Source organism: Runella salmonicolor, assembly GCF_024158025.1.
In the GTDB taxonomy this organism is placed as follows: domain Bacteria; phylum Bacteroidota; class Bacteroidia; order Cytophagales; family Spirosomataceae; genus Runella; species Runella salmonicolor.
The window spans coordinates 1-57671 of record NZ_JAMZEL010000015.1 but is presented as its reverse complement, the minus strand read 5'-3'; the positions used below and the strand labels follow the sequence as shown (position 1 = coordinate 57671).

Sequence of the window (57671 nt, the reverse complement as noted above, 5' to 3'; positions counted from 1 at the left end):
CGGTGTGCCGTTTCGGTCGCGCTTGATTGCCAATTTCTCGCAACAGATGCGTTTGGCGAGCATAGCGCCGTGGGCGTATAATTCCATTTTTGGCAATGAATCACTGCGGCGCATTGCCAACAAAGTGGTTGGGTTTCACCCCGATCGAACCATGCCAATGTTGGCAAAAACAACCCTTAAAGATTGGCATAAGGCAAGAACACAAAGCGGCGGCAAGCGGGTGTATCTTTTCTGCGATGAATTTACGAATTACAACGACGTTGAAATAGGCCAAAAAGCGATTTTATTGCTCGAAAAACTGGGCTATGAAGTTATCATTCCCAAACACGTCGAGAGCGGCCGGACGTACCTTTCAAAGGGCTTGGTGAAAGAGGCAAAGAAAATAGCGATTCAGAATGTAGAAATGCTCAAGGAGGTCATCTCTGAAGATACCCCTCTGATTGGCATTGAGCCTTCGGCAATTTTGACTTTTCGGGATGAATACCTTGATTTGGTTCCCAAAGAACTTCAGGAAACCGCCCAAAAATTAGCCAAAAATGCCCTGCAGTTTGAAGAATTTATTGCGCGCGAAATAGATACAAAACGTATTCACCGTCAACAGTTTACGAATAAACAAAAAACCATTAAATTGCACGGGCATTGCCATCAAAAAGCCTTGTCGTCGCTGACGCCGAGCAAAAAGATGCTGTCATTGCCCGAAAACTATACCGTTCAGTTGATTCATTCGGGGTGTTGCGGCATGGCGGGGTCTTTTGGCTACGAGAAGGAGCATTATGAGTTGTCGATGCAAGTGGGTGAATTGGTGCTTTTCCCTACGGTACGTCAACAGCCCGAAGAGGTCATTATTGCCGCGCCGGGCACAAGCTGCCGCCATCAGATTAAAGATGGTACGGGCCGCAAAGCCAAACATCCGATTGAGATTTTGTGGGAAGCATTACGTAGTTAAACAGACATGACCATGCGGTATTTACTCCTTTTGCTTGTTTGCTCGTTGCGGAGTTATGCCCAGCCAAATGTGCATATTCAAGGCTATTTTGAGGGTTTTCCTTCTTCGCAGTATCAGATTTTTTTAGATACGCCCTTGGGCTTTTCCCCCTACGACCCCGAAGCGGTGTTGAAAGAGCGCACCGACGAAAGTGGCTGTTTTAAAGCCGATTTATGTATTGAATCGCCCCAAAAAGTAACGATTGAATGTTTAGGTTACCGCGTCGATTTTTTGCTTAAACCCAACGACACCCTTTACTTTGTCAACCCCAGCCGGTCGTCTTTTCCCGTTGTAAAAGGCCCAACGGCTCGTTTACACCAGTTTTTGTACGGAAGCTTGCTGTTTGGGCAGGATTCGCTCCGGCGCAAACCCCTCTTTCAACACATGTCGTTAGAGGATTATTCGTTTGTTATCAATGATCTTGCTACGGAGTCGGCCGAACGTTTTCAACGGGAGCAGGATACCACAAACCGCCAGATAAATGCGTACGTTTTGGCGTCGTTGGAAGGGCAAAAATATTTACGCAAACAAACCTACCTCCGGAGTTTGGGAGACCTCTCCAAAAATGAGTCGATTAGCCTCAAAACAATGGACGACGAAGCCCTTATTTCGGATATTTACCGGGAGGCTTTGTATTCGCGGTGGCTGGGTTTTTTGCCAGGGCCTTTTATGAATCGAAATATGGTGGTGCAGATTGACAGTACGGTGTGGGAAGCAAGGTATAATTCAATATATGAAGGACTGCGTAAATTTCCCCAAACCCGCGAACTGATGCTTGCCAAAATCGTACAGAGGGCGTTTTCGTTAGCGCACTTTTCGCCAGAAAAAGAAAACACGGCGGCGGGAAAATTGTTGGAACGGTTTAAAGAAGATTTTCCCGAATCACCTTACTGTAATGCCCTGCATCAGGAATTTCTGGCAAGGTTGATAAGACCAAAGACAAAGAATTAACCTGTGGGCTGAATGGGTATCGACGAGTTTTAGTCAATCAGTTTGTGCTTAATGGCAAACCGCACCAAGCCCACGACGGTGTTCAGACGTAGTTTTTTGAAGATATTTCGGCGGTGGGTTTCAATGGTATTGATGCTGACATTCAGTTGTTTAGCGATGGCTTCGCTGGAAAAATCATGTACAATAAACCGGATAACTTCAATCTCACGCTTGGTTAAATGCGGAACCCCGTCCACGATTTCGTGACCATTGGGGACGTGGGGATTGGGAATAGAAGCCAGTTGCTTTTCTATGTCGCGGCTAAAGTATCGTCTTCCTTCGCCTACTTCGGTCAAAGCCTTCCGCAATTCGTCGGGGGAGGCACTTTTTAGAATATATCCACATGCTCCTGCCTGAATAGCTTCCCGAATCTGGGAGGCATCTTCTACCATGGTCAGCAAAATTACCTTTATATGAGGGAATCGTTCCTTTACACGAATAGTAAACTCAATACCTCCCAAAAGAGGCATATTAAGATCAGAAACGACGATATCTACGGGTACTTCTTCTACTATCCGGAGTGCTTCCAAGCCATTAGTTGCTTTGGCAACAATCTGAACTCCTTCCTTTTTTTCTAAGAGAGCTGCCAGACTTTCAAGCAAAATCAGGTGGTCATCTGCCAACAATACGCGCATAGGAAGGTACTTTTTCCTGAAAATATAGAATCTTTTTGGATATAAAGTCAAATTGATTCCTAAAAATAAATTGAATTATAGCTAAGTCGTTGATTCTAACGGGACTTCCCCAAGAGTCGCAAAATAGCCGTTCGCTTTCGTCTCGAAATGGGAATGGACGTACCGTCGGTCATCAAAATAGAATGACTACGCGGGTCTATTCCTAAAATATACCGACAGTTGATAACATAACTTTTGTGGACTCGCACAAACTGTTGCGGGAGCTGTTCAAGATAGATACCCAACGACCGACAGGTAATGATTGGTTGTCCTTTTGCGGGGATAAAGCGGGTGTAATTTCTAACCCCTTCCAAACGCACCACACTTTCCAAATCGAATGAAAAGAAATGCTGATGGCCCAAATTTGCAGAAATGAATAGTTGTGGATTCATAATAATCAATGTTAAAGTTTTTAATAGAGTAGGGTAAAGATTCTAGTGAAGTAGGGTAAAGATTTGAGTACCCAAATTTCTTACAAGATTAGGCAAGGCGCAATACTGGAATTCCGGTATTTTTATCCTAAAAAGGTCTTTATTTTTCTAATTTTTGCGGTTTTTTACCTAAATGGTCTGTTGATAAAGAAAAAGTCTATGCTAAACACTCGTTTTTGAACATTCAATTGAAGGAAACGAGGAGAAGAAAATGATGCCGAAGAGTGATATATACAATCGTAGAAAAATGGCCAAGTACGGCCGAGAAGAGGAAGAAAAGATAGCCGCTTTGAGCAAGTTTATTTGGCAGAATGGCGCAAGCCTTTCAAAAATTTAGGGCCGTCGAGCGCACAATTGTACGCTTTCGACGGCCCCGTTCAATCTCTTGGTTATTGTTTAATTGTCGTAGTAATCCAAGACACTCTTTTTTTCATTGGTGGCCAAGTCAATAATGTCGAAGCGTTTTGCGCTGGTGTAAGACCCCATGTCAGAATCGCTATTGATCAGGATGGTTCCAAACAATATTACGTACTTGCAGTGGTAGTTTGTCTTTTCGACCAATTCATGAATACGTTGATCTATGGCCTCATAAATTACCTCGGTTGCCTCATAAAGTGGTACGGCGGCGCTGAGTATTCGGTCTTTTTGACGGAGCAATATTTGCTCAATGGTGTTCATTTGGAAGTCCATTTCGGTCACGTTTCCTTCCACAATTTGATTGTTCATCAGTTTGTTGAGCGCACCTTTGGCGGCTCCGCAGCATCCCGAATTTTTTGCCTGCCCGATGCGCTTAATCTCACCGATGACGCCTTCTTTGGTGATGCCGATGTGGGGGCCGTAATAGATAAAGACCGCGCCCTCGTCGGGTACGTGGCTGGCAAATGCCCCCATGCCCGTAAGGCCCGTAAAAGGAAAACCATCCAAGCCGCCCATTTTGAAAGGCCCCAAAAACTCGTGCGCTCTGGATGGATACTGAATGGCGTTTACATCGTCGCTGCAAATACTGTCGGCCAGCATGATTTGGCCAGGTTCTAAATCCAAATGCTCTTCCAGAAAGTCGATGAGTTTGTTTACACTGTCAATCGTGGTGACGGCATTGGGATAATAATTTCTTATTATCGCTAATTTTTCTCGTTTTTTCATACTTGCGAATGGCTAAAAAGGTTTTGATTGGGGGTGTTAAGAAAATGCTAAGTGCTTCAGTACGCTTTGAATGGGTAGTTTATTTACAAAGTAAAAACGGAAAAGGAAGTAAAGATAATTTTCCTAAAAAAACAATTTGCGCGGCTTTTATACCCATAAGTCACGGGGCAATTTGGAGACCCATGAGGGGCTTGATGGAAAGCAAAAGAGACGCTATCAGCCCTCATACCGTTTGATAACTATTGTTTGTTTTTCTCAAAAAAACCAGTTTATCTTTGGCAAGCTATACGTTTATGGGCGTACAGCTCTTCTACCCTGCTTCTTGATGAACGAATTATTGACAGCCCGTGCCGAAAGGCTGTTCATCAGATGCTATCTATCTATCTATCTATCTATCTATCTATCTATGGTAGAGGTTGCTGATGAACACCTCATAAAGTGTTTAAGTATCTAAAAATCAAAAAAGATGACAGCCCAGTGCCCGCAACCAGACCATTTCGACCCATTGAACAGATTAGACATTTTTCTGCTCCGCCAATCTATTTTTCTCTCCCCACAGGAGCTCAATGTGCTGTATTGGGCCAAAGAAGGCAGGAACAATCGGGAGATAGCCGACCAATTGGGCACGGCCATCTGTACTGTTAAGAAGCACAAAAACAACCTCATCGCTAAGCTCGGTGTGGAAGGAAAAGTCGGCTTGCAGCAATTTTTGTTTCATGCCGCCCAAAATATTCCCACTATTTTGTAGTTCAACAGTTGGTGCTGATATGCAGCATCACCGTTTTTTTTTCAACGTTTAGAAAAACTCATTTTAATCAATGCCATGCCTGCTCAGAGCGTATCTGCGTAAGCAATGGTTTATAAATGAGCTATTTAAATAAATACCGAATGCCGAACAAAACAGCCGCTGACTCCCCTGCTGAGGAGTTGGAAAAACTGAAACAACTGAATACCTTCCTGCAACGCAGGTCGGTTGCGCTCACGCCGCAGGAGCTAAAAGTGCTCTACTATGCCATCCAACGCCGCACCAATGCCGACATAGCAACGGCTCTGGAGGTAAGCATCGCCACCGTAAAGACCCACAAAAACAACCTTATTTCAAAATTGGGGGTAGCAGGGAAGGATGGTTTTCAAAAATTTTTGTTGGAAATGGCCCATTATCGCCTCTAGGGTGGAGAAAAATTCACCCTAGGGTTGAGGCGTGGCAAAAATCTTTTGCGGAGATTTGCCCCTGACTATTGCGCAATAGTGAGTTCAAAAAACGAGAAAGCCCCGCATCAGTTTGGCGACGGAGCGGAGCTTTTCGTGTCAGTTCAAACAATTATTTAATCATTTAAACTCCTACAAAAGTATGAAAAAGTTTAAGTTTTTACACACCAACCATTTGTATTATGGCCTATTATTTACATTGAGTGTGGTTCTATCCTCCTGTAAGAATAGCAATGACATAGCCCCGACATTAGAGGCGCATGATAATTTTTTGACTTTTAAGACCGCAGATGAGTTCTATAAAACGGCGGAGAAGCTTTCAAAAGCACCTTACAGCGAAGTGGTTAATTTGGAAAAACAAAACAATTTTACATCGCTTCGAACGCTATTAAAAGAAGCAGAAGAAGAGGATGCCGCTAATCATGAAAGAGAAATAAAATTAGTTGCTGAAAATCCGGCCATGGCTACGATGATGACTCACCAAATTCCACAAGTCGTCAAAGACAACCCAAATACCTTCTTTTATTCAAAAGAAGAAGGAATACGACTGAATTTGATAAGAACAGAATTGGCTTCTTTATTAAATAAAGACGGGTTAGTTAAGGTGGGGGATAAAATTATTCAGTACAAGAGTTCTTATACCAAAGTAATTGAAGATGGGGATACCAAAAAAATTGCTTTGTTAGAGAAAACAATGTCAACTGATAAGAAACTTGGAGTCAGTGTCCATCCCATTAAATTTTATAATGCGAACAAAAAATTAAATTATGCCTATACAAGATCTTGTGAAGGCGGATATGGCTCCCCTTTGCAATATAGAATCATTGTTTATGAGGAAGCATATCATCATGATGATGGACTTTACAGAAACTACTTAGGAACTCTTAAGATTAGAACATTAAAAAGGGGCTTTTTAGGAGGCTGGTATAATCATGCCACGCGCTCACAAAGTGGGTTTGGTACTGTTTCTTATAATTTTGCCAATAACCCTAATTATTGGGCTACAACTCCCACTGTTAAATTTTTAGGAGGAACATACAATCTTGTTTGGGATGGAAATATTCCTGATCAAAATTGGAATGAAACTTCTGATTTAGGAATCACATTTTTTCACTTTCAAATATGGTTATCCCAAGGAGAACAATATCCCTATAATATTTACCAACCCCAATTTAACAGTTCAAGTACTCACACTTGGACTTTTGGTACCGGAGGACCGTGTTCGTGTTCGATTTAATGATGAATTATGCTAAAACAGATTCAACTTTTTTTGTTCTTTTTTTTGTTGGGCATCGTCGCCAATGCCCAACAAAAAAAAGTTTATGTGCATGGCTACGTAGAAGACGCTGAAAAACGCGAGCGTATTGCCAAAGCCAATGTTTCGATAGTAGATCAAAAAATGGGTACGCAAACCAACACCTACGGTTTTTTCAGCGTTGGCCTTATTCCCAATCAACGACAAACGTTGGTCATCAGTACGGTTGGTTTTAAAACAGAACGACTGAGCATTACACTGTCAAAAGATACGTTATTGACCGTTTTTTTATTTCCCGAATCCCAACAATTGGAAGAAGTGGAAGTAAAAGACAAGGTGCCGCCCCATGAGCAGGTGCTTGGTGGATTTCATCAACTTTCGGCCAAAACGATTGAGAAAACGCCGGCGCTGCTGGGGGAAACCGACGCCCTGAAAACATTGCAATTGCTGCCGGGAGTCCAAAACGGCAAAGAAGGAACGGTGGGATTGAACGTACGGGGCGGAAGCCCGGACCAAAATTTAATTCTGTTGGATGGCGTACCTGTTTACAACATCAATCATTTGTTTGGCTTCCTGTCTATTTTCAATAACGATGCCATTGCTAACGTAGATTTCTATAAAGGAGGTATTCCCGCCCGGTATGGAGGGCGGCTTTCGTCGGTGATTGATGTAAGTATGCGTGAAGGAAATAAGAAGACTTACAATACGAAAATCTCTTTGAGTCCGGTCGCGAGCCGCTTTTTGTTTGAGGGGCCTATTGTCAAAGATAAATCGTCCTTTTTATTGTCAATACGGCGTACTTGGTTAGATGCGCTGACTACCCCCATTGCGGTCATTTCCAAGAGTGATTTTCGTTCGGTATTTAAGTTTTACGATGTAAATTTTAAACTGAATTACGCCCTTTCCCCTAAAAACAAGCTCTACGTTAGCTATTACACAGGGCGTGACGGTCTCAATAACACCATAAAATTTAACGACGGAACATCCCGTTACAATTATAACTGGGGCAATAATACCTTCGTTGTACGATGGAATCATTTATACAATCAGCGGATATTTGGAAACTTATCCGTGAGTTATACTAATTTCGATTACACCCTACAAAACGAAGTGAAAGAGGTCAAAACCTTCCAAAGCCGTTTTACGTCGGGTATCAGAGACTGGTCCATACGATATGATTGGGATATTTTCCCCTCCGCCAATCACACGCTCAAAACGGGAATCAGCGCTACGGCTCATCGTTTCAGTCCCGAGATACAGCAAATCAAAAGCGGGCAATCGGATACGATTTATAAACCGCAAAACAGCATTGATGCCGTAGAATTAGTTGCTTATGTCGAAGATGAATTTAAAATTGGCGCTAAATTCAGTGCCAATGTAGGCTTAAACGCGAGTTTTTATCAAGTAGGCCAACGGAGCTTTATCAATCCTCAGCCGCGTGTATCGCTCAACTATGCGCTGAGTGAGCGCAACTCGCTTAAATTTTCTTACGGGCATTTTGCCCAATATCTTCACCTGTTAAGCAATTCTTCCATTGGCTTACCTACCGACTTGTGGGTGTCGGCTACCGAACGTATTCCCGCTCAACTTTCCAATCAGGTTTCGTTGGGGTATTACCAAAGCCTATTCGAAAACCGATTCAATGTGAGCATAGAAGGTTTTCGTCGAAACATGCAAAACGTCATTGAATACCGGGAAGGGGCGTCGTTTTTAAACAGTTCGACCGTTGGATGGGAAGATAAAGTGACCGTGGGCGAGGGCAAAGCGACCGGCATTGAGTTTTTGGTACAAAAAAATACGGGAAAATGGAAAGGTTGGCTAAGCTATACCTTGTCAAAATCAGAGCGAATTTTCAGTGATCTGAATCGAGGGGTGGCATTCCCCTATAAATACGACAGCCGCCATAACATTGCATTAACGCTCAATTATGAATGGAGTAAAAACAAAACGTTTTCCTGTAACTTCTTTTATAATTCCGGCATTCCATTACAAATTTCTACGGCCAAATTCAACGGGGTTTCCCCTTCCCGTTTAGTAAAAACGGTTGGCTTTTTAGGGCCGTACAGACCCGATGAGTACTATTCCTATTTCAATGAATTGGGTTTACTCAGTGACAGAAATACCTTTCGGGCACCGGCTTATCATCGTTTGGATGTCAGTTACCGGTCGGTCAAACCCATGAAAAACGGCAATCGTGTCTGGACGTTGGGAGTCTACAATGTGTACAGTAGAAACAATCCTTTCTACCTGTATTACGATAAAAATCAACTCAAACAATTCAGTCTTTTTCCCATTATTCCTTCCTTTACGTATGAACGCAATTTTTGAGATGAGCAAAGCGGGGGCGATTATTATTGCGCTGTTATTTTTGCAGGGATGTGTAAAAACGGTGGATTTGCCTGACAATGTTTTCAAAAAACAGGTAGTGGCGGTAGGCACTCCCAACCCCGACAGTGTTTTGAGCGTCCGGCTGACGTATTCATTACGACCCGATACTGCGGCAGTGTATCAGGGAATTACCAATGCGGAGGTGTCGTTTATGGAAGATGGGGTAGTGCTCGGGAAAGTGTCTAATGCGCCCAAAGGCGTGTATTCCTTTAATAAACGACCGGTAGCCGGAAAGAGATACGCCATTAGGGTCAATGTGCCTGGATTTGACGAAATATACGCGGAAGACAGTATTCCTCAGGCACCACGGGTAATCAGTTCAAAATTTGCTTCTAATCCAAACAACCCCAATTCTTCCCCTGATTTTGAGTTGCGAATTACCAATTATGCCTTCACCCAAACGCCCATTTGGTTTGGTATTTACAGCACCAGAAAAGTAAGAGGAGTAAAGCCTGGATCACCTACTGGTGAGGTAACACCTGATATTTTCTATGAGTATATTAGTACTGCTAACTTAGGATTATTAAGCAACAGTCAATATTTAGATCGCTTTAACTCTTTTTTTGATGGCCTTTCGGGAAAATACAGTTTTGGAGATCCAGCCAGAGTAGATCCTGTGTCCACAACGTTTGACCCCAATCCGGTGATTCGCTATACGATTGTCAATCAAATCAAAAAAGAGGATCAGGTATTTACTTATTCATTCGCGGCAAGTGCCGGTTATGATCGGTATTTGAAATCGTCCATTATGGCGTATCAAAATCGTCTTTTGGATGCATCAGGTGCGCTGAATAATCCTTTTGCCGAGCCTACCCCTGTGTATTCAAACATTAAAAATGGACTCGGCATTTGGGGAGCCTATAATGCGAAACGAACGGTGTTGCAATAACATCACCAATGGCTCCGCTTGCCGTGTCATTACCATTACAGTCAACATAAAACAAGGATTCCATGAAAACAATATTCAGTTCGATTTGTGTATTTGTTATCTTGTCGTTTTCCGGCACAGTCAATTATGCTCAGGTAACCGATGGATTTTCGTTTGGCCTGAAAGCCGGGCCCAATCGGATGATTACCAAGATAATCAACAATCCGCGCAGTTATAATGGACAGCTTCGAGGCATAAGCGCTTCAAACGGTTTTCAGATAGTAGGATGGGCTACACTTCCGATAAATCGTTGGTTGTTTATAGATACCGATCTGTATTTTCAGCAAAGAGAAAATAAGTACGACAGCCCCATCACGAATGATCCATATGGCTATAATTCTTATAACTACGCAGGAGTCAGCGGCAGGTTAGGAGTTAAGCATAAAAGGGCTTTTATAAGTGTAGGTCCCGAGGTGAATGTATTGCTTACCAAAAAGGTGCTGAGTGCAAGTGAAGCCCCGGCGGCAGAATGGGGCATTAATGCGCGTTTGGGGTACCAATACAGGCGCGTCAGAATAGAGGCTTTTTATACAAAAGCACTCAGCCCTTATGAACAAAGAACATTTGAAATCATGGGAAATAAAACCCAATACCTTTTTCACGGAAATACCTTTGGGCTTTCATTAGGGGTAAAATTGTTTGGAGGGAAAGAGCGGAGATGATGCGGTGATTCATAATACTCCAACAGCCCGCTTCATCGAAGCGGGCTGTTGTTGTTATTGGAACTATTACTCTAAATTACCCTTGTGATAGCGCTTCGGCTCCACCGACGATCTCCAGGATTTCCTTGGTGATGGCCGCTTGGCGCGAGCGGTTGTATTCTAAGCGCAGGGCTTTGATGAGCTCTTGGGCGTTGTCGGTTGCTTTGTCCATCGCGGTCATTCGTGCTCCGTGCTCAGAGGCGTTGGATTCGAGCACCGCGCGGTACAACTGGATTTTGAGCGTTTTGGGAATCAAATCGGTCACGATTTGCTCTTCTGAAGGCTCAAAAGTATAGTTAACGTTGGACGTAGTGGCCTTCAAATCATTTTTCGCTTCCGGAATCGGCAAAAGCTGATCGGCGCGGATGATTTGGGTGGCTACGTTTTTGAACTCATTGAACACCACTTCAACGGCGTCGTATTTGCCCGCTTCAAAATCGGCCATGATGCTTTCGGCCGCTTCTTTCACCACACCAAAGCTCAAACGGGTATACACATCCATGAAGTCAGTATTTACCTTGAACCCCCGGCGCAAAAATGCCTCGCCGCCTTTTTTACCCAAAGCCAATATTTCTACGTTGCCTTTGGCGGCTTGCGTCGCGTATTTTTCCTGAATGAGGGCCACGGCGGCTTTGATGACGTTGGTATTGAAAGCACCGCAAAGTCCACGGTCGGAAGTAACAGTGACAATCAACACTTTCTCGACGGTGCGCACTTGCTTGTAAGGGCTTTCGGCGGCGGTTTCGGTTCCTGCCGATACCGTAGCGAGCATTTCGCCCAATTTCTTGGCGTAAGGGCGCATCTGGATGATGGCGTCTTGCGCACGGCGAAGCTTAGCGGCGGCCACCATTTTCATGGCCTTCGTGATTTGTTGCGTCGAGTTAACCGACGTGATTCTATTGCGAACTTCTTTTAATGAAGCCATTTTTTTACAGTTATCTGTTATCTGTTACTGGTGATTCGTACTGAATCGCCAAATCCAACTTACGGGCATTTACGGGTTACTATAAAATTGCCTGTTGCCTACTTGACTTTGCGCAGCCAAATACTCGAACCACGGCCACGGGTGGCGTAGGTGGGCATATTTTCGGCAAGCCAATCGGCATGAAACGTTTGGAGGAAATCATTGTGAAACAATATCTCAAACGTATCCTGATACATCAAAAACGCGCGCAAACTGTAGGCTTCATTCCAGCCAAAACGTCCGTTGCCGTCGATAACCCAAGCTTTGGGGTACTCAAACGGATAAAATACGTCGTGAACGTGAATGATGACGCCCGGTTTGAGGCGCGGAAAGATTTCGAACAAAAAGTAATTGACGTCGCTGCCCGTTTTTGATACGTGGGTAGAGTCGATAAAAAGAATATCGTTCTCGGCCAGTTTTTCAAAATACTCGACAGGAATATCCTGCAACGTTTTTTCAAAAATCGTCGTTTGCTGACGATCGGCGGGGGTCAACAACGAATACAAACGGTCGGGATAAGGCTCAATAAACGTAAATTTTACGCTTTGATTAAGAAACCGCTCGTTGGTATCCAGCATCACCGCCGACGAAAATCCCGACCCTGCTTCCATGATTTGCTTGGGGCGGAAGTGCCGCATCATGCAGTGGAGCGTGGTGGCGTCGGCGTGGATAAAATACTTGTTGACAAAATAATACCGAAAGCCGTCTTGGGGAGTATCGGTAAAAGGCACCGACGGAAAGTACGATTTGGCGAATGTGTTCATCAACGCTACCTGTTCCGCTTCGCGGAGGTCAATGCCCGGCAACGTGCGCGGGGGCGCGGGATAAATCTGTGCTTCACGTTTACGTACTTCATCTACGGACACGATGGGGCTGTAAAAGTGCCCCGCCGGAACCCGCGTGCGGTACTTACCGATAAATCGGGCTACGTCCCCGATGAGGGGCGTAGCCTTGACGATTTCTTTGATGCGCGACATTTAGCTCAATTATGCGTATTTGGCGGCTAATTCGCGACCAACTTTCTTAATAATATCGGTGACAGAGTCATCCAACTTACCCGCAGCCAGACTTGTAAGTACTTCTGGATGAACGGCTTTCAATAAATTGATAAACTCTGCGTCAAACTCTCTTACTCTTGATACGGGCACTTTGTCGAGCACACCGTTGATAGAAGCGTAAATGATGGCTACTTGGTCGCCAACGCTTACGGGAGAGAACTGACCTTGTTTGAGGATTTCTTGGTTGCGACGACCGCGCTCGATCGTCAGTTTGGTAGAGGCATCCAAATCAGAACCAAACTTAGCAAATGCTTCCAATTCACGGAACTGGGCTTGGTCCAACTTAAGCGTACCCGCTACTTTCTTCATGGATTTGATTTGCGCATTACCCCCTACGCGAGATACCGAGATACCTACGTTGATGGCTGGGCGGATACCTGAGTTAAACAGGTTGGATTCCAAGAAGATTTGTCCATCTGTGATAGAGATTACGTTGGTAGGAATATAGGCCGAAACGTCACCTGCTTGTGTTTCGATGATCGGAAGGGCCGTCAATGAACCTCCACCTTTCACTTTGTCTTTCAACGAAGCAGGTAAGTCGTTCATGGTTTTAGCGATTTCGTCCGAAGTCGTAATCTTGGCAGCACGCTCTAGCAAACGGCTGTGGAGATAGAAAACGTCACCAGGATAGGCTTCACGGCCTGGAGGGCGACGAAGCAAAAGAGAAACTTCACGGTAAGCAACGGCTTGTTTTGACAAGTCATCATATACCACCAACGCAGGACGGCCCGTATCGCGGAAGTACTCACCAATGGCCGCACCCGTAAACGGCGCAAAGAACTGCATGGGTGAAGGGTCAGAGGCAGAGGCCGCTACGATGACGGTATAATCCATGGCACCGTACCGGCGGAGGGTAGCTTCTACCTGCTTAACGGTAGAGGCTTTCTGACCGCAGGCTACGTAGATACAATAGACTGGTTCGCCTTTGTCGTAAAATTCTTTCTGGTTGATGATGGTATCGATACAAACGGCAGTTTTACCCGTTTGACGGTCACCAATCACCAACTCGCGTTGACCACGACCGATTGGAATCATGGCGTCGATGGCTTTGATACCCGTTTGAAGCGGCTCAGTCACTGGTTGGCGGTAAATTACCCCCGGTGCTTTACGCTCTACTGGCATTTCAAAGGTTTCACCTTGGATAGGCCCCATCCCGTCGATAGGTTCGGCCAATGTATTCACTACACGTCCTACGATACCGTCTCCTACTTTAACGGATGCGATTTCGCCAGTACGTTTTACGGTATCGCCTTCTTTGATTTCGTTTGACTCTCCGAGCAATACGGCTCCAACGTTGTCTTCTTCCAAGTTGAGAGCAAGGGCTTTCAGGCCATTTTCAAATACGAGCAATTCACCCGCTTGTACTTTTGTCAGGCCATAGATACGAGCTACCCCGTCGCCCACTTGCAGTACCGTACCTACTTCTTCGAGTTGGGCGTCGGTTTTTGCACCGGCCAATTGCTCCCGAAGTATCGCCGAAACCTCATCCGGTCTTACAGCTACCATAGTATGTTTGTGTTTATTGTTTAGTATTAATAATCGATTCGTGAATTGTGGCGGGTCTTTGGGTATTTAAAATTGAATAACCTCAGTCTTTCGCTTACAACTACGTTTAAATTTGCCGCAAAATTAGTGATAAATTTGCTTTGTTAGCATCGGTCTTTATAAAAAATATACAATTTTTTGCTAAAGTCCCGGTAGATGCCCCAAATGCCTCAAATAGGGGTTTTATTAGGCGAAGATTATAAACATGCCGACCAACCGATTGTTATACTAATTGATGCAAAACCAATCGATGTATCGGTAAAATTTTATTTTAGAATGGGTTTTTGTTTTACCTTTAGCTTACTTTTGCCTCCTTAAATTTTTTTTCAGACAAAATAAGGTGGTATGAAGCCCGTTGCCGTTGTAATTCCCCTGTACAAGTCTGTTTTCAGTTTGCACGAAAAAATCTCGTTTACGCAGGGACTACAGGTATTAAAAGAACACCCCATTGTTATTATAAAACCCTTTTCGCTGGATATTTCGTATGTATTGGAGGACTATCCGCAACTGAAAGTAGAAAATTTCGACGACGATTACTTTAAAAGCGTTCAGACCTACAATCGGTTGATGCTTTCGGCGGAGTTTTATGAACGTTTTAGCGACTTCGAATACATCCTGATTTACCAATTGGATGCTTTTGTGTTTCGCGATGAGCTTTTGGAGTGGTGTCGACAAGGATATGATTACATCGGAGCGCCATGGCGAATCGAGCGTGATTTCAGTTCTGTGACCGATCGCATAGTTTTTGGTCTCAAAAAGCAGTTGGCGATTTGGTTTGACCTGCGCGACAAACACCGCAATAATCAGCCGCTAGATGTGACGATAAAATTTACGGTAGGCAATGGCGGGTTTTCGTTGCGAAAAGTCCAAAAAATGCTAGACATTGTGCGCAATAATCGCCCCAAAATTGAAGAGTATTTGGCAAAGAAAGGGTCATTTTACAACGAAGATGTTTTCTTTTGCATTGAAATGAACAGGTATATCCGGCAAGTGAGCTTACCCCATTGGCGCAAGGCGCTTCGTTTTTCGGTGGAAGATTTACCTTCCAAAGCCTTTATTTTAAACGGGAACGAACTCCCGTTTGGGTGCCATGCATGGGATATCCACGAATTAGAATTTTGGAAACCCCACTTTGAAAAGTTCGGACATAAACTATAACGCATGAAGCGGCATTACAGCGGTACCCCTCGCGAGACCATTCCATTACGCATTCTGGATTTCTTCATTGACATCTACGTGCGGTGGTTTTATCGTAAGCGGGAAAAAGCGCCCATTTCTGCCGTTCCCAAAGTGCTTATTGCTTCCTTAGGCCACATGGGCGACGCCCTGACGGTTTCGTACATGTTTCCTATTATTCGCCAAAAATATCCCAATGCAATCATTGATATTATCTCACCGAGTTGGTGCAAAGCAGTCAATGAACACAACCCTTACGTTCGTCATACGCTGGTGATTGATCATTATTTGAGCAATCGGAATAAAATCGGGTTTTGGCAAAAACTCAAACGGCATTACCAAACATTTAAGGAGGTGCTGCCTTTTTTGCGCGACGAACACTACGATTTTTATTTGGATGTTCGTACCTCTTACGGGGTGTCTCATTTTGTGTTGCCTTTTACGAATGTCACAAAAGCCGTCGGTTTTAATCGGCGTGGAATGGGTGGTTTTTTGGATGTTGAGCTTGAAATTCCGCGAAAAGATGGCAACTATCACCATTTTGAGGCTTATGCGGCCTTGTTGAAAGAAATAGGGGTTGATACAAAATTGGAAGAAGTCGTGCCTTATTTTACCATTGATGCGTCAATCACGTGGGAGCAGGTTCAGTCAAAATTACCGTTGGCAGTTACGAAACCTTATATTTTGTTGTTTCCCGAAACAGGAGAAGCCCACCGGCAAATGTCGAATTCGTTTTGGATCAATGTGCTGAAAGAAGTGCTTGAAAAGTCAGATTATTCTGTGGTATTGTGTGGACAAACCGACCTCTCGGCGCAGATTGTGAAGGGGATTGACCGCGCAACCGCGTCTCAATTTTCGGAGAAAGTCATTGATGCTTCAAAAAAATTATCCATCCAAGAGTTGGCTTTTTTATCCACAAAAGCGGAGTTTGCCCTTACTTTGGACTCTTTCCCAGAGCATCTGTGTTGCATTTTTTGTGAAACAATTACCATTTACAAAGCTTCAGGTCTTCCTTTCTTTCCCATTGCTAATTACCCCGTATTGCTTTTCCACACGCATTTTCTAAGCAAAAATGCAGCGTACATACGTCGAAACGTCACGGTACATTACCGTGAAAAAATCGAAACTCCCGACGTGAGTCAATTGATTGTGGCGAAAATTACGGCTGAAAAAAAAGTGCTTTAGATTTCTATAGTGGAGGTGCTTTTATTCCAATACATCCCCGAGGGCCGTCATAAATATACCTCTAGGGGAGGTGTCTTGGTCGGCAAAATAATGGTAATTTCCTCTGATCCATTCCCTAAAAACAGGTACTAGTCGCAACATCCTATTGCTAGGAAGGCTGGCTCTTACGGTCAAAAAATGCAATTTTTCTTCTACTATTTTCAGGTTTTTATTCTCCTTCGGAACAACGCGCTGTAAGTGGTTGTACAGGGTTTGCAATTCGCGCTGCCGTTGCTGGTACGGAATCAATTTTTGCTGATGCGGCCTTGCCAACCGCTGTGTTAGGCTCAGGGGGACTAAATTTTTTGGTCGGGTACCTACTTGCTGGGCGGCATGTTGGCGGTAATTTACGAGAGGTTCGGGGATAAATTGGATTTGTTCCAAGACCGACGCCACAAACGCAATCCATGTATCGTGCAGAAAATCGGGAATATCGAGAGGAAAAGGCAGTAATTGATTCAGAAATGATTTGCGGAGGGCCATGGTACAGCCTGCCACACGGTTGCCGATGAGCATTACCCTAATACTTTCGCCCTGTCGCCATTGTTGCAGTTGGACTGATTGGAGTCGTACTACATCCCAAAACGTAGTCTGAAAGGGTTCTCCTTGTTCATTGATTAAAAGCGCGTCTGAAAAGACGACATTTAAGGACGGGTTCTGCTCCAAAAATGCCGCCATGTGCGAAATCTTCTCGGGGTGCCAGACATCATCTTGGTCGCATAAAAACAAGATGTCACCAGTGCATTGAGTCAGTGCTTTTTCAAAATTTTTGGTGACACCTACTTGTTGCTCGTTCACAAAAACGCACACTTTAAAAGGGGCCGTCAGCGCAAATTTGTGTACTAAATCCACAGTATTGTCCGTAGAGCGGTCGTCATAAATCACCAACTCATCAGGTAGTTGTGTTTGACGGGCTAAGCTCTCCAATTGCTCCCATAAAAACCGCTCTCCATTGTAAGTACACAAGGCGATGGAAATCAGTGATTTATTGGTAGACATACTCAGGGAAATAATTGTTTGGTAAATGTACTGAAAATGAATTGATTAGGACGCATTTAATAATCGAAGTAAACGTCGGCATCCTGCAACGATTAGGCGTTTGAGGGCTTTGTTTTTTTGATAAAAGTAGGACGGATTGTGGTAGGCATTGGGCAAAGAACGAAAATCAGTATCTCGGTTATCAATCAATGCCTGTTTATAAACGTCATACAATGGTTTTACGTCGGGGCGGTTGGCAAAAGTATATCTATTCTGATGCACCGATACATCGTCGGGGTGGGAGAGATGATACCCACTGAAATGAAAAAACAGCAACGGAAACGTATTATTTACCCAAAAACGGCCTTTTTCATGGGTTATTTTTCGCTCGTGCATATTCCAGTAGGCCACATTGTAACCGAGGTTTTTGCTAATCAGGGCTGTTGGATAAAACAGCGGTACGTAGTTGAGCCACAGTTGATCCACAAACATCCCTTCGGCAAAATCATGGTAGCCTTCATGCCAAACGCGGTCCTGCCACCAGTTCAGAAAATGCATTGATTCTTCGCTGCGGCGCAGGGCAAAGAAGCCGCCATTGTACAACCCTGCATTGAGAAAATTACGCAATCGGGGTAATCCTTCGGTCGTAATGGGCGCTGTAACGTGGGGCGTAATGACGATGTCGTGGTTTTCTAAATCATCTTCGATGGCGTTTAAACTATCGAAAAAGAGAATATCCGAATCGAAATAAAGCAGTTTTTGGACCGCAGGATATTTTTTCAATAACCAACTCGCCAGGTAAGGCTTGGCCAAACAACTCAACTCAAAAGGGGTATAGCGGTCAAAAAGCGATTCAAAGTCAGGTATCTGTTCCTTATTAATTTCAATAAGATGGTATTTTTCAACCGAAGAAACGTCCCGATGGTTAATTTTATCAAAAAGCCCAATCACAACCTGATACTCGGGATTATGCCTCACAAGGCTGTCGGCCATGGTTTTGGCCTGTGCTAAGTGACTGAATGTACAAATGGTAAAGGCAAGACGCATCAGAAAAGCGGTAGATTTTGGGCAAAAATAAACGCTTCTTTCGAGTTTCGAGCAGAGAGAGCCGATATTTGATTATTCGGGAAAGCACAGATGGGTAGGATAAAATGCAGAACGGGTAAAATATCGTGCGGAGTATCGTATTTTTGATGCTTTAAATGATTGACCTAATGATGAAAAATAAATGGGGAATCGGATTGGTGGCCTTGCTGTTTGGGAGCGGCTGTCAATCGGAGCCTACACTTTTTGAACGACTTGACGCCTCCGAAACTGGAATTACGTTTACCAATCAGTTGACCGAAACCGAAACGGCCAATATTCTGGCCTACGAGTATTTCTACAATGGCGGTGGGGTAGCCGTGGGCGATTTTAATAATGATGGTCTGCCCGACGTGTATCTGACGGGAAATCAGGTGCCTAATAAACTATTTATCAATCAAGGAAACCTCAACTTTGATGATGTTACTGACCAAGCTGGTGTAGCGGGGCGTACAGATTCGTGGAAAACGGGGGTGACGCTCGCCGACGTAAATGCGGATGGCTGGCTGGATATTTATGTGTGCTATTCGGGTAATTTTCCCGTTGAAAAACGTAAAAATCAGCTGTTTATCAATCTTGGTTCAACCCATCAATCACAAAAGGAAGTTCAGTTTACGGAGCAAGCCGAAGCTTACGGTATTGCGGATGCGGGGTACTCTACCCAAGGGCTGTTTTTTGATTATGATACCGACGGAGATGTGGATTTATTTGTCCTGAACCACAACCTACGCGGGTATCAGCGCAAGGAAGCGGCCTACCTCAAAAAGGAATTTGACGCCGATGCAGGCGACAGGTTGTATCGAAACGACGGTGGACATTTTACCGATGTGACCAAAGAAGCGGGCATCATCAGCAATGCGCTAGGGTTTGGGTTGGGCATTGCCACGGGTGACTTTAACGGCGACAACAAGCCTGATTTGTACGTGTGTAATGACTATGTAGAAGAGGATTATGCTTATTTAAACAACGGCGACGGGACGTTTGCCGAACGAGGAAAGGAGATGATGGGGCATTTTTCTTACTCGACGATGGGCGTGGATATTGCAGATGTCAACAATGATGCGTTGCCCGATATTTTTACGACCGATATGCTGCCTGAAGATAACCGTCGTCAGAAAATATTATCGTGGCCCGACAACTGGAATGTGCAGCAGGCAATGCTCGAAAATGGGTTTCATTGGCAGAATATGCGGAATATGTTGCAAGTGAATCAGGGAATGACGGAGCACGGAACACGGAACATGGAAAAAAGGAGCCACCTGTCAGGGCAGGCTAACGGCGAATATCCGCTATTTTCGGAAGTGGGTCAGCTCGCGGGAGTTCAGGCTACGGATTGGAGTTGGGCAGGGTTGTTGGCTGATTTCGACAATGATGGGCTGAAAGATTTGTTTGTCTCAAACGGTTTTGTGCGAGATTATACTGATTTAGATTTTGTGAAGTATTATGCCGACGAGCAAATGAAAGGAGAAGGCCAGAAATCAAAAAAATCGTTATTGGACCACCTTCAAAAAATGCCTGCTACGCCTACACATCACTATATTTTTAAAAATGCAACGGCGAAAGGCAATCAGGTTCAGTTTACTAATAAAGTCAAAGAATGGGGTTTTGAACAGGCCAGCATTGCGTGCGGAGCGGCGTATGCAGATTTTGACCAAGATGGTGATATTGACCTCATTACGTGCAATACCAACGAGCCGACAAGCCTCTACAAAAATCAACAACAAGAACAGCAACCGCAGAATTTTGTCAAAATCAAACTGAAAGGCGATGGCGCAAATGCGTTTGGAATAGGGGCGAAAGTGTACGTTTATGCCGATGGGCAGGTTCAATATCAGGAGTTTACGCCTACGCGCGGATTTCAGGCCTGCATGTACGACAACCTTCATTTTGGTTTGGGTAAAACCGAAAAAATAGATTCTATTCGGGTACTTTGGCCGAGCAATAAAAGTCAACTGTTGACCTCGGTGGCGTTGAACAAAACACACTTGGCGGAAGAAAACAAAGCCCTGCCTTTTGAGCCATCACTGCTTTTACCAAAGAGAAAACCGATTTTCGAAGAAACGAATGCTCTAGATTTTGCCCACCATGAAAACCCCGCCATTGATTTCAACACGCAGATTTTGTTGCCGTACCTTTATTCCTCGGGCGGTCCTCGAATGGCCCAAGGCGATGTAAACGGCGATGGATTAGAAGATGTGTATGTGGGCGGAGCCACCGACCAAGCGGGGCAATTATTTCTGCAAACAAAAAATGGCCTTTTTACGCCAAACACGCAACCCGCTTTTGAGACCGACAAAGCCTTTGAAGACCGCGATGCGGTGTTTTTTGATGCCGATGGTGACCGTGATTTGGATTTGTACGTAGTGAGCGGTGAATACGACGTAAACTACGCCCAACTTCAGGACCGCCTCTATCTCAACAACGGCAAAGGCACGTTTAGCCGCAGTATGATGGGGCAAATCCCCGAAATCATGCTCAATAAAACCTGTGTGGAAGCGTTCGATGCCGATGGAGACGGAGATAAGGATTTATTTCTAGGCGGCGGTGTCCAAACCGCCAATTTTCCGTATGCCAACGAAAGTCACCTGCTGCAAAATGATGGAAAAGGACATTTTGTCATTGTCCAAAAATGGGATTTAGGGTTGGTTACGGATGTTGCCGTTGCTGATATAAACACCGATAACTCCCCCGATTTTGTTATTTCGGCCGAGTGGAAACCGATTCAGGTGTTAGAAAATCAGAAAAAGGGTTTGCACTTTATTCTTTCTACTGTGCCTTCCGTTGGGCTTTGGAGCCGAATTGCGCCAGCGGATTTGGACGGTGACGGCGACGTTGATTTTGTGGTGGGAAATGTAGGGTTGAACACCGCCTTAAAAGCCACCAATGAGCAACCAATGACGTTGTATTACGACGATTTTGACCAAAATGGCCGTCTCGACCCGTTTATTGCCTATTTTAATCAGGGGCAAGCCTATCCATTGGCGGGGCGCGATGAAGCTTTGGAGCAATTGGCCCCCCTTCGTAAAAATTTCATCGACTATAGATCCTATTCCACCGCGACCGCCGAGGAAGTGCTGGGCAAAGAATGGGCTACGCGTGCCGTAAAACTCAACGTCAATGAGTTGCGGACGGGAATATTAATGAATGAAAAAGGAAAACTAACCTTTAAACCCTTGCCATTGGCGGCCCAAACATCGCCCGTGTATGCCATCGCTACGGCTGATTTTGACGGGGATGGGAAAAGGGATATTTTATTGGCAGGAAATCAATCCAACTTTCGGATTCGTATTGGCAAAACCGATGCGAACCAAGGCATGATTCTCAAGGGAAACGGCAAAGGAGATTTTGAATACTTGCGGCAAGGCCAAGCAGGATTGGCGCTGAAAGGTGATGTGCGTGATGTGCAAACCGTAGGGAATAAATTTATTTTTGGGGTAAACAACGGGAGGGTGCAAACGTTCTTTTTGAACCGAAAACCCGCAAAATGATAAATGTAAACCCGCAAAAGTATGGCTCACTTTTGCGGGTTTGCGGTTACTTCAGTTTATTATTTTTCGGTTCCTTTGTACTTAAGGAAAGGGTACAGGAGGGTGCAAACGTTCTTTTTGAACCGAAAACCCGCAAAATGATAACTGTAAACCCGCAAAAGTATAGCTCACTTTTGCGGGTTTACGGTTACTTCAGTTTATTATTTTTTGGTTCCTTTCTCTATTTCACTTTGGCGCGGCGTTCGCGCATTTCGCGCCAAGTAGTAAGAATAATGCCTTCTTTTTCGATGAATTTTTTGAGTGCAGGATCCTGCATTGCGTATAGGTCTCCGTAGCGAGTAGGCCACGAATCGGTGATTTCTTTGAAGTTTTCGCTCGGGGCAGCGCAGTGCATAATCACCATCGTAATGCCCGGTTTAGCTTCTTTCAACAACTCAATGTACTTCTCGGTTTTCATTTTACGCAGGTTGTCTTCCGTATTAGGTGTTTGGGGCGAGAGTTTCCAACCGTATGTATCAGCAAACAAATCATCCAAAACGGGCAAGCCCGCGTTCCAAAGCATCTTGCCGATTTGTTGAAACTGCTGAATCTCTTGCGCGGGGCTGTTGCGCTCTTTGGCAATCAACGTCGCGTGACCGCCCGGAAGCATCACGGGGATTTTTTCCTGTATGCCTACTTTAATGTAGCGCTCCGTAAATGCCGCCGAGCCAAAGAGCGTGCCCATGTGCGAGTCGATGTGTGAGGGCTCTACCCCAAAGGCGCGGAAACGTGCAATTTGGGCGCGAATTTCAATCTCCACTTCGTCGGGGGTGGCGTGTTTAACTACATCACCGACGTTTGACCACATGGCACCTTCTTTGTCTAACAGTCCAGGTACTTTCTCACGTCCCGAAATCGGAAACCAGCGGTAGCCTTTCCATTCCGACGTCAGCGTAAGATGGACGCCCGCGTCGGTGGTGGGGTGTTGTTGCACGTATTTCATATAGGCAGGCACCCAGCCGCATGGCATCATTACGCTGGTTGAGTTGGCCACGCCCTTTTCCATCGCCAGAATCGTTCCCTGATTGGCTTCATACGACATACCCGCGTCGTCGATGTGAAAAATAATGATTTTTTTGCCTTTGGGATAACCCAATTTCTCGGCGTAGGTTTCCTGAGAAATGCTCTGCGCTGCACAGAGAAAAGATAACACAGCGACGAATAGATATTTCATGAAATACAGCGTTTATATTTGCTTCATTAAAGACGTTTTGCTCCTAACCTTACCTAAACTCGGTTTGGCAAAGAACTACTGCACTACTTACTTTTAGATTTTATGAAAAGGCTATTTCGGAATTTACTTTTTGGTTTGGGCGGCTTGTTGCTTTTGGGCGCGGGCCTGACCTACACGCCGCCGTTTGTTCATATTCGTAATTATGTGCAGCGCGGAGAAGTGGATATTTTGGATTATAAAAACCACCCCAAACGTCAAGTGTTGGCCTCAACCCTTCCTGAGCCTTGGCCGTTAGATTCTAATTTTAACAAAGCGGTGATTTCCCAAAACCTCATGGATACGCTAGAAAAATACCAAACAACGGCTTTTTTGGTGTTTCAAGATGGTAAATTGGTTTATGAAAAATACTGGGAAGGTTTTGACACCAAAACCCTGAGTCAATCTTTTTCTGCCGCCAAAAGTATCATTTCGATGCTAGTGGGAGTGGCGTTGTACGAAAATAAAATCAGAGGATTGGACGAGCCGATTTCCAATTACATCGACTCGTTTCGCGAAGGAGAAAAGGCGAAAATCACGCTGCGCCATTGCCTGACCATGAGCAGTGGGCTGGATTGGCACGAAAAAGACCGTGGGGTGTTCAGCAACAATGCCTACGGCTACTACGGCGAAGACATGGCCGACGTCATCGACGGACTAAACGTAGAAAAACCAGCGGGCAAAGAATTTGAATACCGCAGTGGCGACACGCAAATTCTGGGTTTGGTATTAGAAAAAGTCTACAACAAAAAAATAGCCGACCTTGCCTCCGAAAAAATCTTTCAGCGCATCGGCAGTGAAACGGATGCCTACTGGATGCTCGATAAGCCCAAAGGCCGCGAGAAAGCCTTTTGCTGCTTTGCCCCCACGGCGCGAGATTATGCCCGATTCGGGCACCTGATGCTCTGGAAAGGCAATTGGAAAGGCCGCCAAATTGCTTCCGAAAAATACATGACCGAAGCCCTCAGTCCCGCCAAAGGCATTATTGACCCTAAAACGGGTAAGCCCACTGAAGTCTACGGGTATCAGTTTTGGATGCAAACTTACAAAGACCTGCAAACGGTCAGTATGCGTGGTTTGTTGGGGCAACTCATCTGGGCGATTCCGTCCAAAAATGCGGTGGTGGTGCGGCTGGGCCACAAGGAAGCGCCTCAAAAGGTAGGACCCTACTTCAAACAAGATTCGGAAATGTATTTGCAGGCGGCAATGGAAGTGCTTGGAAATTAAAAGGCATTATTCAAATTGATTTTGAGCCATGAACGTTGAAAAAAATCTATCTAAAGCTGGCGATATAGCTATGTAATGGCTTCATAATTTTTGCATTCACATATATTCATGAAGCAGGTTAAATGAGAATTTTGTTGCAATCCGTGACAAAGTTTAGCTATTTGCAGTCAAAGATGAAAAGTAGTAATCGATGACAGTAACCGAAAAAATCAGTCTAAATGAGGCTGAAAATGTTCCTTTTCCTTCCGTTTCCCAACCTGTTTTTACCTTTATAGACTTATTTGCTGGGATTGGCGGGTTCAGAATGGCCCTGCAATCCCTTGGTGGGCAGTGTGTGTTCAGCAGTGAATGGGACCCGCAGGCGCAGAAGGCCTACGCGGCTAATTTCGGCGAAGTACCTTTTGGCGACATTACCAAGGAAGAAACCAAAAGTCAAATCCCCGACGGGTTCGATATTTTGTGCGGTGGCTTTCCCTGTCAAGCCTTTTCCATAGCGGGGCGTCGAGGCGGATTTGAAGATACGCGCGGAACGCTGTTTTTCGACGTGGCCGATATTATCCGCCGTAAAAAACCCAAAGCCATTTTTCTGGAAAACGTCAAAGGACTCATCAACCACGACAAAGGCCAAACCCTCAAAACAATCTTAGCCACTCTACGCGAGGATTTGGGCTATTATGTGCCCGAACCCAAAGTGATGAATGCCAAGGACTTCGGGGTGCCGCAGAATCGGGAGCGTATATTTATTGTCGGTTTTAGGGAAGATTTGAACATTGATAATTTTGAATATCCCAAACCGTTGGGCATTCCAGTAGCGTTTGAAGATGTAAAAGAGACGGAGCCTGTGTCGGCTAAATATTACTTATCTACCCAATATTTACAGACGTTGATTAACCATAAACAACGCCATGCCAATAAAGGCAATGGTTTTGGCTACGAAATTATCGCCGATGATGCCATCGCCAATGCCATCGTAGTAGGAGGCATGGGGCGCGAACGAAATCTGGTGTATGACTTCAGAATTACGGATTATACACCGCTGACCAAAATCAAAGGTGAAGTGAATCGGGAAGGTATCCGAAAAATGACCCCGCGCGAATGGGCCCGCCTTCAGGGCTTTCCCGATGATTTTAAGATCGTGGTGGCGGATGCTTCGGCCTATAAACAATTCGGAAATTCGGTGGCGGTGCCGGCTATTAGAGCTACGGCTGAGAAAATCGTGGAGCGAATGTTGGCCTGATTTTTCAAACACAGCGGCCGGAGGCCTTTTAATAGTCGTCACGCGGCAGAGCCGAGCGACAACGGAGACACGCGTGCCGTTGGTTTCTCAAAACCAACGACTGGGTTGCTCACAACCCAATGTACGCCACTAGTCCTTACAGGCTTATTTCCTGCTGTATTCGCGAAAGGCAAAACGCATGAAGGATTCGGCCATCGGCTCGGGTTGGCCCTGTAAATGAATCAACCAGAATTTCCTTAAAAGCACCAAGTCTTTCACTTTGATGAGCTTCAATTGACCAGTAATGAGCTCTTTCTGAATGGAGCGAATGGACAAAAACGCCATGCAATTGGCGTGCTCTAAAAAGGATTTGATGCTTTCTGTGCCGCCCAAATGCATGATGATTTGGAGGGACGATAATTTTAAATTATGTTCTTTCAGGGCACTTTCGATGACTTCCAACGTACCAGAACCTCGCTCCCGCAGCACAAGTGGAATTTGAGTAAGCTGCTCAATGCTAATTTCTTCCACAGGCGCCAATTTGCTGTTGATGTGTACCACTGCCACGAGTTCATCGTCCATGAAATCCACGTATTTGATGCCAGAATGATGTTTTTTTCCTTCTACCACCCCCAAATCAATGGCGTGCGACAAAACGGCATTTTCAATCATCTCGGTATTTCCGTTGAGCAATGACAATTCTATTTGGGGGAATTTTTCGTAATATTTGGCCAGCAGTGGCGCAATGAGGTATTGCCCGATGGTTGTACTCGCACCCAACCGAAGAATCCCACTGTGTTTGGATTGCAGGGTGCTGAGTTCAAAGGCTGCTTCCTGATACAGGTGTAAAATCTGACCCGCATAGCGTTTGAGCAATTCGCCCGCAGGGGTAAGAAAAACGGCATTGCCTTTTCGTTCAAACAGCCGTGTACCGTATTGTTGTTCTAGCTCGCGAATGTGCTTAGTAACGGCAGGTTGCGTAATAAATAATTCACCAGCGGCTTTGGTAAAGCTCAGGTGTTGGGCAACACTGTTGAAAACTTTCAGGCGGAAATCAGACACGGGATAAAAAGCTTGGGTTGATGTACAAAGTAAAGGGAATTTGAGAAAAACGCGCGCATTTGATGATTTTGCAAAAAATCGTCTTCATATAGGCTCAATAATTCTCAAACCAAGCAAACTTAACATTAATAATATTTTGCTTTTCTTTTTTGAGGTAATTAAGATAGGCATTAGCTACGGGCGACAGTTTTTTATCTTTTAACCAAATCAGCGTCCAAGTAGATGTTATGGGAAAGCCTTCGACGGGAATGATTTGCAGTTGCTGGTTGACTAACTCATTTTTAATGCCGATTAATGGCATTATTGAATAACCTAGCCCTGCAATAACGGCTTGTTTAACGGCTTCATTTGAGGTTAATTCCATCTTTTTGAGTACTGGAAGGCTATTTTGAATAATAAACTTTTCCATCACATGCCTCGTGCCTGACCCTGGCTCTCGATAGATAAGTGGTATGGTTTCAAAAATGCTTTTATCGTATCGGCTTGCCTCATAGCTTACTTCCGAATTCCCAACCACAAAGAGCTTGTTCTGCATCAATTCCACTTTATCAATTTTTAGATTTTCTGGCAACACGCTCACCAACGAAAAATCTACTTCGTTTTTTTCTAAGCTGGCTACTACCTGTGCTTTGTTAGTAACATCCATAAGTAGTTCAATTCCAGAGTGTTGTTTGATAAAATCAGCAATAAAATAAGGTGCTATGTATTTTCCTGTGGATACTACCGATAGTTTAAGTTTTCCCGTAAGTTGTCCTTTGTGGGCGTGCATTTTATAATTGATGGCATAGACTTCACTCAGAATTTTATCGGCAGCCTCCACAATCTCTTTACCAAAATCAGTGACATAAATTTTCTTGTTTATGACTTCTATCAAAGGCACTTCAAACTGATCCTGAAAGTTTTTGAGCTGAATCGAAACCGCCGGTTGGGTTAAATGTAGCTCCTCTGCTGCCTTGGTAACGCTCAGTGTTTGGGCCACTTTTAGAAAAACTCTTAGCTGATTTAGGGTATAGTTCATAAAAAATATTTATGATAATAATAGCAAAGTTAAATAAAAACTTATGGAAATCAGTACAGACTTTTGTGCCGTCAATCAAAAACCAATCAAGTAATGAAAAGAATTACGGTAGCAAAAGGCGATGGCATTGGGCCTGAAATTATGGATGCCACTCTGTCTATTATTAAAGCCGCAGGAGCTCAAATTGAAATTGATGAAGTAGAGGTAGGCGAAAAAGTGTACCTAGCTGGCAATACAGCGGGTATTGCAAAAGAATCTTGGGATATCATCCGCAGGAACAAAATTTTCCTCAAAGCTCCCATTACCACACCGCAGGGGGGAGGATACAAAAGTTTGAACGTAACTACCCGAAAGTTTTTGGGCTTATATGCCAACATACGCCCTTGCGTTAGTTTACATCCCTTCGTAAAGACCAAACACCCCGAGATGGACATTGTCATTGTAAGGGAAAATGAAGAAGACCTGTACGCAGGAATAGAACACCAACAAACCGATGAAGTGGTTCAGTGTCTTAAACTCATCAGCCGTCCGGGTTGCGAAAAAATAATCCGTTATGCTTTTGAGTATGCCAAACAGTACGGACGAAAAAAAGTCACTTGCTTTACCAAAGACAACATCATGAAACAAACGGATGGATTGTTTCATCAGGTGTTTGATGAGATTGCCAAAGAATACCCCACCATCGAAAATGAGCATTGGATTATTGACATTGGGGCGGCAAAAATGGCCGACACACCTGAGGTGTTTGATGTGATTGTGATGCCCAATTTATACGGAGATGTGCTGAGCGATGTTGCCGCGCAAATTGCTGGCTCGGTGGGTTTGGCTGGCTCGGCAAATATCGGCGAAGAATGTGCCATGTTTGAAGCCATTCACGGTTCAGCTCCGCGCAGGGCAGGACAAAATCTGGCCAATCCGTCGGGATTGTTGCAAGGGGCGATTCAGATGCTGAATCATATAGGACAAACCGAGGTGGCCGAAAAAGTACAAAACGCGTGGCTGAAAACGATTGAGGACGGCATCCACACCTATGACATTTTCAAAGAAGGAGTGAGCAAACAAAAAGTGGGAACCAAAGAGTTTGCCGAAGCAGTGATTGGCAACTTAGGGCAAAAACCATCTCAATTTAAAGCGGTTAGCTACGCCAACGGCTCAGCACTTAATCTACCCAAATACCAGCGCAAAGCACCCAAGTTAAAAGAGCTGTTGGGCGTAGATTTATTTGTACACTGGAACGGAACCAGCGCCGACGAACTGGCGGAAAAAGTGCAACAAATCAACACATCTGAGGTGCAAATCAGCATGATTACCAATCGTGGCATCAAAGTATGGCCAGATGGATTCTCCGAAACATTCTGCACCGACCACTGGCGTTGTCGCTTTAAGCCTCTCGAAGGAAAGAGCTTAGATAAAACACAAATCATTCAACTGCTGGGGGCGGCTCACGAGAAAGGCATCGACGTCGTCAAGACCGAAAACCTGTACGCTTTTGACGGAAAACCCGCCTTTTCTTTGGGGCAAGGGCAGTAACTTTAACTTTTTTCAATCATGAACATCCCACTTCTCAAAGGAAATTTCACTCAATCTGAGGCGCTTGATATTCTTACGCAATTGGTTCACGTAAAAATAAAATTTCATGAAAGTAAGATTGAAAAAAGTGATAATGAAGAGGATATAAAAATGCGCGAAAATCGTATTAAAAACCTCCTTCAGGATTTCTATGAAGCAAAACAGCTCATACTTAAGCAAAAGCAGTGTGATTTGAATGCTGAAATTCACATCGGCTAAAAAACGGGTTGTACCCTCAATTGGGTACAACCCAAATTAAAATGTCACGAACAAATCATGAACGCTAAGCCCCAAAATCAGTTGTTTCTCGTGTGTCCATTTTGTCAAATGGAAAGGTTTATTACCAAGCACTTCGGGGACGTTTTGTTTCTTACTGCGCCTGCCTCGGTCTTCTATTTTGATGATGCCAACTTCTTGAAAGCGGTCAAAAAAACGATTCAAAGAGAAAAAATAACCGATATATGTTTGGTCGGTGAAGTATCCTGCTGTATTATCCAATATGTCCTGCAAAACAAAAGCATGACGGGGCTTAGGTGCGAATCAGAGATTCGAGAGTTGTTTTCAAAAACAGATACGACATTTTCATTGACCGAGAAGCTTTTAAAGAAGCAATTGTATGAGATGAGTTGTCAAAGTATATTCGGCAACGAAATAGAAGAGGGGCAAATACGTATTCACGCACTTTTGACCTCCAAGCACGACGACTTTATTACACCCATCAACTGGGAATTTTTAGAGCGTATACAACTGGCTGCCGCGCAAAATGGCAATTTGGACAATGCCAGTAAGATGCTAACGCTATACTGCACAGAGTCAATTGTTTAGCGCTTGTGCCAATAGGTAGGTCTTATGCATTGCAGCGGAAGGAGGTAGGGGTGTAAGGTTTGTCAATAACATGGTTTCAGGGCATATCTCGTCGTTAAAGAGCAGGCAAAAGGTATTTTTTTGCCCTTGAAAAACAGAGAATGCAGAAAAAACGTAAGAAAATAAGGTGTAAAAACGGGTAATTCCTAACTTTACATCTTACACTTACTTTGAAACCAAATGCCACAGAAGAAAATACAGGAGATTTTTGAGGAAATGGGGAAAGTGGTTGTGGGGCAAGAAAACCTTATCAATCGACTGCTTATAGGATTATGTACGGGAGGGCATATTTTGCTGGAAGGCGTACCTGGATTGGCCAAAACCCTCACTGTCAATACCTTGGCTAAGGTGTTGCACCTTGATTTCCAGCGCATTCAGTTTACGCCCGATTTACTTCCTGCCGACATCATCGGCACCATGATTTACAAACCCAAATTGGGCGATTATGAAGTAAAAAAAGGGCCCATTTTTGCCAATATGATTTTGGCCGACGAGGTCAACCGCTCACCCGCCAAGGTGCAATCGGCGCTGTTGGAAGCAATGCAGGAAAAGCAGGTGACCATCGGCGAAGATACCTTTCGCCTCGACCGTCCGTTTTTTGTGTTGGCGACCCAAAACCCCGTGGAGCAGGAAGGCACTTACCCACTACCCGAAGCGCAGTTGGACCGTTTTATGATGAAAGTTTTTGTGGATTATCCCAGCAAAACCGAAGAAATGGAAGTGATGCGCCGGATGTCAAATCTGGACTATAACTACGAGCCGAAAGCAATCTTGACGAAGGAAGATATTGCGCAAATTCGCCACGGAATCAACCAGATTACGCTTTCTGAAACCTTAGAAAACTACATTGTGGAGCTGGTTTTTGCCACGCGTCGCCCGCTAGATTATGGTTTGCGCGACGAAGCCCGCTACATGCAGTTTGGCGTATCGCCCCGCGGCACGATTAAACTCAACTTGGCCGCCAAAGCATTGGCGTATTTTGCGGGCCGTGATTATGTGCTTCCAGAAGATATAAAAGAAGCCGCCCCCGACGTATTCAACCACCGAATCATGCTCAACTACGAAGCCGAAGCCGACGGTATCACGACGCGCTACGTCATTGATTCAATTCTGCGGAAGGTAGCTATCGGAAGGTAAAGTTGTTGTATATTCATAAAAAAGCGCTCAGAAAACTCTGAACGCTTTTTTTATGAACTTCAATTGTGGCGTTATTTCTCGCTTCCGCCACCCAATTGTGAACCTCCGCTTACTTTGGCTGGAGCCAAGTGCTGGTTGATTCCTTTTTCGACCAAGGGCAAGCCTTCCGCCATCCACGATGGCGCGGGGGCGTCTTTGAGGTAATGGTCAAAATATTGGTACAGACGAACCGCGAAATCTTTCATGTTTTGGCGTTTGGTGAGGCCGTGTTTTTCGCCGTTGTAGTTCAGCATCCAAACGGGTTTGTTAAGACGTTTCAGTGCCATATAAAACTCAATTCCTTGGTACCAAGGCACAGCGCCGTCGTCGTCGTTGTGCATCATGAGCACGGGCGTTTGAATCTTGGGCGCGTGAAAAAGCGGCGAGTTTTCGAGGTATTGCATGGGTTTTTCCCATAGTGTACCCCCAATACGGGTCTGGGTACGCTCATACTGCGCTTGGCGCGAAAGTCCTGTGTCCCAGCGGATACCACCGTAAGCGCTGGTCATGTTTGCTACGGGAGCGCCCGCTTCGGCAGCTTTGAAAAGGTTGGTTTGCGTAACCAAATACGCTGTTTGGTAGCCTCCCCAACTGTGCCCTGAGATTCCTATTTTGTCTTTATCGACAAATCCTTTGTCAATCATGCTCAACACGCCGGGTACGATACAATTGTAGGCACTTTGGCCTGGATAACCCGTTTTGTACACAATATCAGGGACAAAAACCAAGTAACCATTGCTCACAAAATACGAGAAATTGATGTACGAGCGGATGGGACGCGGGGCGTAGTGGGTGTGTACGTTATCGGCGTTTTTCTCGTAAAAGTACGTCATCATTGGGTACTTCTTGGTCGAGTCAAAATTCTCTGGTTTGTACAATAATCCCTGCAACGGTGTGCCATCGCCTGCTCTCCAGCTCACGATTTCGACCGAGCCCCACAGGTAGTTGGACTGCTGAGGATTGGCATTGGTGACCCGGGTGATGCTCTTGAAACTTCCGTCGGTGGTGTACCAATCGGGATATTCTTTAAAGGTTTGTTTTGTGAACAGATAACGGTCGGCATTTTTGGCTTTCAGTACTAGATTGCCTACGCTAAAATCGCCCTCGTACAACTTTGTTACCTGCAAAGTGGGAGATAACTGCGCAAAACCCGACTGCTTGGTGGTTTCGTTGACCGTGCTCAGGAGCAATGGTTTAGATAAATCAACGTTCCGTTCTTCCGCATCCAATCGCACGTAGCGGTAAACTCGTTTGTCGCCCCGACCGTTGGTCAATTTCTTAGGACTATTAGGGTTCTGCGGGTCAATTTGCCAAATATCAAAACGGTCGTTGATGAGGATAGATTGGTCGCCTTTGGTCCAGCCCGCAAGGCCGTAAGGATTTGGGAAATCAGGGTGATCGTCTTCCTCGTCGGCAAATTTGACGGCTTTATTGGTGGTCAATTGGATGGTTTTATTGGCCGCAATATCGTGCGCAAACCAAGCGGTGTCGGGGTTGGAAAACCAGTACAAATACTTGCCCTCGGGCGATACGCGCGCATTGCCTTGGATTTTTTCTTTGAGTAGGGTTTTAGAGCCGTCGCGGGTGCTGATGAGGTACGCATCTTCTTTGGGATTCCAGTCCCAGTGCTGATTGGAGTAGCGAATGTCGGAGTGACCGATGATAAAATCGCCGTTTCCTTCATTGATTAACTCGGCTTCTGGAATGAGTTCGCTGCCCAATTGGACCAATTTTTTATCGCCGAGGTTGACCATCGCCAAATACGATTTTTTGCGGTCTCTCTCCAATGATACTTTTTGTTGGGTTTGGAGTTTGGCGTCCTGCCAATGCCACACTTCCACGTTCACGATTTCTTCGTTGAGGAGCGTGGTATCCTGAACAATGGGTTTAGGATTGGTTCCGAAGAACAATTTCGCCCCATCTTTGGAGAATTTGGGTGTGTATTCGCTGCTTATGAGCCAGCCCTGCGCGGCGGGTTGGGTGGTTTCGTCGGCCAAGCGGGTGGCGGTGGCGTCGCCTGATTTCCAATAAAACAACTTCGGCAAACGAATCTGAACTTTGGCGTTGGTGTCCAAATCGGCCACAAAAGCGAGTTGGTCGCCGTTTTCGTCAAAGGATAATTTCTTGAATTTATGCTTTGGCAAGCCCGCATGAATCAGGGTGAGTTGATTGGTGGCGGGTTCAAAGATATAAACGCCCGTTTTGGTAGAATCGGCACCCGTAGAAGCGAAGGCGAGGCGTTTGCCATTTTTGGCTACTTCGTATTCGGTTACAAACGGAAATGTTTTTTCAGTTCCGCTTTTCAATTGCCTCACCACCAGGCGATAACCGTTTTCGTCCGATTCCCGTTTGGGACGTTTGCTCGGGGCTTTTTTGGTGGTGTCGGGCTTTACTTTGGGGCTTTCGCCCAAGAACGCTACCCAATCGCTGCCTTTTTCGGGCAGTTTAAAAGACTGAACCGTTGGAAATTTGACCAGCTTTTGGGAGGCGAGTGCATAAATCCCCAATGAGTCTTTGGGCAGTTCGTCTTTCTTCTTTTTGGCGCGCCTTGCCGCCTTTGTTAATTCGAGTTGGGGTTTTATTTTAAAAACGGCAAACTCCGAATCCATGCTTAACCTCAATCCTTCACCACGGGCTACGGAGTCGGCTTGATTGGTGGCGAGATTGTGAAATACTACTTTCCCATCGCCTTCTTGTGGATTGAGCGCGTAGCCAAACCACTGTCCGTTGTGGCTGATGACCCGTTCAGGAATGTCTTTCCAAAAATCGTACACATCGTGGGTGAGCGGTTTTTTAACGACCGTCGGCGCGGGAGGCGGGGCCGATTTTTTTGCTTTCTTTTGGGCAATGAGCGCGGGAGAAAGCCCTCCTAACAGTAGAAGCAGTAAATACTTTTTCATTATTTGGTCAGGCAAATGGTTATTGTTTGTTGATTAGGTCAAATTTCAGAAGTTTAGGCTACCCCTGCTAAAATTATTTCCAATTTGCGACGAACCGGAAAAATCCGACTATGATTTGGGTTCTCGAACATCCAAGGCGGAGAATTTTAGTTGCTTTTCTAAGCTTTCAAATTCCTCATCCCAGAGATTATTTTTCTGCATCAGGTCTTTTATAATTTGAAAATCATCGTCATTGAGCAAATAAGAGGCTACTACAGCGCTGTATTCGGCTTTGGGAGTCCCTTCATGAAAAAGATTGCGCAATTGCCGAACGATAGAGTTTTGTTTAGGGGTTGATTTTGAAAAGCTTTGATCGTATTCTTGGAGCTTTTTACTGATTTCTTCCAATCTTTCGACTGCTTTATCTCCTATTTCAAATCGTTTATTGACCCACAGAATTCGGTCATTCAAATTGAGAACTTCAATGCTCAAATGCCCTTTTGGTGTTTTAGGTTTAAAACGATACCCTTGAAAATAAAAATGTTCCTTCGGGTCTTCGTAACGAGGGTTAATGATTGGCTCTTTTCGCGTATCGTGGTCACCTTTGCTTTTGTTACAAGCACTGCTGATGGGCAATAAGTTTTCCCATTTTACCACGTCTTGAGGGTACAATGATTTTGGCGCAAAATGCTCTACTTCAGGATATTTTCCTTCTTCCTCCAATCGGCATTCCGAAAAGCAGCACTTCCCGTTTGACATGGCCAATAATTGCTCTGCAATGAATTCCTTTTTCCAGACGCTTTTGCCCGTTTGTTGGTATTCTTCGGTCAATTGTGCAATTAACTCCTCCGTCAATTCGACAGGGCAGGGTTTATCTTCCAGTTGAATCATACGGTGGTAGGGGCAATGGCTCCCAACTGTAACTTTAGCAATTTGCGTTGGCTGCTTTGGGGGTGAAGAATCAGTAAAAGTTCATCATAAGCGGCCTTCGCTTTCTCATAGTTATCGCTATCAAGCCCATCTTCAAAGTGTTGAAGAAGATTCAAATAGGTGTCTGACAGGGTTTTATCACCGAGTCCCATCAAATCCTGCAAAATTTCTTCTACCGTCCACCCTTTAAACGTGCCGAATTCCTGCCGAATGTGCGTTTGGTTATCTTTCCCTTTTTCTAAAATAATCAAGTTGACATTGTCTGCCGATTGTACAATCAGAGGGCTATGCGCCGTGACAATGAACTGAACATTGGGGAAAATACTACTTAAATGACTGATAACCTGTCGTTGCCAATCGGGGTGTAAGTGCAAATCAATTTCATCTACCAACACAATGGCGGCACCCGTGAGAGGATTGTCTAACGAAGCGTATCTTTCAAATAACTTTTTGGCTAAATCTACTACCCAAGCCATCGTTGCCTGATAGCCGTAGCCTAAATCTTTCAAACGAACATTTCTATAATCTGTCTCAAACAGCGCGTAATTTTTAATGCTGTTGGTTTCAGGGTTCAATTCTGATTTTAATTCTATTGCTTTGACATCTGGTAAAAGGCCGCTGGTCAGAACCATTTTAAGCTTATTTAATACGATTTCAGCGTTTTTAATTCCATTTTTAGCACCATAGTCAAGTTGCAAAAGCCATTCTTCGGCGTTTATAAGTTCATAATTGTCTTGGAATAGACCTTCAATAGAATCTACACTGGAATCTTCAGAGATGGATGTTGTGGACATTCTCCGGGAAGTGCCATACCCATAGATTTGTATTTTTTTAGGTATCGTTTTGGAGTCAAGCCGTGAAGGATAATCCTCAACCTGAATTAGTTCATTGTTGTTTAATGTCTGTAAGGAAATTGCAGCTACAACATCTCTACTTATAAGACGGTCTATGTAAATCTTGATTTGAGGTACTAAAGGAAAAAACATTTTTATTTTCTTGCCGTCTACTAACCCACTCAACAACCTCAAAATCGTTGTCTTCCCCGTATTATTATTTCCTAAAATGACATTCCATTGCTGATAGCGGCCGTCGGGACGCGTAAAAGAAATCGTTTGCTCGCCCCGAAAGCAATTGAAGTCTTTAATAGTGACTTTACTCAAATAAACCCCTTCGATTTCCTGGTTCATGCGTGCTTTATCTTTTTTGTAAACTTACTCAAAATCGCGTTTTATTGCCAAAATATCCCCAATTTTGCGCTTTAACCACCAATTTTTACCCCGAACCAATGAAAATTGCTATTGTAGGTTGCGGAAACATGGGCATGGCCTTTGCCAAATCGTTTTTGCAGTATGATCTTGTAAAAAAAGAGAACCTTCTTTTGATTGAAAAAAGCGCCGACCGCGCCGAAACCCTGCGTACCGAAAACACGGGCGTGGTCATTGAAACCATCAGTACGCACATAGGAGAGTACGATATTGTGATTCTGTCGGTCAAGCCGCAGGATTTTGCGGCGGTGCAGGATGCGTTGCGCGAAGTATTACAGCCACAGCAGGTGATATTGTCGATTATGGCAGGGATTCCGATTGCCAATATTCAGGAAAAACTTGACCATCGGCTGGTGATTCGGGCCATGCCCAATACCCCCGCCATGCTTGGAATGGGCATCACGGGCTTCTCGGCGGCCAAGGAGTTGAGTTTTGCGCAATTGCTGAAAGTAGATAACCTCATCAACGCCACGGGGCGTTCGGTGTTTTTGGAAGACGAGTCCATGCTGGATGCCGTGACCGCCCTGAGCGGTAGTGGCCCAGCCTATTTTTATTATTTGGTCAAAGCGATGGTCGAAGCGGGCAAGAAAATGGGCTTTGAAGAGTCGTTGGCGACGCTGTTGGTCAAACAAACCATGTTGGGTTCGTTTCATTTAATCAATAATGCCGACAAAAGTTTGGATGACTTAATCAAGGCCGTGGCGTCAAAAGGCGGTACGACAGAAGCGGCTTTACGGGAGTTTGAAGCGGGCGATTTGTCCAAAACCCTTCAAACGGGAATCTTGGCGGCCGAGCGTCGGGCGAAGGAATTGTCAAAAGGATAGAAAACAGCAAGTAATCGGGCTTTTTCAACGCCAAAGTCATAATTCTTCGTAATTTAAAAGCAGCATTTTCGTTTTTTCTGTATGAAGCAAATTTTACGTATTACCTTACTATTTCTGGGAATTACTGGCGGGCTGATGGCGCAAAATTCCGCCGCGGTTCGATTTGTGCGAAATCAGGGACAGTGGGAGGCCGCCGTGCGCTATTGCGCCGAAATACCGGGAGGGTATTTGCTGCTGAAAGAAAAATCGCTGATGTATGTCTTCTTTGAAGAAGAGGCACTGAAGAGTGTTCACGCCCGAAAAGGTGCGCCCAATGCCCGCAAAACAGGTGCGTTAAACGGGCACGCCGTGGAAGTGCTTTTTGAGGGGGCAAACCCTACGTTTAACGTAGAAGAACAACACAAAAATCCCGCCACATACAACTACTTTTTGGGCAATGATCCCAACCGTTGGGCGTCCAATGTGGCGTCGTTTGGCGAAGTAATTTACCGTGATGTGTATCCCGGTATCGACTTCAAAATGTACGCCTTTCGGCAAACGCTCAAATATGAATTTTTGGTGGCCCCCAATGCCGATGCTTCGCGTATTAAAATGCGCTACGCGGGCAGCAAAGAGCTAAAACTGGTCAACAACGAGCTGGCCGTGGCCACCACGGTCAATCAATTCAAGGAAGCGAAGCCTTACACTTACCAAGAAATCAATCAACACAGCAAAGAAGTAGCTACGCAGTACCGGCTAGAGGGAGAATATCTTTCGTTTGATTTTCCCAAAGGCTATGACCGCTCGGCCCCGTTGACCATTGACCCGGAATTGGTTTTTTCGACTTTTTCGGGTTCTTACGCCAATAACTTTGGCCACGCCGCTACCTACGATACACAGGGAAATTTGTACTCGGTGGGCACGACGCATTCTCTAGGGGTTTTTCCTACCACAGCGGGGGCGTTTCAACGACAAATAGGGGGGCAGGTAGATATTGGACTACTTAAATTCAGTCCCGATGGTACGCGGTTATTGTATGGCACGTACATCGGTGGTTCTGATTGTGACGTGCCTCATAGCATGATTGTGAACAACAAGGATGAATTAGTGATTTTTGGAACGACATCATCCCTCAATTTCCCGCTTACTTCGGGCGCTTTTCAAACCCGTTTTGGGGGCGGAACTCCCGTGATGCCTCTCGGTGGATTTGAGTTTAATAATGGTATGGATATTTTCGTCCTGAAATTAAATGCTACGGGTAGTGTGCTGACGGGCAGTACCTACGTGGGCGGAAACGGGAGCGATGGATACAGCCGCACGCCTGATTTTACGTTGGCCAATTACGGAGATGAATTTCGGGGAGAAGTAGTGGTCGATGATAAAGACAATGTCTACGTAGCTACTTCAACCAATTCCTCTAATTTTCCGTTGGTGAATGCGCCCGGCAATCAATACGGTGGCCGTCAGGATGCGGTCGTGTTCAAATTGAGTTCGGACCTGAAAACGATGCTCATGAGTACGTATTTGGGCGGAACTTCAGTCGACGCAGCGTACGGAATCAAATGGGCCCCCTCGGGAGCGGTCTACGTGACGGGAGTAACCCGAAGTTCTAATTTGCCCGTAAAAACAGGGGCTTTTAAAAACACCCTTTCAGGGTTGGAAGATGGTTTTCTGGCTAAATTCGCCAATGACCAATTGGCCCAAATTACTTATTTGGGTACCGATAGCTCAGATGTTGGTTATTTGGTGGATGTAGATGCCGAAGAAAATGCCCACGTTTTTGGAATTACAAACGGTAAATATCCCGCTACGGTGGGTACTTACAATGTGGCAAACGCAGGCCAATTTGTTCATGCACTTGATAAAAACCTTGCCCAAACGGTATTTTCAACCACCATCGGCTCTACGCGCGGGCGTCCGGACATTGCCCCGACGGCTTTTCTGGTCAATGAATGTGGCAATATTTACTTGTCGGGCTGGGGTGGGGTTGTAAACAGCCGAAACGGTTATATTTTGTCAAGCAGTACCATCGGGCTGCCTACTACCGAAGATGCGTTTATGCGTACCACCACGGGTAGTAATTTTTACCTTGCTATTCTCGAAAAAGGAGCCAAATCATTGTTATACGGCACATTTATCGGGAGTACCGTCACCAGCGATGACGGCGACCATGTGGATGGCGGAACCAGTCGTTTTGCCAAAAATGGTGTTATTTATCACGCTACTTGCGTTTGTCGGCAAGCCAATTTTCCTTCGACTCCCAATGTTTGGTCCGTCAATCGGAATAGCCTTGACTGTAACAATGCGGCCTTTAAGTTTGATATTGACCGCATGAAAGCCGATTTTGATACCTACGAAGGGTCAACCAAGGGCGTTGTGTCGGGATGCGCTCCCCTGACGCTGGATTTTGTCAATACAAGCGTAGGTGGAAGAACTTACAATTGGGACGTACAGGGTAACAACATCTCGCGTGACCCCGTTAAGTCAACCTATACATTTAATCAACCGGGTGAATACCGCGTTACGTTACGGATATTCAATCCGTTGGTGTGCCGAGGGCAGGATGTGGTGACCAAGATTATCAAAGTGGGTGTTTCAAAGGCCAAAGCGAACGGTGATACGACTGTTTGCGCGAATGTGGGCGTGCCGCTTTTTGCACAAGGAGGTATTAAGTATTCGTGGAGCCCAGCGGCAGGTTTAAGCAATCCTAACATTGCCAACCCCATCGCAAAAGTCAACGCTACTACGCAATTTATCTGTACCGTTACCGATTCTAATTGCACCGTCAAACGCAACGTGACGGTTACTGTAAATAATAATAAACCTGATTTTCAGGCTTTAAAAGATACCACGATTTGCGTGGGTCAAAGCGCAATTCTGACGGCTTTGGGCAGTGCCACTCGTTATCGTTGGAGTCCCGCATTGACCTTGAGTGATTCTGTCGGAACACGCATAGTAGCTAAACCGACCCAAACGACCACTTACACCGTAACGGGGGTTTACGCAGATGGTTGTTTACCCCAAAAAAGCGTAACCGTCAGGATTGAAGATACCAAAACGGATTTCAGGGTCGTGCCCGATACCATTATCTGTGCAGGACAGAGTGTACAACTCCTTGCGCAGGGAGGAGCAACTAAATATACTTGGCTGCCTTCGCCGACTTTATCGGATGTTACAATTCGTAACCCAGTGGCGAAACCTACCCAAACGACTACTTACACCGTGACGGGTACGTACCCCGACGGATGCACCCCCGTGCGAACCATCACGGTTAATGTAGAGCAAGGGCCGCAAAATGTGCGCTTTGAAATAGAGCCCGTTTACGCCTGCGGACAACCCACTACGTTGCAGTATTTTAATAGAACCTCTGGCAATGCAAAATTTGAGTGGGATTTGGGGAATGGTACGCGCAGCACCAACGCTACCCCTGCGATTGCCACCTATACCCAAAACGGCACCTATCAGGTGACACTTAGCGCGTTTTCGGCCTATGGATGTGCCACCTCGGTGACACAGACGGTGTCGGTATTGAACTTAGATAAGATTCCTAACGTCATCACCCCCAACGGTGACGGCAAAAACGACACGTTCATCATTGGAATTCCCAACGCTCAACTGGAAGTATTTAACCGGTGGGGAAAGCAAGTGTACAGCAATGCTAATTATCCCGATGATTGGGGCAAAGGGGTTTTGAACGGCACGTACTTCTACCAATTAAAAGTAACCCCCACGGTCCAGTGTAAAGGCTGGGTACAGGTCATAGAATAAAAAAAGCGGCTTTCGGGCCGCTTTTTTTATTGTGTTTTTAAGTAATCTCCATTAGTCGTCGCTTCTTCTTCCAAGCAACATACTGGCGTAATACATCAGGTTGGCCAGGGCGCCCAATGCCGCTACTACGTAGGTCATGGCGGCCCACCACAGTGCGTCTTTGGCCATGACGTGCTCGTTGCGATTTACGATGCCGCGCTGCTCTACCCACGCCAATGCCCGACGGCTGGCGTCAAACTCTACCGGCAGGGTAATCAAAGCAAAGAGCGTTACCCCCAAGTTGGCCACAACCAAAACGGTCAAGAGGGTAGTACTCACGATTCCTTGGTTATAGAATATGAACCCGCCGATAAACAGCATCGCCATGTTGAACATGTTAAGGATATTGCTGCATACCTGCACCACCGGAACCAACGCCGAGCGCATTTTTAGCGGCGCGTAAGCCACTTTATGCTGTACTGCGTGGCCGCATTCGTGGGCTGCCACGGCCGCCGCCGAAACGTTGCGTCCATGATACACATCGGCACTCAGGTTGACGGTTTTATCAACGGGGTTGTAGTGGTCGGTGAGCATTCCTTCTACCTGGGTAATACGCACATCGTAGATGCCGTTGTCGCGCAACATGCGGTCGGCGATTTCGGCCCCGCTCATTCCGTTCATCAATCCCACCTGCGAGTACTCCGTAAATTTGCTTTTCAGACGCCACTGGACAAACATCCCAATGACCATGAATACGATACCAATAAGAATTAAACCTCCCATTTTTGTTTCTTAGATTTATTGATTTTAGGTTGATTAATGGATTTTTGTATCTATCAACAAGAACATAAAACCGTCAAAATCTACTTAAAATCAGGGTTAATAGCCTTTTTTTATCTTCTCAATAAGTAAAGAAGTAGAATAACCTTGAACCAACGGAACGGTTAATACTTCTCCTCCTCTTTCAACGACAAAATCCGCGCCAACGATATTTTGGGGAGTATAATCATCGCCTTTTACCAAAATATCAGGACAAATTGTCTGAATCAGCTCCAGAGGAGTGGGCTCACCGAACAAAATGACAGCATCCACAAACTCCAACGCGGCCATCAAACGCGCTCTGGCGTACTCATTGACCACGGGGCGCAGCGGTCCTTTCAGTTTGCTGACCGAGGCGTCGGTGTTTAGGCCCAGCACCATTTTGTGGCCGAGGTTACGGGCTTTTTCTAAATAGTCGATATGCCCTAAGTGGACAATATCGAAGCAACCATTGGTGAAAACAATTTTTTTACCCTCTGCTTGCCATGCGCGAGCGGCTGCGGCGCCAGCTTCCCATGACATAATTTTGTCGGCAGTATTAGACATTTTTGTTTGAAATAGAATGTGAAAGTGAAGTTTGACTTTCGGCTTTGGGGCTTTTGACCAAGGTGATAATGAACGAAATACCGCCTAACAACAACATCAGAATCATTTGGGTACCGTGGATGTAGGTGGCCAATGCCAGCCCATTTTCTTTGGATAATCCGTACAGTACCAGCGCGCTACTGACCAGAATATGGTACGGCCCAATCCCACCCTGTACGGGTGCTGACATTCCCAATCCGCTCATAATCAGAACGGTCAATCCCGCCAAAAGGGTAAGATGGGACGATTCGGGGAGCACAAAAAAGCACACGTAAGAACTGAGCAGGTACATCGTCCAAATCAAAACCGTGTGAAAAACAAACGCCCACGGATTACGAAGTTTACGAACGCTCAAGAGTCCTTCCACCAATCCCAGCACAAATCCTTCGATTTTAGCAAAAAGAGAATTCTGACGCAGTCGTTCGGCGTTGTTACGATAAAACCACCAAGCCGCTACCGCAATGCCTATTCCCAATACGGCCACGCCGCCCAAAAGGACTATTCGCCCAGAGCCGTTGCCCGAGCCCATTCCCAGTTTTTCACCGAAAAGGCTCATGAAAAAATCGCTCAATCGGTTGAATTCCAGTATGAAAGCCAAGCCAATGAGCGCTAGAAGGCTAATGACATCAAATACCCGCTCGGCTACTACCGTACCAAAGCTGACGTTGACGGGCACACGTTCTAACCGATTGAGCGTGCCACACCGCGTCACCTCTCCCGCGCGGGGAATGAGTTGGTTGGCAAAATAACCCGTAAATACCGCCACGGTAGAGTCAAATGAAGAGGGTTTAAAACCTAGTGGCTCAAGCAACATATTCCAGCGGTAGGCCCGACTCCACGCGGCAATGATGGTAAAGAGGGTAACCAGAATGAGCCACCAATGATTGGCATTTTCGAATTTAGCCCACATAGCGGCCAAATCCATGTCTTTAAAAACGTACCACATCAAGCCACCCGCAATGGCCAGCGAAAGACAATATTTAAGGATATTTTTCATGGGTAAATGGCTAACTGCCAATTATTTTATTGTTTTCGTCGGGAAAAACGACTTTAGGTTTAAACGTTTTTGCTTCTTCCTGAGTCATCATGCCGTACGAAATAATGATGACCACATCACCTACCTGCGCTTTGCGGGCGGCTGCGCCGTTGAGGCAAATAATGCCCGTACCGCGCTCACCCTTAATGACATACGTAATGAGTCGTTCGCCGTTGTTATTGTTGACTACGTGCACTTGTTCATTTTCCAGAATACCTGCGGCATCCATCAGGTCTTCGTCAATCGTAATGCTCCCAACGTAGTTTAATTCTGCCTGAGTGACCTTAACGCGGTGGATTTTTGATTTGAATAATGTGACAAACATCTTGAGAAAAGTTATTAATCAGTGGTAAAACCGTTGAGAAAATGTTTGTAAAACAGTGTCTCGGCTCTCTTGCTGAAAATGAGTGATAAGCTAAATGTCTATGTGGTTAATCACCTGAAAAACGGCTAATCGGGGGGCAAAGTTCACGTTAAAAAACCACATTATCAATCAGACGCACTTTTCCCAAATGAGCGGCAATGCAAAGCGCCGTTTGTCCTGCATCGGCCATTGCCTCGATGGTTTGAAGCGAATGGGCGTCCACAATCTCAAAATACTCCAATCGAAAGGCGGGTTGTTGCTCAAAATGCGCGCTGATTTCTCGTTTCACTTCAGCAGGGGTACGGCCTGAAAGCAACAACGATTTGGCTAGGCTTAATCCTTTAAAAATATGCGGGGCAATGGCGCGCTCTTCCGTCGTGAGGTTTCGATTGCGGGACGACATCGCCAGTCCGTCGGATTCGCGGAGGGTGGGGCAGGAGTGAAGTTCAATCTGAAAACCAAGGTCAATCATCATCTGGCGAACCACGGCCACTTGTTGTAAGTCTTTTTGGCCAAAGTAGGTCCGGTCGGGCTGAACGATGTTGAACAACTTAGACACCACAATCCCGACCCCGTTGAAATGCCCAGGCCGAAATTGCCCTTCCATGACGTGCTCCAGTGCCCCAAAATCAAATTTTAAAATAGGTTTAGCATAAGCGTCTGACGGTTTAGAACCGTCGGACGCTTTGGCCTTTCCGTACATCTCTTCGGCCGACGGCGCAAAAACGGCATCACAACCTGCGGGAGCGAGCATCGCACAGTCGGTGTCGAGGGTACGGGGATAACGGGCGAGGTCGTCGGGATTATTGAATTGAATCGGATTGACAAAAATACTGCAAACGCTAAGGTCATTTTGCGCCTTGGAGGCTTCGATGAGCGACAAATGTCCTTCGTGCAATGCCCCCATGGTGGGTACAAATCCTACGGTCTTGCCTTGTTGGCGTTGTAAACGCAAGTATGAGCGGAGGTCGGCGATGGAATGAAAAATATGCATTACGCTTCCTGAAATTTTGGACAAAGCTATATAAATCCCTTTTACGAATTGCAATGTATACCAGTTGTAGCAAAAGCAACGGACAAAATCGGAGTGCTCACCCACAGTAAATAATGGAAGCTGATGCCCCACTTCCATCGTCATATCTACATCCTATTGCAGCTATCCAGGTTGTGGCACAAATTCTATCTTTAAGTAAGCGCCCGTCGCGTTGGGATTGGTGACGATTTGGGGTAAACCGTTGACTACATCTAGTGATTGGTTGTGGGTGTGTCCCGCAAATACTCCTAGCAGGTTGGGCGCTTTCATTGCTTCTTTATGAAAAGCCATGGTCACTTCGGTGTGTCCCGCTTCTGGCCACCGCTGACGGCGCTCTAACTCATAATTTCGGTCTGTTTTGGCACTCCATTCGGGATGCCCACACCCGAAACCCATGCCTCTTTCGGGCGCATACAGGGGGATATGAACCATCAAAACTAAGGGTTTTCCCGTGGCAACTTCTTTACGGAAAAACGCCAACTGCTCGGGCAGGATTTCGTAAATAGAATTGTCGATAACGACAAAACGTACGCCCTTAACTTCGCGCACGGTCATCAGTGGATTTTCGCCCTGATAGAGCGGAAAAAGGCGCTTTTTTGTCCACGTATCGCGCAGTTCCCTTGCCGAGCCCGACATTCCTTCGTAGTGCCAATCGTGGTTTCCTGCGGTATAGACGTAGGGTAAATTGGCCGTTTTTAATTGTTGACTTACCCAATCAACGGCGGCTTCGGAAGGAAAACTCATGATGTCGCCAATGAGTGCCACCAACGAAACCCCTTCTTTTTGGGCAATGGCCAGTGTTTCCTGAAAGCATTTTTCGGGATTTGTTGGTTCACCCGTCTGAAAATGCTTCGTTTGGTTGTAGGCTTTGGCCATGCGGGCGCTGTATTGTCGGTAAGGTTCTCCTCGCGCATCATCAATGAACAGGTGCGTGTCGGCTACAAATAGAATACTAAAACGCTCGCGAATGGTGGTGTTGAAGAAACGCACCCGGTTGGCATCAATGGCAAAAGTGCCTCGGTCTAGAAGCGTTGGTTGGGTGGTATTTTTAGCATGAATGGCTAAAGGTGCCAAGGCGAGAGATGAAAGCAACGTTCGTCTTTTCATGGTCAATGTCGTAGGATTATTTTTTATGAATGAACCAAGCCCATAAAATAAACACAAATTGCAGGGGTAAGCGAATCAGCGCCATTTGATGACTGCCGATGGCGGGATTTTCTTTGAATACATCAACGATGTGCAATGGCAAAAACAGTAACATCAGCACGAGAATCCCGAGGGTAGACTGTGGGCGAAAGGCTGGAATAAAAACGCCGATGCCCACGATGATTTCGGCTATTCCTGATAGATAGTTGATGGCCTCGCCCGGTAAAAAACTCGGAACAAAAGGAAGGTACATTTCGGGCTTTAGGAAGTGATTTACACCCCCAAAAATCATGAAGGCACCGAATAGGTACGTCAGGATGAGTTTTAGTATTTTCATTTTTAATGGTATAAGGTTTAGGAATAAACAAAATGCGGTGGATTTAAGCAACCCACCGCACCAATTTTTTTGCATTTTAAAAAAACTACAAACTTTTCAAAAATCCGCTTTCGACTTTCCAGCTTTTCTTGTTGGAACGAAGCTCAAAATTGCCTCGGTCGCCCAATCTTAATACAAGCGGCTTGCCTTTAGCGTCAACGAGCATAGCGCCTTGGGCGTCGAGTTCATCAATGCCGTAGAAGACCGACAAATCGCCGAAATCTTCGATGCTGCTGCGGTAACTGAACGCGGTGGCGTCGGCATTGTTGACCTCGTTGCGGTTAATGGCGACATCAACGGTGTAGGTTTGACCATTTAATTCAGTTTTGGCATTACGAATGATGAGGTCGTAGTGGTTACGCGCGTTTTGGGGGATTTTCTCGTAATCGTTTCGATTTTCGCGGGCATAAGTGCCATCGGCAATGGATTCTAGCGCGGTCAAAATGGCCACAAAATTCATTTTGCGCAGATACTGCTTTTCGGGGTCATTTTTGTATCCCCCTGATTCAACCAACACCAAACTGGTGCCCCACTTGGCGATGTTGTCGCCAAAGGCGCGTGGTTCAAACTCATCCGAATAGCGTGCTACTTGGTTGGGGACAAACTTTTGCAATTCACGGTTCATGCCCACAATCAACTGCATGGCGCGCTCACGAACAGAATTGATGGTACGCTCTTCGTTGTAGGCCGTTGCCAAAAACGAAATTGCGGCTACTTCTTTCGACTCACCTACGCTGTAGCGCGGGCTTTGGTCGTGGAGGTTGAAACCCACGGCAGGTTTGAGGGTCTGCTGAAGATGTTTGAGCAATTTTGACTCGGGGCACTGCAACCGCAACGCGTCGCGGTTCATGTCGATTTCTTGCGCGGTGCGGCGTTGCCAACGCTCCACGCCGTCGGGGTTGAGCATCGGAACGAAATAGAGCGTACTTTTTTCCTGAAGCTTTTTGCGCAAATCGTCAAAGCCATCGCCGCTTGCGCTCAGAAAATTGAAAATATCCAGCAATGCCATTGTGGCGGTGGCTTCGTCGCCGTGCATCTGCGACCACAGCAAAACGGGAGGTGCGCCCTTGCCGTATTTTAATTGGAAGATTGAACGGCCCTCAAACGATTTCCCCGCCTCCGTGACGCTGAAATTGGGGTTGGCTTTGGCCTTATCGATGAGGGGAACCAAATGACGATGTTTAAACGCCCGACGCTCGGCGACGCTTTTTTCTTTGAACATCTCGTGCGCGTCGAAAAGGCGCTGTGATAGGTTGTTTTGGGCAAAAATGGTTTCAGACATACAAAAAAAGAAAACCACCAATAGTAGGTGTTTCATGTGGGCTTGAGTGTTTAACGTTAGGTTTTATACAAAGTTAAGTTATTCTACCAGCGCACCTGCCCATCACCCACAACCACCCATTTCTCCGTTACCAATTTTTCTAAGGCAAAGGGCCCTCGTGCGTGAAGTTTTTGGGTCGAAATGCCAATTTCGGCGCCGAGTCCAAACACCCCACCGTCGGTAAAGCGCGTGGAGGCATTGGCATACACGGCGGCGGCATCTACTTCATTGAGAAAACGCTCAATGGAAGATTGGTTTTGGGAAACAATGGCTTCAGAGTGGCGCGACGAATAATTTTGAATGTGTGAGAGGGCTTCGTCCAGACCATCTACGATTTTTACCGCTATTTTGTAATCCAGAAATTCTCGCCCAAAATCCTGCGGTTGAGCGTGTTGGAGCATGGGATATTGCATTTGCTCAAATAAAGGATAAGATTCATCGTCGGCAAATACTTTTACGTTCCATTTGATAAAATCTTCTTTGAGCATCGGCAAAAAAGTAGTCGCAATGGCTTTGTCAACAATCACGCAATCCATCGAATTACAAACCGACGGACGTGATACACGCGCATTTACTACAATGTCGCGGGCTTTGGTCAAATCGGCCGTAGCTTCTACGTAACCATGGCATACCCCCGCGCCCGTTTCGATGGTTGGAATCAGTGAGTTTTTACGCACAAACTGAATCAAAGATTCTGAACCACGAGGAATGATAATATCAACATAGCGCGTAGCCGTGAGCAGTTCCATCACAAATTGGCGGTCGGTTGGTAGCAACATCACCGCGTTGGTGTCTATGCCGTTTTCTTGCAATGCTTGGTGAATCAACCCCACCAAACAACGATTGGAGAAATCGGCTTCTTTGCCGCCTTTGAGCACGCAGGCGTTGCCCGAGCGCAGGCACAGCGCGGCTACGTCTACGGTTACGTTGGGGCGCGATTCAAAAATCGCTCCGACCACGCCGAGCGGCACGGCTATTTTTTTAAGTTTGAGTCCCTGTTCAATTTCTCGCTCAAACAACACCTGTCCCGATGGGTCGGGCAATTGCGCCACGTCGCGCAGGCTGTCGGCCAAGCCCTGTATACGTTTTTCGTTGAGAAATAAACGGTCTTTTTTCGGGTCTCCGTCTGGCATACGCTCCATATCTTTTTGGTTTTCAGCCATGATATGGACTTGGTTTTCAATCAGTATGTCAGCCAAACGATTCAGGAGAGTCGTTTTTTGCGCACTCGTCAAACGGCGCACTTGGGCCGCCGCTTGTTGCGTAGCTTGGAGTTGGGGAACAATCGTGGTGGTCATTTTTTTAGTCGTAAAAGCTAACGATGAACGAATAACCGGTTAGCTATTTTAGGACTGTAAAATTGGGCAAAAAAGCCGCAAAACCCAAACTTGGCAAGTTTAAGAAACTGGCTAAGTTTTATCTACGAAATATTTCGTATAAAAAATTTGGTATTACGAAAGTCTTCGTATATGTTTGTTACGAAATTATTCGTAGATTAAATAAATGCTTAACCGCATGACAAAACCATGAAACCAACCGATTCTGAACTCGAAATTTTGCAGGTGCTTTGGCAAGAGGGGCCCTGCACCGTGCGGCAGGTGAATGAGCGCCTCGCCCAAAACAAAGATGTGGGCTACACCACTACGCTTAAACTGATGCAGATTATGCACGAAAAAGGCCTTTTGACGCGTTTGGAAGAAGCACGGTCGCACGTGTACGCTGCCAATGTTAGCGAAGAAGAAACGCAATCGACCTTACTCGAACGCTTTGTCGACACGGCTTTTCGCGGCTCAGCCAGCAAACTGGTCATGCATGCCTTGGGCAATCACAAAGCCACTCCTGCCGAACTCGACGAAATTCGTAAACTCTTAGACCAAATCGAAAAACAGCCATGAAACTTTTCTCATTATCCTCAGAACCCGTCATCGAAGCTTTTGGTTGGATGCTCCTCCACGCCGTTTGGCAGGGGTTTGCCATTGCTCTAGTGGCCGCTGGAATCTTGTTTTTGCTACGTCGAAAGGCGAGTTATAGCCGTTATTGGACGGGTATCGGTGCTTTGTTGATTCAGGTAGTGGCCTCAGCAGGTACGTTTGCGTTGTATTATCAACCTCGTGTATTGCAGGCGTCTCTTCCTAAAGTGACCCAATTTGCGCAGCCCTTGATGACAAAAGGCTCGCAAGTGATGATTTCCTTACCTTGGTACAAGCAGACTTTGTGGTTTTTGCAGAGCCATCTGGAGACCATCGTGCTGTTTTGGGTCATTGGCGCCTCTGTATTGTTGTTGCGTTTGGTTGGGAGTTGGGTGTATGTACAACAATTGAAGGCCGAAGGGATTCGACTGACCGAATCGGGCATTCAGGATATGTTTCGGCGAATTGCTACTGCGCTCAACATTCGTTCAACCGTGCACTTGTTTGAGTCGGTACGGGTGAGTACGCCCGTGGTCATTGGCTTTATTCGCCCCGTCGTTTTGCTTCCCGTTGGGCTAGCGACTGGATTGAGTGTCAAGCAAATTGAGGCGATTTTGGCGCATGAATTGGCTCACGTGAAGCGGTACGACTATTTGGTTAATCTCCTGCAATCGTTGGTTGAGGTGGTATATTTTTTCCATCCCGCGTTGTGGTGGGTGTCGTCGCGGGTGCGCATTGAGCGTGAGCATTGCTGCGACGACGTAGCGATTCAGATTTGTGGCGACAAGGTGGCCTTTGCCCGGGCGTTGGCCGAAGTGGAAGCGTTTCGTCAGTCGCCCGCGTTGGCCATGGCCTTTGCTTCCAAAAGAGGGGTGATGTTGCAACGTGTGCGCAGGGTGCTGGGGGTTCCCGAAAAACCGCAGCAGAGAATGAGTCCCAATGCATTGGTATTGCTCGTGCTGTTGGTATTTGGGGTGTCGGTGTATGCGTTTCAACCGCAAGATAAGCCTAAGGCACCCAAAACCAAGAATATCAGCCATACATCCAAAGACGCAAAAATTGAATTGGATGAAAATGGAAAACTCACAAAAGTGACGTGGAGACAACGCCCATTAACCGCGGAGGAAGTGGTAGAATTGCAGAAATTAAAAGACAAGCTTGACAATGGAGAAATCACGCTTGAAAGCATCAAAAATGCGGAGCAAAAAGCCATTTTAGCTCGTCTTACCGATGCCGAAACGGGCCTTCATCAAGGAATGGCGGCCTTGGCAAACGGACTTTCTCACATTGATTTTGAGAATATAAGCATTACAGATGACCAATTGGATGCAATATCTGAACAGGCATTGGCCGATGCCCAACCCATTGTTGACGCCATTGCGGTTGCTTTTTCTGATACCATTGATGAACGTAAAATGCAGTATCATCACCGCAGAATGGACAGCCTCAACCGATTGATGGAGCCTCAACACCAAAAAATGGAAGCCCTTCGGTTGGAGATGGAGCAGCATGAATTCAAAACCAGCGAGTTGGAACGAAAAATGGAGGTGTTGGAATGGAAAAAGAACAAGGCCGCCGATGAACGAAACCAAGTGCTCGAAAAACGAAATAAGGTGATGTACCAAGAAGGGCAAAAAGTAAAAAAATCAGCGGCCGAAGTTGAAAAGGAAATCGACGAGTTGGAAAACCAAATCAAGCAGCGCGAAACGCAGATGCAGCAGTTGAATCAACAATTGGGAGAGTTGCGGCTCCAACTAAAAACGGTTCGCAAACCTGTGGAAGAACTGGAAAATCAAATGCGGGAATTGGAAGAACTCAACGAGAAGTATTCACGCGAAATAGACTTTCACGCTGTAGAAATGAGTCGTGCCTATCCGCCGCCGCCGCCGCCGCCCGTTGAGCCAGCGAGAGCAAGAGTGCCCCGCAAGATATCACCACCGCCGCCGCCTGCCGAGCCTGCACCGCGCGTTGGTACTCAAACACCCAAGGCGGTACGGCCTCCCACGAGGGTAGGACAACCCGTGGCCCCTGTCACTCCTACACCGCCTAGAAAAAAGTAAACGTCTAGCAAATTCTTAAAAAACAGTTTTCGGCTTTGAGTGCTTTTGCACCGAATTGTCGAAAACTGTTTTCCTTTTTATGATTTTTATTCCAAAAAAAACAGATATACCAAAGACCGATAGATAAAAAAGGAGAAGGTTTTTTGCGACCGTATCCGAAATGCGTTTATTTTGTGCCTTCATATCCGCTGTTTCATGCCATTTGTTTGATGAAAGTGGCCTTATTTTATGCTTGTGAAGAAGAAATCAACACTATTCAATTTTAAAGACCTCATCGTATATTTTTTGATTGCAGGCACTGGCGCGGCGGTACAATTTGTAGCAGGCAGTTTTTTTCGTAACTACGTTGATTTTTTTACGTCAGTATCGTTGGGCTACATCGTCTCGTTTGTTGTGGGCTTTGTACTCACCAAAATGTTTGCTTTTGATGCCCGCAATACCAATAAAACCCGCCGTGAGATGGTGAAATTTGGTATTGTAGCCTGTATTTCTTTTGGAATTACGGTTGGTTTTGCGGCTTTAACGCTCAAAATTCTGCACTCATCAGATCCCAACGATTATATTTATAAAATTCCGTACGGTATCATTCCCGAAAAATACAAGGATGTCAACGTCACCGAGGCATCTTCTACGCTGGTAGGAATGGGACTGAGTTTTGTCAGCAATTATATTCTTCACAAAACCTTTACCTTCAAAAGCACAGGTTTCTACGACCGCGCCAAAGCGGCATTGCACTTAGGCAGAGACTAAGCGTCAGACGCTTGTTTATTTTACTTGTTCCTGCGTCAAAATCGCCATCCAGGTTTTTATTGCTCATAAGCGTCAGACGGGCTGGGCGCCCCCGTTCAAAACCGTCCGACGCCTGTTTATTTTACTTGCTCCTGCGTCAAAATCGCCATCCACGTTTTTATTCCTTCTACATAATTACCCAGTCGCAAATTTTCATTGGCGGCGTGTTGATTGTTGTCCATGTTGACCATCGGCACGTGAATAGCGGGCAAATTCAACTCTCTTAAAAACGGCACAATCGGCACGGAGCCGCCCGTCATGCGTATTTTGATGGGCTCTTTGCCAAAGGTGCGCATCATGGCGGCCGTCAGCCAGCGGTCGGGGTAAATGCCGAAATCGGTCCGGAAAGGCAGCATTCTGGATTCCCGTTCGGTAAGGGTGACGATTTTAGGGTATTTGAGGCGTTCTTCATCGGTGGGTTTACGATTCAGAATAACGTAACCTTTTCCTTCAATGTGTTTTTTTATCAACGAAACCAAGCGGTCGGGGTCGGTTTCGGGAACCAGTCGCAGGTCTATTTCGGCAATGGCCTCTTCTGGTACGATGGTGTTGGCTTTTTCGCCGATGTTGGCACAAACCAGCCCCCGAATGTTGAGAGAAGGATACTGCAAGGCTTCCTGATAATTGGCCCCTACCTTATCGGGCGCCGCAAAGCCTAGTTTTTGCCTAATGTTTTCGGGACTGTCGGGAACTGCCGCCAGAATTTTGCGGGCGTCGGCGTCGATGCTGATGCCGTCGTAATAGCCCGGAATCGTCACGCGGCCGTCTTCGTCTTTCATGGAGGCCAGCAACTGCGCCATGCGCAACGCCGGGTTAGGGGCATAATTTCCGTAATGGCCGCTGTGTTGTGGTGTTTTTGGCCCATAAGTGGTCAGCGTAATGGTGGCAATGCCACGACAGCCGTACGTAAGCGTAGGCTCGTTGGAGAGGTGCCGTCCGCCATCCATCACCATCAGAAAATCAGCGGCCAGTTTTTCTTTGTATTTCTTCACAGCTTCGGCCAGGTGTGGCGCACCGATTTCTTCCTCACTGTCCAAGATGACTTTGATGTGGTAGGGGGAGTTGATGCTTTCTTTTTGCATCATGTCCAAGGCCGCCAGCAACATCAAAATTGGCCCCTTATCGTCCGAAACAGCCCGGGCAAAGATGCGCCATTCGGGGTCGTAGCCCGTTTGTAGGTTGTTCCAGTCTATCTTTTCCCATTGGCCGTTGGCTCCCCGTTTTTTCAGGACGGGCTTGTAGGGAGATTCCTGTTGCCATTTTTCGGGCTCCACGGGTTGTCCGTCGAAGTGCATGTAAAACAACAATGTTTTGAGCGGTCCCGAGGTTGGGGTAGCGGGTTTCTTCTCGGCAAAAAAAACAGGGTGCCCGCCCGTTGGCAGTGCTTCGGTGCTGAAGCCGCGTTTCTCAAAGGCTTTTTTCAGCCAATCCAAGTTGGGCTGAATCTGCTCTTTGATGTGCGCATTGCTCGGCAAAACCATAAAATCATACAGGTCGGCGTAGTAGTTTTTAACGTGTTTTTGGACAATAGATTCCAAGTTGGGCTTGGGCTGGGCCGATGCAAAAAGTGAAATCAGGGAGAATATACAGAGGGATAAAAGTAGTTTTTTCATTAAGTTAGGAGTAGTAAAATTAATAAGAGTAAAAGCTCAGTTTTTAAGGTTTAATTCTTCGTTTCTTCGCCAAAGACCCATTTTCCAAACCATTGTAGGTTTTCTTCCATGACCTGCCGCATTTGTTTTGGTTTGGTAATGCCGTGGCCAAAGCCTTTATAAACCACCATTTTGACGGGGACGTTGTTGTCTTCCAACGCCAATCTCAGCTCGTAGGCATTGGCAATGGGCACGCGCCGGTCCAGTTCGCCGTGTTGAATGAGTGTCGGAGTTTTTGCGGTTTTGATGTACGAAATGGGGGATGTTTTCTTATAAATCTCGGGGTCATTCCACGGTGTTCCTTTGAGGTATTGCCGCGTAAAAGGCGTAATGTCGGTATTTTGGTAATAGGTGGCCCAATTGGAAATTCCTGCCCCGACCGACGTTGCTTTAAAACGGTCGCTGAAGGTGGTGATGAACGCCGAAATATAGCCACCCTGACTCCAGCCCATAGCACCTACTTTGTCTTTGTCGACCATGCCTTTTCCAATCAGAAAATCCACGCCCGAAATGACATCGTCGTAATCGCCCACGCCCAAATTGCGGACATTTAACGCCCTGAATGCTTTGCCATAGCCCGCCGAACCACGGTAGTTGGGACGCAGTACCAGTGCGCCTTTGGCCGCAAAAAGTTCGATGGGGTAGTAGCGGTCGGCCGTAATGCTCGGCATATCAATGCCCGTTGGGCCACCGTGGATTACGACCAAAAGTGGATATTTCTTGGTGGGGTCATAATTGGCGGGTTTGATTAATACACCTTCGATCGTGGCGCCATCGCGCGATTTCCAGCTAATCACTTCCCGGCTCGCCGTTTTGTAGGGTTTGAGTTGGTCACTCATTTGCGTCAGGATTTTGGGCGAAAAAGCGGGAATGGTCGAAACCGCAATTTCTCCCATTTGATTGGGCGAAGCCATCACAAAAGCGATTTGTTTGAAGTCTTTCGTGAATGAGAACTGGTTGGCGATGAGGTTGTCAGGTTGCGTAATTTTGGTAAACTTCTTGGTGGATGGATTGAGTAAAAACAAGTGCGCACTCGTTTTCTGCAAGCCACCAAACCAAATCCCTTCGCTCGACCAATTCAACAGCCCAGCGTTTTCGTCAAAACTTTGGCTCAAAACGGTCGGGGTTCCTCCTTCGGCAGGCACGCTTGCAATGAGACGATTGGCATAAAAAAAGAATTCGTCTTCGTTGGCCGTTACGAATGCAATTTGCTTTCCATCGGGCGACCAAACGGGGTTATTGTCGGGGCCTTTCATGGAAACAATCTTCCGGGTAGTGGTGTCGGCCAACGTAAGTACATAAATATCAGCCGTATGGCTGTTAATCAAGTCAGGATTTTTGGTGGCATCAAACGCGATTTTTGTGCCGTCGGGAGAAAAAGAAAAACCGCCCACCGAAAAATCCGTTCCTTTCGTCAGTGCTTTGGGCGTGGGGAGCTTGGTGGCGGTGTCCGAAACGGGCAAGATGTAGAGATGCGTCATTTTGTAATCCTGCTGCACCACTTCATAATCGCTGTATTTTTCCACCCGTTCTTTAAACGCTTTGGAATCGGGAACGGTGGTGGCAAATACAATGGATTTTCCGTTGGGCGAAAAGTCAAAATACGATACGCCCGTTTCAAATTTGGTGAGCGCTTTGGCCTCGCCACCCTGCGGATTGATGACGTAAATTTGGCTTTTATCGTCGCGGGTGGAGAGAAAAGCCAGCGTTTTGCCATCGGGCGACCAGACGGGGCTACTGTTTGATTTTTTGGAGTTGGTAAGCGGGTATTTCTCGCCCGTAGCGGTGTTGGCCAGCCAGATTTCGGTCTCGTAGGCATTCTCTTCCCAATTGGTTTCTGTGACGGTATACGCCACCCAACGACCATCGGGTGAGGTTTTCGGGCTGCCCACGCTTTTCATCGAAATTGATTGCTGAATGCTGGGCGTTTGGGCAAAGGCCATTACTCCCACAAGGCAAAACAGGGGTAAAAGGTTTAGTTTCATTGGATGAAGTTTAATTGCCCCTAAAAATAAAGATTTTAAACAGGAAAGGGCCGCAAAATTTTGCAGCCCTTTCGTTTAAATCTAAAATCCAATGTCTTTGGATACACAGACATTGGCGTAGAAGTCGTGGTTATTAACTATGCCCAACGGGAGAGGCGTTTTCCTGTTCAAATCTACCTGCCAGATTTTTTATAGTCCATCTCTAATTGCCTTATGGACACGTCTTTATCTCCGCTTGGAAAGTACTCGATTTTTCTGCTGTGAAGCCGGGGAGTAAGGTGATGGCGTTGCCTGCTTCATAGACTACGTTGGCACGGGGCGTAAAAGTGACGTGGCCTACTTTCTTGGTGGAGGTAAGGGTCGTGACGGCCTTGAACCGTTCTTTGCCTGTGATTACATCGTAACCTACCGCAACGGTATTGGTCGCCACCACAATGGTAAAGGTCTCCGAACCGCCCGTGCTGCAATTCGCCGAATAGGAGGTGGTAACGGCAGGACTAAAACTGACCGAAGCCCCAGTTTGTGGACTCGGCCCGCCCAACCAAGTCAGCGTGCCTGTGCAACCACTCGCGCTCATGGTGATGGATGCGCCCGGACAAATAGCGGGTGTTTCGGGTGTAATGGTAATCACATTGGGGGTAGTGCAATTTTGTGTATCTCCTGAGATGCTCCAACCCTCGCCCCCCGAATTTCTACCTGATACCATTTTGATTGGCTCTGCCCGGGTTAATTGAAGGGGTGCTTGCCCTGTAATTGTACCCGTAGCGGGAAAGACTCCATTTTTTGAGGAGAGCGTCAGAATCGCCATTTCACCCGCATTGATGGTGGGAGCTTTTGCAATCGCAACTATTGGAAGCGAACATTGATTCGTAATGTTGATAAATGTCCCGTTTACTTCTTCAGTCAGCGTCCGACCTGGTTCCTCCACCGTTGGGGAGGCATAAGCACGGGTTATTACGGTATTGGGCAGTGAACGGGACGCACCGATTGGCAGAAAAAACAAGTCATAGCATTTAGAAGTATTTGTTCCAGTCAACGCAAATTTGACGTCAGCGACTGAAATCCAAGAAGCCCCTACGGTAGTTCCGCTCCCTTGCTCTCCTCTGTACAAAATATTCAGCGTAAATACAGAGGTGTCTGCCCCCACATCCGTCAATGAAGTTATACTAAAGTAATCTCCTGAGGAAAAGTTATTTCGACTTTTAATAGACGGGTTTGCGAGCTGAGCACTTTTATAGAAAATCCTTAAATTGGCATTTCCCATTACAAATGCACTGTCGGGGGCCTGAATTTCTACGCTGACAATGGCACTATCGCAAGCGATTACTTTGGGGACAAGTCGCAACTTAAAACTTGTCTGGGCAAACGCT

The 57671-nt window shown here is 45.9% G+C and carries 48 protein-coding genes (1 of these 48 running past the window's edge); 22 read left to right on the top strand and 26 right to left on the bottom strand.

Annotated features, from left to right (window positions below):
* On the top strand, positions 1-946 hold the 3' portion of the coding sequence (locus NCI00_RS25215) for an FAD-binding and (Fe-S)-binding domain-containing protein (protein ID WP_253532293.1). Its footprint begins 1961 nt before the window's first position; the window shows 946 of its 2907 coding nt (coding positions 1962-2907); its start codon lies off the left edge, out of view; it ends in the stop codon at positions 944-946.
* A gap of 12 nt (positions 947-958) precedes the next feature.
* A complete protein-coding gene (locus NCI00_RS25210; RefSeq protein WP_253532291.1) occupies positions 959-1936 on the top strand; it encodes a hypothetical protein in 978 nt (325 codons plus the stop codon).
* Between the two features lie 29 nt (positions 1937-1965).
* Here NCI00_RS25210 and NCI00_RS25205 read toward each other — a convergent pair whose 3' ends face one another.
* The 3 genes from NCI00_RS25205 to NCI00_RS25195 all read right to left on the bottom strand — a co-directional run bounded on the left by NCI00_RS25205 (position 1966) and on the right by NCI00_RS25195 (position 4223).
* A complete protein-coding gene (locus NCI00_RS25205; protein WP_253532289.1) occupies positions 1966-2610 on the bottom strand; it encodes a response regulator in 645 nt (214 codons plus the stop codon).
* Positions 2611-2705: 95 nt separating this feature from the next.
* On the bottom strand, positions 2706-3041 hold the full coding sequence (locus tag NCI00_RS25200; RefSeq protein ID WP_253532287.1) for a LytR/AlgR family response regulator transcription factor: 336 nt from the start codon (positions 3039-3041) through the stop codon (positions 2706-2708).
* Between the two features lie 435 nt (positions 3042-3476).
* Positions 3477-4223 carry an LCIB family protein gene (locus NCI00_RS25195; RefSeq protein ID WP_253532285.1) on the bottom strand — a complete coding sequence of 249 codons (747 nt, stop codon included), beginning with the start codon at positions 4221-4223 and terminating at the stop codon, positions 3477-3479.
* 466 nt (positions 4224-4689) lie between these two features.
* On the opposite strand from NCI00_RS25195, the gene NCI00_RS25190 reads away from it, so the two are divergent.
* From NCI00_RS25190 to NCI00_RS25165, 6 genes are all read left to right on the top strand, one after another.
* Entirely contained in the window at positions 4690-4971 is a 282-nt protein-coding gene (locus NCI00_RS25190) for a helix-turn-helix domain-containing protein (protein ID WP_253532284.1), read from the top strand.
* A gap of 140 nt (positions 4972-5111) precedes the next feature.
* Positions 5112-5393, top strand: a complete 282-nt coding sequence (locus NCI00_RS25185) for a response regulator transcription factor (RefSeq protein ID WP_253532283.1) — start codon at positions 5112-5114, stop codon at positions 5391-5393.
* A 181-nt stretch (positions 5394-5574) separates the two neighbouring features.
* Positions 5575-6669: a hypothetical protein gene (locus NCI00_RS25180; protein WP_253532282.1), complete on the top strand. Its 1095-nt coding sequence runs from the start codon at positions 5575-5577 to the stop codon at positions 6667-6669.
* Positions 6670-6678: 9 nt separating this feature from the next.
* Positions 6679-9015: a TonB-dependent receptor gene (locus NCI00_RS25175; RefSeq protein ID WP_253532281.1), complete on the top strand. Its 2337-nt coding sequence runs from the start codon at positions 6679-6681 to the stop codon at positions 9013-9015.
* Positions 8999-9964 (top strand): DUF4249 domain-containing protein, encoded by a 966-nt coding sequence (locus tag NCI00_RS25170; RefSeq protein WP_253532280.1) that lies wholly within the window; start codon positions 8999-9001, stop codon positions 9962-9964. Before NCI00_RS25175 ends, NCI00_RS25170 begins: the two co-directional genes overlap by 17 nt.
* A 62-nt stretch (positions 9965-10026) precedes the next feature.
* Complete coding sequence (locus tag NCI00_RS25165; protein WP_253532279.1) at positions 10027-10665, top strand: hypothetical protein; 639 nt, start codon at positions 10027-10029, stop codon at positions 10663-10665.
* A gap of 76 nt (positions 10666-10741) precedes the next feature.
* Here the strand turns inward: NCI00_RS25165 and atpG are convergent, their stop codons facing one another.
* The 3 genes from atpG to atpA form a co-directional block, all read right to left on the bottom strand.
* Positions 10742-11629 carry an ATP synthase F1 subunit gamma gene (atpG, locus tag NCI00_RS25160; RefSeq protein WP_166559807.1) on the bottom strand — a complete coding sequence of 296 codons (888 nt, stop codon included), beginning with the start codon at positions 11627-11629 and terminating at the stop codon, positions 10742-10744.
* 98 nt (positions 11630-11727) lie between these two features.
* Complete coding sequence (locus NCI00_RS25155) at positions 11728-12645, bottom strand: class I SAM-dependent methyltransferase (RefSeq protein ID WP_166559808.1); 918 nt, start codon at positions 12643-12645, stop codon at positions 11728-11730.
* 9 nt (positions 12646-12654) lie between these two features.
* Positions 12655-14232: a F0F1 ATP synthase subunit alpha gene (atpA, locus tag NCI00_RS25150; protein ID WP_253532278.1), complete on the bottom strand. Its 1578-nt coding sequence runs from the start codon at positions 14230-14232 to the stop codon at positions 12655-12657.
* Between the two features lie 384 nt (positions 14233-14616).
* On the opposite strand from atpA, the gene NCI00_RS25145 reads away from it, so the two are divergent.
* Together NCI00_RS25145 and NCI00_RS25140 are read left to right on the top strand one after the other, a co-directional pair.
* Positions 14617-15429, top strand: a complete 813-nt coding sequence (locus NCI00_RS25145) for a DUF5672 family protein (protein ID WP_253532277.1) — start codon at positions 14617-14619, stop codon at positions 15427-15429.
* A gap of 3 nt (positions 15430-15432) precedes the next feature.
* Positions 15433-16632, top strand: coding sequence for a glycosyltransferase family 9 protein (locus tag NCI00_RS25140; RefSeq protein WP_253532276.1), 1200 nt, complete (start codon positions 15433-15435; stop codon positions 16630-16632).
* Between the two features lie 21 nt (positions 16633-16653).
* Here NCI00_RS25140 and NCI00_RS25135 read toward each other — a convergent pair whose 3' ends face one another.
* Both NCI00_RS25135 and NCI00_RS25130 read right to left on the bottom strand, forming a co-directional pair.
* The gene (locus NCI00_RS25135) at positions 16654-17670 is read right to left on the bottom strand and encodes a glycosyltransferase family 2 protein (RefSeq protein WP_253532275.1); all 1017 of its coding nucleotides are present in this window, start codon (positions 17668-17670) and stop codon (positions 16654-16656) included.
* Between the two features lie 45 nt (positions 17671-17715).
* The gene (locus NCI00_RS25130) at positions 17716-18696 is read right to left on the bottom strand and encodes a glycosyltransferase (protein ID WP_253532273.1); all 981 of its coding nucleotides are present in this window, start codon (positions 18694-18696) and stop codon (positions 17716-17718) included.
* A gap of 167 nt (positions 18697-18863) precedes the next feature.
* Here NCI00_RS25130 and NCI00_RS25125 point away from each other — a divergent pair, with 167 nt between their 5' ends.
* On the top strand, positions 18864-22220 hold the full coding sequence (locus NCI00_RS25125) for a VCBS repeat-containing protein (protein WP_253532271.1): 3357 nt from the start codon (positions 18864-18866) through the stop codon (positions 22218-22220).
* 220 nt (positions 22221-22440) lie between these two features.
* Here the strand turns inward: NCI00_RS25125 and NCI00_RS25120 are convergent, their stop codons facing one another.
* The gene (locus tag NCI00_RS25120) at positions 22441-23433 is read right to left on the bottom strand and encodes a polysaccharide deacetylase family protein (protein WP_253532269.1); all 993 of its coding nucleotides are present in this window, start codon (positions 23431-23433) and stop codon (positions 22441-22443) included.
* A gap of 102 nt (positions 23434-23535) precedes the next feature.
* Between NCI00_RS25120 and NCI00_RS25115 the strand changes: the two genes are divergently transcribed.
* Entirely contained in the window at positions 23536-24696 is a 1161-nt protein-coding gene (locus NCI00_RS25115; protein WP_253532267.1) for a serine hydrolase domain-containing protein, read from the top strand.
* Positions 24697-24886: 190 nt separating this feature from the next.
* A complete protein-coding gene (locus tag NCI00_RS25110; protein ID WP_253532265.1) occupies positions 24887-25933 on the top strand; it encodes a DNA cytosine methyltransferase in 1047 nt (348 codons plus the stop codon).
* A 144-nt stretch (positions 25934-26077) separates the two neighbouring features.
* Here the strand turns inward: NCI00_RS25110 and NCI00_RS25105 are convergent, their stop codons facing one another.
* Both NCI00_RS25105 and NCI00_RS25100 read right to left on the bottom strand, forming a co-directional pair.
* A complete protein-coding gene (locus NCI00_RS25105; protein ID WP_253532263.1) occupies positions 26078-26974 on the bottom strand; it encodes a LysR substrate-binding domain-containing protein in 897 nt (298 codons plus the stop codon).
* A 94-nt stretch (positions 26975-27068) separates the two neighbouring features.
* Entirely contained in the window at positions 27069-27992 is a 924-nt protein-coding gene (locus NCI00_RS25100; protein ID WP_253532261.1) for a LysR family transcriptional regulator, read from the bottom strand.
* Between the two features lie 93 nt (positions 27993-28085).
* Here NCI00_RS25100 and NCI00_RS25095 point away from each other — a divergent pair, with 93 nt between their 5' ends.
* The 4 genes from NCI00_RS25095 to NCI00_RS25080 all read left to right on the top strand — a co-directional run bounded on the left by NCI00_RS25095 (position 28086) and on the right by NCI00_RS25080 (position 31562).
* On the top strand, positions 28086-29522 hold the full coding sequence (locus NCI00_RS25095; protein WP_253532259.1) for an NADP-dependent isocitrate dehydrogenase: 1437 nt from the start codon (positions 28086-28088) through the stop codon (positions 29520-29522).
* An 18-nt stretch (positions 29523-29540) separates the two neighbouring features.
* Positions 29541-29780, top strand: coding sequence for a hypothetical protein (locus NCI00_RS25090; protein WP_166559819.1), 240 nt, complete (start codon positions 29541-29543; stop codon positions 29778-29780).
* Positions 29781-29837: 57 nt separating this feature from the next.
* Complete coding sequence (locus tag NCI00_RS25085) at positions 29838-30386, top strand: hypothetical protein (protein WP_253532258.1); 549 nt, start codon at positions 29838-29840, stop codon at positions 30384-30386.
* A gap of 219 nt (positions 30387-30605) precedes the next feature.
* A complete protein-coding gene (locus NCI00_RS25080; RefSeq protein WP_114067521.1) occupies positions 30606-31562 on the top strand; it encodes an AAA family ATPase in 957 nt (318 codons plus the stop codon).
* Positions 31563-31633: 71 nt separating this feature from the next.
* On the opposite strand, the gene NCI00_RS25075 is transcribed toward NCI00_RS25080, so the two are convergent.
* The 3 genes from NCI00_RS25075 to NCI00_RS25065 all read right to left on the bottom strand — a co-directional run bounded on the left by NCI00_RS25075 (position 31634) and on the right by NCI00_RS25065 (position 36597).
* Complete coding sequence (locus tag NCI00_RS25075) at positions 31634-34501, bottom strand: alpha/beta hydrolase family protein (RefSeq protein WP_253532257.1); 2868 nt, start codon at positions 34499-34501, stop codon at positions 31634-31636.
* Positions 34502-34609: 108 nt separating this feature from the next.
* On the bottom strand, positions 34610-35371 hold the full coding sequence (locus NCI00_RS25070) for an HNH endonuclease family protein (RefSeq protein WP_253532256.1): 762 nt from the start codon (positions 35369-35371) through the stop codon (positions 34610-34612).
* On the bottom strand, positions 35368-36597 hold the full coding sequence (locus NCI00_RS25065) for an AAA family ATPase (RefSeq protein ID WP_253532255.1): 1230 nt from the start codon (positions 36595-36597) through the stop codon (positions 35368-35370). Before NCI00_RS25065 ends, NCI00_RS25070 begins: the two co-directional genes overlap by 4 nt.
* A gap of 98 nt (positions 36598-36695) precedes the next feature.
* Between NCI00_RS25065 and proC the strand changes: the two genes are divergently transcribed.
* Positions 36696-37499, top strand: coding sequence for a pyrroline-5-carboxylate reductase (gene proC / locus NCI00_RS25060; protein ID WP_114460377.1), 804 nt, complete (start codon positions 36696-36698; stop codon positions 37497-37499).
* 81 nt (positions 37500-37580) lie between these two features.
* The gene (locus tag NCI00_RS25055) at positions 37581-41246 is read left to right on the top strand and encodes a DUF7948 domain-containing protein (protein WP_253532254.1); all 3666 of its coding nucleotides are present in this window, start codon (positions 37581-37583) and stop codon (positions 41244-41246) included.
* 51 nt (positions 41247-41297) lie between these two features.
* Here the strand turns inward: NCI00_RS25055 and NCI00_RS25050 are convergent, their stop codons facing one another.
* The 9 genes from NCI00_RS25050 to NCI00_RS25010 all read right to left on the bottom strand — a co-directional run bounded on the left by NCI00_RS25050 (position 41298) and on the right by NCI00_RS25010 (position 49203).
* The gene (locus NCI00_RS25050) at positions 41298-42008 is read right to left on the bottom strand and encodes a zinc metallopeptidase (RefSeq protein ID WP_114067515.1); all 711 of its coding nucleotides are present in this window, start codon (positions 42006-42008) and stop codon (positions 41298-41300) included.
* A 96-nt stretch (positions 42009-42104) separates the two neighbouring features.
* Positions 42105-42590: a D-glycero-beta-D-manno-heptose 1-phosphate adenylyltransferase gene (gene rfaE2, locus NCI00_RS25045; protein ID WP_114067514.1), complete on the bottom strand. Its 486-nt coding sequence runs from the start codon at positions 42588-42590 to the stop codon at positions 42105-42107.
* Entirely contained in the window at positions 42583-43626 is a 1044-nt protein-coding gene (locus NCI00_RS25040) for a lysylphosphatidylglycerol synthase transmembrane domain-containing protein (protein WP_166559824.1), read from the bottom strand. Before NCI00_RS25040 ends, rfaE2 begins: the two co-directional genes overlap by 8 nt.
* Positions 43627-43636: 10 nt before the next feature.
* A complete protein-coding gene (gene panD, locus NCI00_RS25035) occupies positions 43637-43990 on the bottom strand; it encodes an aspartate 1-decarboxylase (RefSeq protein WP_253532253.1) in 354 nt (117 codons plus the stop codon).
* 148 nt (positions 43991-44138) lie between these two features.
* Positions 44139-45023 (bottom strand): pantoate--beta-alanine ligase, encoded by an 885-nt coding sequence (gene panC, locus NCI00_RS25030; RefSeq protein WP_253532252.1) that lies wholly within the window; start codon positions 45021-45023, stop codon positions 44139-44141.
* Between the two features lie 162 nt (positions 45024-45185).
* Positions 45186-46169, bottom strand: a complete 984-nt coding sequence (locus NCI00_RS25025; protein WP_253532251.1) for a metallophosphoesterase family protein — start codon at positions 46167-46169, stop codon at positions 45186-45188.
* A 16-nt stretch (positions 46170-46185) separates the two neighbouring features.
* Complete coding sequence (locus NCI00_RS25020; RefSeq protein WP_253532249.1) at positions 46186-46545, bottom strand: DoxX family protein; 360 nt, start codon at positions 46543-46545, stop codon at positions 46186-46188.
* Between the two features lie 85 nt (positions 46546-46630).
* On the bottom strand, positions 46631-47902 hold the full coding sequence (locus NCI00_RS25015; protein ID WP_253532247.1) for a M14 family zinc carboxypeptidase: 1272 nt from the start codon (positions 47900-47902) through the stop codon (positions 46631-46633).
* Between the two features lie 47 nt (positions 47903-47949).
* On the bottom strand, positions 47950-49203 hold the full coding sequence (locus tag NCI00_RS25010; RefSeq protein WP_253532246.1) for a glutamate-5-semialdehyde dehydrogenase: 1254 nt from the start codon (positions 49201-49203) through the stop codon (positions 47950-47952).
* A gap of 228 nt (positions 49204-49431) precedes the next feature.
* On the opposite strand from NCI00_RS25010, the gene NCI00_RS25005 reads away from it, so the two are divergent.
* From NCI00_RS25005 to NCI00_RS24995, 3 genes are all read left to right on the top strand, one after another.
* The gene (locus NCI00_RS25005) at positions 49432-49800 is read left to right on the top strand and encodes a BlaI/MecI/CopY family transcriptional regulator (protein ID WP_114067508.1); all 369 of its coding nucleotides are present in this window, start codon (positions 49432-49434) and stop codon (positions 49798-49800) included.
* Entirely contained in the window at positions 49797-51875 is a 2079-nt protein-coding gene (locus NCI00_RS25000; RefSeq protein ID WP_253532245.1) for a M56 family metallopeptidase, read from the top strand. The genes NCI00_RS25005 and NCI00_RS25000 overlap by 4 nt, the downstream gene beginning before the upstream one ends.
* 228 nt (positions 51876-52103) lie before the next feature.
* A complete protein-coding gene (locus tag NCI00_RS24995; RefSeq protein WP_166559832.1) occupies positions 52104-52625 on the top strand; it encodes a GtrA family protein in 522 nt (173 codons plus the stop codon).
* Positions 52626-52741: 116 nt separating this feature from the next.
* Here NCI00_RS24995 and NCI00_RS24990 read toward each other — a convergent pair whose 3' ends face one another.
* From NCI00_RS24990 to NCI00_RS24980, 3 genes are all read right to left on the bottom strand, one after another.
* On the bottom strand, positions 52742-54277 hold the full coding sequence (locus tag NCI00_RS24990) for a M20/M25/M40 family metallo-hydrolase (RefSeq protein WP_253532244.1): 1536 nt from the start codon (positions 54275-54277) through the stop codon (positions 52742-52744).
* Between the two features lie 50 nt (positions 54278-54327).
* Complete coding sequence (locus tag NCI00_RS24985; protein ID WP_253532243.1) at positions 54328-56301, bottom strand: S9 family peptidase; 1974 nt, start codon at positions 56299-56301, stop codon at positions 54328-54330.
* A 211-nt stretch (positions 56302-56512) separates the two neighbouring features.
* On the bottom strand, positions 56513-57671 hold a 1159-nt coding region (locus NCI00_RS24980), incomplete at its 5' end, for a 3-coathanger stack domain-containing protein (RefSeq protein ID WP_374758866.1).

What these genes read in the sequence shown, in the direction of transcription:
- NCI00_RS25210 (WP_253532291.1), top strand. Translation starts at nt 959, where the DNA reads ATGCGGTATTTACTCCTTTTGCTTGTTTGCTCGTTGCGGAGTTATGCC.
- NCI00_RS25205 (WP_253532289.1), bottom strand. Translation starts at nt 2,610, where the DNA reads ATGCGCGTATTGTTGGCAGATGACCACCTGATTTTGCTTGAAAGTCTG.
- NCI00_RS25200 (WP_253532287.1), bottom strand. Translation starts at nt 3,041, where the DNA reads ATGAATCCACAACTATTCATTTCTGCAAATTTGGGCCATCAGCATTTC.
- NCI00_RS25195 (WP_253532285.1), bottom strand. Translation starts at nt 4,223, where the DNA reads ATGAAAAAACGAGAAAAATTAGCGATAATAAGAAATTATTATCCCAAT.
- NCI00_RS25190 (WP_253532284.1), top strand. Translation starts at nt 4,690, where the DNA reads ATGACAGCCCAGTGCCCGCAACCAGACCATTTCGACCCATTGAACAGA.
- NCI00_RS25185 (WP_253532283.1), top strand. Translation starts at nt 5,112, where the DNA reads ATGCCGAACAAAACAGCCGCTGACTCCCCTGCTGAGGAGTTGGAAAAA.
- NCI00_RS25180 (WP_253532282.1), top strand. Translation starts at nt 5,575, where the DNA reads ATGAAAAAGTTTAAGTTTTTACACACCAACCATTTGTATTATGGCCTA.
- NCI00_RS25175 (WP_253532281.1), top strand. Translation starts at nt 6,679, where the DNA reads ATGCTAAAACAGATTCAACTTTTTTTGTTCTTTTTTTTGTTGGGCATC.
- NCI00_RS25170 (WP_253532280.1), top strand. Translation starts at nt 8,999, where the DNA reads ATGAACGCAATTTTTGAGATGAGCAAAGCGGGGGCGATTATTATTGCG.
- NCI00_RS25165 (WP_253532279.1), top strand. Translation starts at nt 10,027, where the DNA reads ATGAAAACAATATTCAGTTCGATTTGTGTATTTGTTATCTTGTCGTTT.
- atpG (WP_166559807.1), bottom strand. Translation starts at nt 11,629, where the DNA reads ATGGCTTCATTAAAAGAAGTTCGCAATAGAATCACGTCGGTTAACTCG.
- NCI00_RS25155 (WP_166559808.1), bottom strand. Translation starts at nt 12,645, where the DNA reads ATGTCGCGCATCAAAGAAATCGTCAAGGCTACGCCCCTCATCGGGGAC.
- atpA (WP_253532278.1), bottom strand. Translation starts at nt 14,232, where the DNA reads ATGGTAGCTGTAAGACCGGATGAGGTTTCGGCGATACTTCGGGAGCAA.
- NCI00_RS25145 (WP_253532277.1), top strand. Translation starts at nt 14,617, where the DNA reads ATGAAGCCCGTTGCCGTTGTAATTCCCCTGTACAAGTCTGTTTTCAGT.
- NCI00_RS25140 (WP_253532276.1), top strand. Translation starts at nt 15,433, where the DNA reads ATGAAGCGGCATTACAGCGGTACCCCTCGCGAGACCATTCCATTACGC.
- NCI00_RS25135 (WP_253532275.1), bottom strand. Translation starts at nt 17,670, where the DNA reads ATGTCTACCAATAAATCACTGATTTCCATCGCCTTGTGTACTTACAAT.
- NCI00_RS25130 (WP_253532273.1), bottom strand. Translation starts at nt 18,696, where the DNA reads ATGCGTCTTGCCTTTACCATTTGTACATTCAGTCACTTAGCACAGGCC.
- NCI00_RS25125 (WP_253532271.1), top strand. Translation starts at nt 18,864, where the DNA reads ATGATGAAAAATAAATGGGGAATCGGATTGGTGGCCTTGCTGTTTGGG.
- NCI00_RS25120 (WP_253532269.1), bottom strand. Translation starts at nt 23,433, where the DNA reads ATGAAATATCTATTCGTCGCTGTGTTATCTTTTCTCTGTGCAGCGCAG.
- NCI00_RS25115 (WP_253532267.1), top strand. Translation starts at nt 23,536, where the DNA reads ATGAAAAGGCTATTTCGGAATTTACTTTTTGGTTTGGGCGGCTTGTTG.
- NCI00_RS25110 (WP_253532265.1), top strand. Translation starts at nt 24,887, where the DNA reads ATGACAGTAACCGAAAAAATCAGTCTAAATGAGGCTGAAAATGTTCCT.
- NCI00_RS25100 (WP_253532261.1), bottom strand. Translation starts at nt 27,992, where the DNA reads ATGAACTATACCCTAAATCAGCTAAGAGTTTTTCTAAAAGTGGCCCAA.
- NCI00_RS25095 (WP_253532259.1), top strand. Translation starts at nt 28,086, where the DNA reads ATGAAAAGAATTACGGTAGCAAAAGGCGATGGCATTGGGCCTGAAATT.
- NCI00_RS25090 (WP_166559819.1), top strand. Translation starts at nt 29,541, where the DNA reads ATGAACATCCCACTTCTCAAAGGAAATTTCACTCAATCTGAGGCGCTT.
- NCI00_RS25085 (WP_253532258.1), top strand. Translation starts at nt 29,838, where the DNA reads ATGAACGCTAAGCCCCAAAATCAGTTGTTTCTCGTGTGTCCATTTTGT.
- NCI00_RS25080 (WP_114067521.1), top strand. Translation starts at nt 30,606, where the DNA reads ATGCCACAGAAGAAAATACAGGAGATTTTTGAGGAAATGGGGAAAGTG.
- NCI00_RS25075 (WP_253532257.1), bottom strand. Translation starts at nt 34,501, where the DNA reads ATGAAAAAGTATTTACTGCTTCTACTGTTAGGAGGGCTTTCTCCCGCG.
- NCI00_RS25070 (WP_253532256.1), bottom strand. Translation starts at nt 35,371, where the DNA reads ATGATTCAACTGGAAGATAAACCCTGCCCTGTCGAATTGACGGAGGAG.
- NCI00_RS25065 (WP_253532255.1), bottom strand. Translation starts at nt 36,597, where the DNA reads ATGAACCAGGAAATCGAAGGGGTTTATTTGAGTAAAGTCACTATTAAA.
- proC (WP_114460377.1), top strand. Translation starts at nt 36,696, where the DNA reads ATGAAAATTGCTATTGTAGGTTGCGGAAACATGGGCATGGCCTTTGCC.
- NCI00_RS25055 (WP_253532254.1), top strand. Translation starts at nt 37,581, where the DNA reads ATGAAGCAAATTTTACGTATTACCTTACTATTTCTGGGAATTACTGGC.
- NCI00_RS25050 (WP_114067515.1), bottom strand. Translation starts at nt 42,008, where the DNA reads ATGGGAGGTTTAATTCTTATTGGTATCGTATTCATGGTCATTGGGATG.
- rfaE2 (WP_114067514.1), bottom strand. Translation starts at nt 42,590, where the DNA reads ATGTCTAATACTGCCGACAAAATTATGTCATGGGAAGCTGGCGCCGCA.
- NCI00_RS25040 (WP_166559824.1), bottom strand. Translation starts at nt 43,626, where the DNA reads ATGAAAAATATCCTTAAATATTGTCTTTCGCTGGCCATTGCGGGTGGC.
- panD (WP_253532253.1), bottom strand. Translation starts at nt 43,990, where the DNA reads ATGTTTGTCACATTATTCAAATCAAAAATCCACCGCGTTAAGGTCACT.
- panC (WP_253532252.1), bottom strand. Translation starts at nt 45,023, where the DNA reads ATGCATATTTTTCATTCCATCGCCGACCTCCGCTCATACTTGCGTTTA.
- NCI00_RS25025 (WP_253532251.1), bottom strand. Translation starts at nt 46,169, where the DNA reads ATGAAAAGACGAACGTTGCTTTCATCTCTCGCCTTGGCACCTTTAGCC.
- NCI00_RS25020 (WP_253532249.1), bottom strand. Translation starts at nt 46,545, where the DNA reads ATGAAAATACTAAAACTCATCCTGACGTACCTATTCGGTGCCTTCATG.
- NCI00_RS25015 (WP_253532247.1), bottom strand. Translation starts at nt 47,902, where the DNA reads ATGAAACACCTACTATTGGTGGTTTTCTTTTTTTGTATGTCTGAAACC.
- NCI00_RS25010 (WP_253532246.1), bottom strand. Translation starts at nt 49,203, where the DNA reads ATGACCACCACGATTGTTCCCCAACTCCAAGCTACGCAACAAGCGGCG.
- NCI00_RS25005 (WP_114067508.1), top strand. Translation starts at nt 49,432, where the DNA reads ATGAAACCAACCGATTCTGAACTCGAAATTTTGCAGGTGCTTTGGCAA.
- NCI00_RS25000 (WP_253532245.1), top strand. Translation starts at nt 49,797, where the DNA reads ATGAAACTTTTCTCATTATCCTCAGAACCCGTCATCGAAGCTTTTGGT.
- NCI00_RS24995 (WP_166559832.1), top strand. Translation starts at nt 52,104, where the DNA reads ATGCTTGTGAAGAAGAAATCAACACTATTCAATTTTAAAGACCTCATC.
- NCI00_RS24990 (WP_253532244.1), bottom strand. Translation starts at nt 54,277, where the DNA reads ATGAAAAAACTACTTTTATCCCTCTGTATATTCTCCCTGATTTCACTT.
- NCI00_RS24985 (WP_253532243.1), bottom strand. Translation starts at nt 56,301, where the DNA reads ATGAAACTAAACCTTTTACCCCTGTTTTGCCTTGTGGGAGTAATGGCC.